This window comes from Kordia periserrulae (assembly GCF_003054265.1).
GTDB classification, from domain to species: domain Bacteria; phylum Bacteroidota; class Bacteroidia; order Flavobacteriales; family Flavobacteriaceae; genus Kordia; species Kordia periserrulae.
This window is the reverse complement of record NZ_QBKT01000004.1, coordinates 403,700-461,370: the sequence shown is the minus strand read 5'-3', so window position 1 is coordinate 461,370 and position 57,671 is coordinate 403,700. Positions and strand designations below refer to the sequence as shown.

The 57,671-nt window shown below is 35.7% G+C and carries 59 protein-coding genes and 1 pseudogene (2 of these 60 running past the window's edge); 35 read left to right on the top strand and 25 right to left on the bottom strand.

Annotated elements, in window-relative coordinates; genetic code table 11:
• The 3 genes from C8N46_RS10925 to dnaA all read right to left on the bottom strand — a co-directional run.
• Positions 1-124, bottom strand: partial view of a PQQ-dependent sugar dehydrogenase gene (locus C8N46_RS10925; protein ID WP_108114926.1) — the 5' portion only. 1,268 nt of this gene lie to the left of the window's left edge; 124 of the gene's 1,392 nt are visible here — the first part of the coding sequence; its start codon is at positions 122-124; the stop codon falls past the left edge of the window.
• 68 nt (positions 125-192) lie between these two features.
• A complete protein-coding gene (locus C8N46_RS10920) occupies positions 193-648 on the bottom strand; it encodes a low molecular weight protein-tyrosine-phosphatase (protein WP_108114925.1) in 456 nt (151 codons plus the stop codon).
• Between the two features lie 10 nt (positions 649-658).
• Entirely contained in the window at positions 659-2,086 is a 1,428-nt protein-coding gene (gene dnaA, locus C8N46_RS10915; RefSeq protein ID WP_108114924.1) for a chromosomal replication initiator protein DnaA, read from the bottom strand.
• A gap of 203 nt (positions 2,087-2,289) precedes the next feature.
• On the opposite strand from dnaA, the gene C8N46_RS10910 reads away from it, so the two are divergent.
• The 3 genes from C8N46_RS10910 to C8N46_RS10900 all read left to right on the top strand — a co-directional run bounded on the left by C8N46_RS10910 (position 2,290) and on the right by C8N46_RS10900 (position 3,881).
• Positions 2,290-2,697, top strand: a complete 408-nt coding sequence (locus tag C8N46_RS10910) for an acyl-CoA thioesterase (protein WP_108114923.1) — start codon at positions 2,290-2,292, stop codon at positions 2,695-2,697.
• 172 nt (positions 2,698-2,869) lie between these two features.
• Positions 2,870-3,334, top strand: coding sequence for an N-acetyltransferase (locus C8N46_RS10905; protein WP_108114922.1), 465 nt, complete (start codon positions 2,870-2,872; stop codon positions 3,332-3,334).
• The gene (locus C8N46_RS10900; RefSeq protein WP_108114921.1) at positions 3,327-3,881 is read left to right on the top strand and encodes a hypothetical protein; all 555 of its coding nucleotides are present in this window, start codon (positions 3,327-3,329) and stop codon (positions 3,879-3,881) included. The genes C8N46_RS10905 and C8N46_RS10900 overlap by 8 nt, the downstream gene beginning before the upstream one ends.
• Positions 3,882-3,896: 15 nt before the next feature.
• Here the strand turns inward: C8N46_RS10900 and C8N46_RS10895 are convergent, their stop codons facing one another.
• From C8N46_RS10895 to ribD, 4 genes are read right to left on the bottom strand one after another with little or no spacing between them, the layout of a single operon-like run.
• Positions 3,897-4,511, bottom strand: coding sequence for an IMPACT family protein (locus tag C8N46_RS10895; protein WP_108114920.1), 615 nt, complete (start codon positions 4,509-4,511; stop codon positions 3,897-3,899).
• A gap of 17 nt (positions 4,512-4,528) precedes the next feature.
• Entirely contained in the window at positions 4,529-5,389 is an 861-nt protein-coding gene (locus tag C8N46_RS10890) for a DMT family transporter (RefSeq protein ID WP_108114919.1), read from the bottom strand.
• On the bottom strand, positions 5,386-6,000 hold the full coding sequence (locus C8N46_RS10885) for an HAD family hydrolase (protein WP_108114918.1): 615 nt from the start codon (positions 5,998-6,000) through the stop codon (positions 5,386-5,388). Before C8N46_RS10885 ends, C8N46_RS10890 begins: the two co-directional genes overlap by 4 nt.
• Complete coding sequence (gene ribD / locus C8N46_RS10880; RefSeq protein ID WP_245896818.1) at positions 5,993-7,039, bottom strand: bifunctional diaminohydroxyphosphoribosylaminopyrimidine deaminase/5-amino-6-(5-phosphoribosylamino)uracil reductase RibD; 1,047 nt, start codon at positions 7,037-7,039, stop codon at positions 5,993-5,995. The genes C8N46_RS10885 and ribD overlap by 8 nt, the downstream gene beginning before the upstream one ends.
• Before the next feature lie 177 nt (positions 7,040-7,216).
• Here ribD and C8N46_RS10875 point away from each other — a divergent pair, with 177 nt between their 5' ends.
• The 4 genes from C8N46_RS10875 (at position 7,217) to C8N46_RS10860 (ending at position 9,925) form a co-directional block, all read left to right on the top strand.
• The gene (locus tag C8N46_RS10875) at positions 7,217-7,789 is read left to right on the top strand and encodes a pentapeptide repeat-containing protein (protein ID WP_108114916.1); all 573 of its coding nucleotides are present in this window, start codon (positions 7,217-7,219) and stop codon (positions 7,787-7,789) included.
• Between the two features lie 46 nt (positions 7,790-7,835).
• Entirely contained in the window at positions 7,836-8,312 is a 477-nt protein-coding gene (locus C8N46_RS10870; protein WP_108114915.1) for a GNAT family N-acetyltransferase, read from the top strand.
• Positions 8,313-8,400: 88 nt separating this feature from the next.
• A complete protein-coding gene (gene prmC, locus C8N46_RS10865) occupies positions 8,401-9,273 on the top strand; it encodes a peptide chain release factor N(5)-glutamine methyltransferase (protein WP_108114914.1) in 873 nt (290 codons plus the stop codon).
• A gap of 76 nt (positions 9,274-9,349) precedes the next feature.
• Entirely contained in the window at positions 9,350-9,925 is a 576-nt protein-coding gene (locus C8N46_RS10860) for an LOG family protein (protein ID WP_108114981.1), read from the top strand.
• Between the two features lie 132 nt (positions 9,926-10,057).
• Here C8N46_RS10860 and C8N46_RS10855 read toward each other — a convergent pair whose 3' ends face one another.
• The 9 genes from C8N46_RS10855 to C8N46_RS10815 form a co-directional block, all read right to left on the bottom strand.
• Entirely contained in the window at positions 10,058-10,552 is a 495-nt protein-coding gene (locus tag C8N46_RS10855; RefSeq protein ID WP_108114913.1) for a hypothetical protein, read from the bottom strand.
• 9 nt (positions 10,553-10,561) lie between these two features.
• Positions 10,562-11,059, bottom strand: a complete 498-nt coding sequence (locus tag C8N46_RS10850) for a hypothetical protein (RefSeq protein ID WP_146169798.1) — start codon at positions 11,057-11,059, stop codon at positions 10,562-10,564.
• Positions 11,060-11,178: 119 nt separating this feature from the next.
• The gene (locus C8N46_RS10845) at positions 11,179-12,423 is read right to left on the bottom strand and encodes a M57 family metalloprotease (protein WP_158269135.1); all 1,245 of its coding nucleotides are present in this window, start codon (positions 12,421-12,423) and stop codon (positions 11,179-11,181) included.
• 280 nt (positions 12,424-12,703) lie between these two features.
• Positions 12,704-15,238: a beta-mannosidase gene (locus C8N46_RS10840; protein ID WP_108114910.1), complete on the bottom strand. Its 2,535-nt coding sequence runs from the start codon at positions 15,236-15,238 to the stop codon at positions 12,704-12,706.
• A complete protein-coding gene (locus C8N46_RS10835; RefSeq protein ID WP_108114980.1) occupies positions 15,231-15,965 on the bottom strand; it encodes a copper homeostasis protein CutC in 735 nt (244 codons plus the stop codon). Before C8N46_RS10835 ends, C8N46_RS10840 begins: the two co-directional genes overlap by 8 nt.
• Before the next feature lie 304 nt (positions 15,966-16,269).
• On the bottom strand, positions 16,270-16,464 hold the full coding sequence (locus tag C8N46_RS10830; protein ID WP_108114909.1) for a cold-shock protein: 195 nt from the start codon (positions 16,462-16,464) through the stop codon (positions 16,270-16,272).
• A 320-nt stretch (positions 16,465-16,784) separates the two neighbouring features.
• On the bottom strand, positions 16,785-17,426 hold the full coding sequence (locus C8N46_RS10825; RefSeq protein ID WP_108114908.1) for a hypothetical protein: 642 nt from the start codon (positions 17,424-17,426) through the stop codon (positions 16,785-16,787).
• A gap of 165 nt (positions 17,427-17,591) precedes the next feature.
• Positions 17,592-17,798 carry a hypothetical protein gene (locus C8N46_RS10820; protein WP_108114907.1) on the bottom strand — a complete coding sequence of 69 codons (207 nt, stop codon included), beginning with the start codon at positions 17,796-17,798 and terminating at the stop codon, positions 17,592-17,594.
• A 217-nt stretch (positions 17,799-18,015) separates the two neighbouring features.
• Positions 18,016-18,615 (bottom strand): DUF7660 family protein, encoded by a 600-nt coding sequence (locus tag C8N46_RS10815; RefSeq protein WP_108114906.1) that lies wholly within the window; start codon positions 18,613-18,615, stop codon positions 18,016-18,018.
• A 416-nt stretch (positions 18,616-19,031) separates the two neighbouring features.
• Here C8N46_RS10815 and ychF point away from each other — a divergent pair, with 416 nt between their 5' ends.
• The 7 genes from ychF (at position 19,032) to C8N46_RS20475 (ending at position 28,104) form a co-directional block, all read left to right on the top strand.
• Complete coding sequence (gene ychF / locus C8N46_RS10810) at positions 19,032-20,123, top strand: redox-regulated ATPase YchF (protein ID WP_108114905.1); 1,092 nt, start codon at positions 19,032-19,034, stop codon at positions 20,121-20,123.
• Positions 20,124-20,263: 140 nt separating this feature from the next.
• A complete protein-coding gene (locus C8N46_RS10805) occupies positions 20,264-21,379 on the top strand; it encodes a transglutaminase domain-containing protein (protein WP_146169797.1) in 1,116 nt (371 codons plus the stop codon).
• A 130-nt stretch (positions 21,380-21,509) separates the two neighbouring features.
• Positions 21,510-22,310 (top strand): hypothetical protein, encoded by an 801-nt coding sequence (locus C8N46_RS10800; RefSeq protein ID WP_108114903.1) that lies wholly within the window; start codon positions 21,510-21,512, stop codon positions 22,308-22,310.
• Positions 22,311-22,472: 162 nt separating this feature from the next.
• Positions 22,473-24,329, top strand: a complete 1,857-nt coding sequence (locus tag C8N46_RS10795; protein ID WP_108114902.1) for a DNA topoisomerase IV subunit B — start codon at positions 22,473-22,475, stop codon at positions 24,327-24,329.
• A gap of 8 nt (positions 24,330-24,337) precedes the next feature.
• Positions 24,338-24,811, top strand: a complete 474-nt coding sequence (locus C8N46_RS10790; RefSeq protein ID WP_146169796.1) for a hypothetical protein — start codon at positions 24,338-24,340, stop codon at positions 24,809-24,811.
• Entirely contained in the window at positions 24,811-27,447 is a 2,637-nt protein-coding gene (locus C8N46_RS10785) for a DNA gyrase/topoisomerase IV subunit A (protein WP_108114900.1), read from the top strand. The genes C8N46_RS10790 and C8N46_RS10785 overlap by 1 nt, the downstream gene beginning before the upstream one ends.
• A 492-nt stretch (positions 27,448-27,939) precedes the next feature.
• Positions 27,940-28,104 carry a hypothetical protein gene (locus tag C8N46_RS20475; RefSeq protein ID WP_158269134.1) on the top strand — a complete coding sequence of 55 codons (165 nt, stop codon included), beginning with the start codon at positions 27,940-27,942 and terminating at the stop codon, positions 28,102-28,104.
• Between the two features lie 106 nt (positions 28,105-28,210).
• On the opposite strand, the gene C8N46_RS10780 is transcribed toward C8N46_RS20475, so the two are convergent.
• Together C8N46_RS10780 and C8N46_RS10775 are read right to left on the bottom strand one after the other, a co-directional pair.
• Positions 28,211-28,927, bottom strand: a complete 717-nt coding sequence (locus C8N46_RS10780) for a hypothetical protein (RefSeq protein ID WP_108114899.1) — start codon at positions 28,925-28,927, stop codon at positions 28,211-28,213.
• A 201-nt stretch (positions 28,928-29,128) separates the two neighbouring features.
• The gene (locus tag C8N46_RS10775) at positions 29,129-29,992 is read right to left on the bottom strand and encodes a GIN domain-containing protein (protein ID WP_108114898.1); all 864 of its coding nucleotides are present in this window, start codon (positions 29,990-29,992) and stop codon (positions 29,129-29,131) included.
• Between the two features lie 193 nt (positions 29,993-30,185).
• Between C8N46_RS10775 and C8N46_RS20145 the strand changes: the two genes are divergently transcribed.
• Both C8N46_RS20145 and C8N46_RS10765 read left to right on the top strand, forming a co-directional pair.
• Positions 30,186-30,569: a hypothetical protein gene (locus C8N46_RS20145; protein ID WP_211314493.1), complete on the top strand. Its 384-nt coding sequence runs from the start codon at positions 30,186-30,188 to the stop codon at positions 30,567-30,569.
• A 228-nt stretch (positions 30,570-30,797) separates the two neighbouring features.
• On the top strand, positions 30,798-31,586 hold the full coding sequence (locus C8N46_RS10765; protein ID WP_108114896.1) for a tRNA pseudouridine synthase A: 789 nt from the start codon (positions 30,798-30,800) through the stop codon (positions 31,584-31,586).
• Positions 31,587-31,649: 63 nt separating this feature from the next.
• On the opposite strand, the gene C8N46_RS10760 is transcribed toward C8N46_RS10765, so the two are convergent.
• Positions 31,650-32,960, bottom strand: coding sequence for a DEAD/DEAH box helicase (locus tag C8N46_RS10760; RefSeq protein WP_108114895.1), 1,311 nt, complete (start codon positions 32,958-32,960; stop codon positions 31,650-31,652).
• 194 nt (positions 32,961-33,154) lie between these two features.
• Here C8N46_RS10760 and C8N46_RS10755 point away from each other — a divergent pair, with 194 nt between their 5' ends.
• The 3 genes from C8N46_RS10755 to C8N46_RS10745 are packed head-to-tail and all read left to right on the top strand — an operon-like array spanning position 33,155 to position 38,912.
• Positions 33,155-35,854: an FAD-binding protein gene (locus C8N46_RS10755; protein ID WP_108114894.1), complete on the top strand. Its 2,700-nt coding sequence runs from the start codon at positions 33,155-33,157 to the stop codon at positions 35,852-35,854.
• A gap of 15 nt (positions 35,855-35,869) precedes the next feature.
• A complete protein-coding gene (locus C8N46_RS10750; RefSeq protein ID WP_108114893.1) occupies positions 35,870-37,822 on the top strand; it encodes a LodA/GoxA family CTQ-dependent oxidase in 1,953 nt (650 codons plus the stop codon).
• Positions 37,809-38,912, top strand: a complete 1,104-nt coding sequence (locus C8N46_RS10745; protein WP_108114892.1) for an NAD(P)/FAD-dependent oxidoreductase — start codon at positions 37,809-37,811, stop codon at positions 38,910-38,912. Before C8N46_RS10750 ends, C8N46_RS10745 begins: the two co-directional genes overlap by 14 nt.
• Before the next feature lie 15 nt (positions 38,913-38,927).
• Here the strand turns inward: C8N46_RS10745 and C8N46_RS10740 are convergent, their stop codons facing one another.
• Entirely contained in the window at positions 38,928-40,319 is a 1,392-nt protein-coding gene (locus tag C8N46_RS10740) for a hypothetical protein (protein ID WP_108114891.1), read from the bottom strand.
• A 40-nt stretch (positions 40,320-40,359) separates the two neighbouring features.
• On the opposite strand from C8N46_RS10740, the gene C8N46_RS10735 reads away from it, so the two are divergent.
• The 4 genes from C8N46_RS10735 to C8N46_RS10720 are packed head-to-tail and all read left to right on the top strand — an operon-like array spanning position 40,360 to position 44,173.
• A complete protein-coding gene (locus C8N46_RS10735) occupies positions 40,360-40,647 on the top strand; it encodes a hypothetical protein (protein WP_108114890.1) in 288 nt (95 codons plus the stop codon).
• 13 nt (positions 40,648-40,660) lie between these two features.
• Positions 40,661-43,159, top strand: a complete 2,499-nt coding sequence (locus tag C8N46_RS10730) for an Hsp70 family protein (protein ID WP_158269133.1) — start codon at positions 40,661-40,663, stop codon at positions 43,157-43,159.
• A 41-nt stretch (positions 43,160-43,200) separates the two neighbouring features.
• Entirely contained in the window at positions 43,201-43,437 is a 237-nt protein-coding gene (locus tag C8N46_RS10725) for a hypothetical protein (protein ID WP_146169794.1), read from the top strand.
• Between the two features lie 52 nt (positions 43,438-43,489).
• Complete coding sequence (locus C8N46_RS10720) at positions 43,490-44,173, top strand: DUF2461 domain-containing protein (RefSeq protein ID WP_108114887.1); 684 nt, start codon at positions 43,490-43,492, stop codon at positions 44,171-44,173.
• On the opposite strand, the gene C8N46_RS10715 is transcribed toward C8N46_RS10720, so the two are convergent.
• On the bottom strand, positions 44,170-44,418 hold the full coding sequence (locus tag C8N46_RS10715) for a hypothetical protein (protein WP_108114886.1): 249 nt from the start codon (positions 44,416-44,418) through the stop codon (positions 44,170-44,172). The two genes, C8N46_RS10720 and C8N46_RS10715, sit on opposite strands and share 4 nt — an antisense overlap.
• 129 nt (positions 44,419-44,547) lie before the next feature.
• Complete coding sequence (locus C8N46_RS10710) at positions 44,548-45,144, bottom strand: hypothetical protein (RefSeq protein ID WP_108114885.1); 597 nt, start codon at positions 45,142-45,144, stop codon at positions 44,548-44,550.
• A gap of 490 nt (positions 45,145-45,634) precedes the next feature.
• Between C8N46_RS10710 and C8N46_RS10705 the strand changes: the two genes are divergently transcribed.
• Complete coding sequence (locus C8N46_RS10705) at positions 45,635-46,138, top strand: hypothetical protein (protein ID WP_108114884.1); 504 nt, start codon at positions 45,635-45,637, stop codon at positions 46,136-46,138.
• Between the two features lie 88 nt (positions 46,139-46,226).
• Positions 46,227-47,045, top strand: a pseudogene (locus C8N46_RS21100) (IS256 family transposase); the annotation flags it as partial.
• A gap of 21 nt (positions 47,046-47,066) precedes the next feature.
• On the opposite strand, the gene C8N46_RS10695 reads toward C8N46_RS21100, so the two are convergent.
• Positions 47,067-47,486 (bottom strand): glyoxalase, encoded by a 420-nt coding sequence (locus C8N46_RS10695; protein WP_108114883.1) that lies wholly within the window; start codon positions 47,484-47,486, stop codon positions 47,067-47,069.
• Between the two features lie 156 nt (positions 47,487-47,642).
• Here C8N46_RS10695 and C8N46_RS10690 point away from each other — a divergent pair, with 156 nt between their 5' ends.
• The 7 genes from C8N46_RS10690 (at position 47,643) to C8N46_RS10660 (ending at position 53,127) form a co-directional block, all read left to right on the top strand.
• Positions 47,643-48,542 (top strand): DUF72 domain-containing protein, encoded by a 900-nt coding sequence (locus tag C8N46_RS10690; protein WP_108114882.1) that lies wholly within the window; start codon positions 47,643-47,645, stop codon positions 48,540-48,542.
• A gap of 173 nt (positions 48,543-48,715) precedes the next feature.
• A complete protein-coding gene (locus C8N46_RS10685) occupies positions 48,716-49,120 on the top strand; it encodes an acyl-CoA thioesterase (protein WP_108114881.1) in 405 nt (134 codons plus the stop codon).
• Between the two features lie 487 nt (positions 49,121-49,607).
• On the top strand, positions 49,608-50,342 hold the full coding sequence (locus tag C8N46_RS10680) for a hypothetical protein (RefSeq protein WP_108114880.1): 735 nt from the start codon (positions 49,608-49,610) through the stop codon (positions 50,340-50,342).
• Positions 50,343-50,454: 112 nt separating this feature from the next.
• Positions 50,455-51,171 (top strand): hypothetical protein, encoded by a 717-nt coding sequence (locus C8N46_RS10675; protein ID WP_146169793.1) that lies wholly within the window; start codon positions 50,455-50,457, stop codon positions 51,169-51,171.
• Between the two features lie 416 nt (positions 51,172-51,587).
• Positions 51,588-52,046 (top strand): Na(+)-translocating NADH-quinone reductase subunit F, encoded by a 459-nt coding sequence (locus C8N46_RS10670; protein WP_108114878.1) that lies wholly within the window; start codon positions 51,588-51,590, stop codon positions 52,044-52,046.
• A gap of 431 nt (positions 52,047-52,477) precedes the next feature.
• Positions 52,478-52,927, top strand: a complete 450-nt coding sequence (locus C8N46_RS10665) for a hypothetical protein (RefSeq protein ID WP_108114877.1) — start codon at positions 52,478-52,480, stop codon at positions 52,925-52,927.
• Entirely contained in the window at positions 52,927-53,127 is a 201-nt protein-coding gene (locus C8N46_RS10660) for a helix-turn-helix transcriptional regulator (RefSeq protein WP_108114876.1), read from the top strand. Before C8N46_RS10665 ends, C8N46_RS10660 begins: the two co-directional genes overlap by 1 nt.
• 250 nt (positions 53,128-53,377) lie before the next feature.
• Here C8N46_RS10660 and C8N46_RS10655 read toward each other — a convergent pair whose 3' ends face one another.
• Positions 53,378-54,475, bottom strand: a complete 1,098-nt coding sequence (locus tag C8N46_RS10655; RefSeq protein WP_108114875.1) for an adenylate/guanylate cyclase domain-containing protein — start codon at positions 54,473-54,475, stop codon at positions 53,378-53,380.
• A gap of 95 nt (positions 54,476-54,570) precedes the next feature.
• Complete coding sequence (locus C8N46_RS20470) at positions 54,571-54,735, bottom strand: hypothetical protein (protein ID WP_158269132.1); 165 nt, start codon at positions 54,733-54,735, stop codon at positions 54,571-54,573.
• A gap of 189 nt (positions 54,736-54,924) precedes the next feature.
• Here C8N46_RS20470 and C8N46_RS10650 point away from each other — a divergent pair, with 189 nt between their 5' ends.
• The 3 genes from C8N46_RS10650 to C8N46_RS10640 all read left to right on the top strand — a co-directional run.
• Positions 54,925-56,238: a DEAD/DEAH box helicase gene (locus C8N46_RS10650; RefSeq protein ID WP_108114874.1), complete on the top strand. Its 1,314-nt coding sequence runs from the start codon at positions 54,925-54,927 to the stop codon at positions 56,236-56,238.
• Between the two features lie 15 nt (positions 56,239-56,253).
• On the top strand, positions 56,254-56,586 hold the full coding sequence (locus C8N46_RS10645; RefSeq protein WP_108114873.1) for a hypothetical protein: 333 nt from the start codon (positions 56,254-56,256) through the stop codon (positions 56,584-56,586).
• 302 nt (positions 56,587-56,888) lie between these two features.
• Positions 56,889-57,671 carry the 5' portion of a TonB-dependent receptor gene (locus tag C8N46_RS10640; protein ID WP_108114872.1) on the top strand. The gene runs 1,416 nt beyond the window's last position, so 783 of the gene's 2,199 nt are visible here — the first part of the coding sequence; it begins with the start codon at positions 56,889-56,891; the stop codon falls past the right edge of the window.

The following is a 57,671-nucleotide window of genomic DNA, read 5'->3' as shown; positions in this document are numbered from 1 at the left end:
CATTCGCATGTTTGATGTCGATAGGTCGGGAAAATCCGCTAGCAAATGGTTGAAGAGCTACAGTTTGCGCGGATATTACTAAAGGTATTGCTAGTGTTAATAGCAAAAATAATTTCTTTTTCATGGCAAAGTAGGTTGGTAATTTTTATAGTAAGATACAAAAATTAGCAGATACTTTGTTTTTGGGAGATTTTATGAAATTTTCTTAGCAAAAATAGAACACGCCTCGTCAAGCATTTGATACACATTTTCAAAACCTTGCTCGCCACCATAATACGGATCGGGAACTTCTGCGTTAGAGTTTGGAGAGATTTGATTTAAAATCATGTGAACTTTATCGCGTTCTTCTTGTGTTTCCGCCAAAGCGAGAATATTATCATAATTTGATTCATCCATAGCAAAAATATAATCAAATTCTCGAAAATCATTTTTAGTAAATTTTCTCGATCGTTGATTGGTGATGTCTAATCCGTGTTGTTTTGCTGTTGCAATCGAGCGTTTGTCAGGAAGTTCGCCATTGTGATAACCCGAAGTACCTGCGGAATCGACCATAAATTTTGAGGAATCCAATTTGGATGCTAAAATTCCTTCTGCTAAAGGAGAACGACAAATATTTCCCAAGCAAACCATTAAAATTTTCGTCTTCATGAAGTGAATTTTACAGCGAAAGTTTTTTAGTCAAATCTTCAACGTATTTGCGGAATTGCTTATCGGTAGAAGATAAATTATCTACTGTTTTACAAGCGTGTAATACTGTAGCATGATCGCGCTTTCCGATTTGAGAACCAATACTTGCTAACGAAGCTTTCGTGAATTTTTTTGCAAAGAACATTGCCAATTGTCTTGCTTGTACGATGTGACGTTTTCTCGTTTTAGATTGTAGTGTAGAAACGTCCATTTGGAAATAGTCAGACACTACTTTTTGGATATAATCGATGGAAACTTCACGTTTCGTATTTTTCACAAATTTTTCAACGACTTGCTTTGCCAAATCAATCGTTACTTCCTTTTTATTAAAAGATGATTGTGCGATGAGTGAAATAATAGCGCCTTCCAACTCACGAACATTCGATTTGATATTTTTAGCCACATATTCTATAATATCGTCTGGCATTTCAACACCATCACGATACAATTTGTTTTTTACGATAGAAACACGTGTTTCAAAATCTGGCGTTTGCAATTCGGCAGAAAGTCCCCACTTAAAGCGAGATAGTAAGCGTTGCTCAATATCTTGCATGTCTACAGGTGCTTTGTCAGACGTTAAAATTACTTGCTTGCCATTTTGATGTAAGTGATTGAAAATGTGGAAAAACACATCTTGTGTTCCTGACTTTCCAGAAAAGAATTGAACATCATCGATAATTAATACGTCTATCAACTGATAAAAGTGGATAAAATCGTTTCGTGTATTTTTCTTTACAGATTCAATATATTGTTGTGTGAATTTTTCAGCAGAAATATACAATACCGTTTTTTCAGGGTATTTGTCTTTAATTTCTACACCAATAGCGTGTGCAATATGAGTTTTGCCCAAACCAACGCCACCAAAAATTAACAGCGGATTAAACGATGTTCCTCCAGGTTTATTGGCTACAGCCATTCCAGCAGAACGCGCTAATCGATTCGAGTCTCCTTCTAAAAAATTATCAAAGTTGTAATTTGGATTTAACTGAGATTCAATCTTAACATTTCTGATACCTGGAATTACAAATGGATTTTTAAGTTCAGGGCTTTTGTTTTTTATAGGAACATCTACTTCTTGTGCTTTTACATTACTGCGATTGGCACTGGGAATTTTTTCCGTAAATGGCTTTTTATTGCCATACGTATTTTCCATTTTTATGATATATACCAAACGAGCCGTATTTCCCAATTCTTTAACCAACGCTACTTTGAGCAACTTTACGTAGTGCTCTTCTAACCACTCATAAAAAAATTTACTTGGAACTTGAATGCTTAGCGCTTTATTCGTTAACTTTACGGGCTTAATCGGCTCAAACCAAGTTTTATATGCTTGTGGTTGAATGTTGTCTTTTATGAAAGACAGACAGTTATCCCATACTGATTGCGCAGTTACACTCATTTAATGTTGTTAAAAGTTGTTATTCTTTAGGTTAGGAAAAAAAGAAAATTCGGGGTTTTCTCCTTTTATTTTTAGCGTGAACAAATATGTGAAAAAAAAAGTGAAAAAAAAACTTGAATGCTATTGAATTTCTTAAAATTTTTTCTCATGATTGGAAACAATTTCTTTACAATTCGTTAACCTTACTAAATATATAAAAAACTTTGAGAAGTCACGAAATTAAAACAAGAATTCGCTACGCAGAAACTGACCAAATGGGCGTAGTATACCATGGGAATTATGTGCAGTTTATAGAAATGGGGCGGACTGAGTGGCTTAGAGCCTTAGGGATTTCATACCGTGAAATGGAAGAGATGGGCGTGATGCTTCCAGTAATTTCTATTCAGATTAATTATAAAAAATCAGCGTTTTATGACGAGGTTTTGACGGTTCAAACAACGCTGAAAAAATTGCCTTCGGTTAAGATTGAATTTGATTATGTGATTTTAAACGAAAGTAAGGAAATTATTACAGAAGCTAACACAGTTTTGGCGTTCATAAATATGGAAACCAAACGTCCTATGAAATGCCCTGATTATATCCTCGAAAAATTAGCTGAAATTGACTTCTAAAACTCATCTTTTTATATTTTAAAAGATTTAAAAATAGAGTCGGGTTTTGGTCAAAAATACATGATTCAAGTTGTATTTTTAATAGTCTTTGTGCGATAGTTAAAAAAAGTTTACAAAAAAAGGAAACTTTATGATTTAAAATTTACTAAAAGAGGAAAAAAATAGTATCTTTATGACAATCAATGAAATCACAACAGGAAAATCACATGAGGTAACAATTATTCCTGTTGAAGCTAGCGATTACAAAACCATCACTAAAAAGCGATACTTTTTTGATTGGAAGCAAGAAAAGGAATTTGAAATCTATAAATTATGTATTCTTAGTTCAAATGATATATTAGGGCTCGTTTCTTTCGAAAAAATTCCGAGTGAATGGCGCATACATATTCGCTTACTAACGGTTTCTATTGAAAATAAAGGGAAAAATAAAAAGTTTGATAACATCGCTGGAAACTTAATTGCGCATGTAGCTAAAATAGCTATCATAGAATATGCTGAATTGGCTTGTGTTTCGCTTCGTCCTAAAACAGAAATAGCGCAGCATTACATCAAAAAGTACAATTTTATCGCTACAGGAATGACGCTAAGTATTGAAATACCTGAAATTATTAACTTGATACATCAATATCATGACTAACAAAAACGAACATAATACACATTTGGATTCTGAATACGGAGTTGACAGTCGTTATGCTTCTCATGAAGAATATCAGTCAGAAGCTACTGCTTTGATGGAAGCGCGTTTGCAGCGAATGAAAGGTTTGTCCAATAGTCAAGTTGTCCAAGCGAAGCTTTTGCAGTTAAAATTCCAAATGCAAGAATTTATCAAACAACCTGTCAATGAAGCAAAGTCTTATTTTTCAATGTTTTTACAGCAGTATATTGATACTTTGTATGCAAAGCGTGCTGTTTTTGCAAAAGATATAGGAATTACGCCTGTGCAATTGAGTCAAGTTATCAACAATCACCGTGCGCCTCAAGATGATTTTATTTTAAAGTTGATGATACATTCCGAGCGTATGTACAAAGGTGTGAGTCCTTTTCCCGAAGCACTTTGGTATCAAGTGTATTTCCATGAAAAACTATGCAATTTGATGGCAACACAGCAACAATGGCAATCAACGTTAGCAAAAGAGGTGTCTGTTAGTGAGCCGAGTGTGCGGTATGGGAAAAGGAAAAAGTAGTTATATAACTTAAGATTATTCAACCTCTTTAATCTCAATCTCATACAAATTGGTAAACAACTCAAAAACTTGTTCCGCTTCGCTTTGTCGAACGGAAATGGTAATGCGACAATCTAGTTCTAGTTTTTGTGTGATAATGTCTAAGTTTCGCTCTTTGATGACACGCATGACTTTGTTCATGTTTTTGTAATCAAAGATGAGTAAATAGTCAATATTGATAGTTTTTTCAACGATTTCAGCAGCTTCCAATGCTAGTTGTGCACCAGTTCGGTATGCGTTTATCAATCCGCCAACGCCTAATTTGGTGCCGCCAAAATAACGGACAACCACAATTAAAATATTGGTAACTTCAAACGACTGAATTTGTCCGTAAATCGGCATTCCTGCACTGTTAGAAGGTTCTCCGTCGTCATTGGCACGAAAACGAAATGGTTCGCTTTTCCCCAATTGCCACGCATAACACCAATGCCGCGCCGAATGATGACTTTTTTTCAAATTTTCTAAATGTGTTTTAATGTCGTCTTCATTTGAAACAGGAAATGCATAGCCAAAGAATTTACTATTTCGATCTTTAAACAGTACTTCTTCCGAAGGTTTTTCGATGGTTTTATAGGTGTCTTTTATTTCCAAATACGAAGTTTTTAATATTACGCCGAAACCGCAATCATCACAATACTAATAATCGCGATGACAATTCCAATCCAGTTTTTTGGAATGAGTTTTTCTTTAAACAAAATGATTCCAAAGATAGTGGAAAGCATCACAATGGCGACGTTGTTGATGGGAAATACAGTTGAACTGTCTCCCAAATTTTCTGGTCGCAAAGCTTTTAGCAAAAATATAATCGAGTAAAAATTCGGAATTCCCAACGCAATGCCTCCTAAAATCGTTTTTCCATCAATAACAACATCACGTCGAATGATTGCCACAACAATTCCAATCATAAAAGCACAACCAAATACTGCCGCCGAAAATATAGGAACTTCACCTTCTGCCAAATATTTGGTTTCTATGTGTTTGATAGCGGTATCAATAACTCCAGAACCTAAAAATAATAGCAACGGAAAGAGTAATTTTTTACGATTAAAGGTAGCGCCATCGTTTTTAACAGTCGTTAAATACACTGCGAGCAAGGCTAAAATAATCCCTGCAACTTTCAATAAACTTAGTTTTTCTTCATAAACAATCACCGCAAAAATTACAGGAATCACTACCGACATTTTACTTGCCACGGAGGCTGTGGAAAGTCCGTTGCGTTGCGCTGTGGTTGCCATGACCATAAAAATGGAGATGAACAAAAAACCTAAAATAATGGCTCCGACAATCCATGGTTTTTGTGAAACTTCAACGAGTGTTGTACCATTTCCATAAAAGAAAAATCCGCAGCAGAAAGCCGTTAAATAGTTGATGACAATTGCTTGAAATGTGTTGATTTGATATTTGTCAAACAGTTTAAAAATGACAAATAACGAACTGGAAATGAAAACACTAAGCGCCAAATATATCAAAACAATAATTTTTTATGTGTGAATAAATCAACGATATCTTCTTTGCCAGGAATTAAATTCCATGTGTGAATTCCGAGTGAAGCGGCTGTTTCGGTATTTTCTTTCGTGTCGTCAATAAAAATGGTTTCTTCAGGTTGTAAATTGTTTTGTTGTAATACAAATTCGTAAATATTCGCGTCAGGTTTGCGCAAGTGGATTTCGTGTGAGAGATAGAACTGCTCAAAACAGTTTTTGAATTCAGTATATAACTCCATGCCCCAATCTTGCTGAATCCATGAAATGTGCAAATCGTTCGTATTGCTTAAAATAAACAGTCGATAGTTGTTGTCTTTCGCTAAATTTTTAATGAATTCCATTCGATGTTTTGGAAAATCGAGTAAAATAGCGTTCCAAGCGTCAATTAGTTGATTTTTAGTCGCTTTCGGGAATTGTGTATGATAAAAATCGACAAATTCGTCTGTTGTTATCAATCCTTTTTCGTACGCTTGATTTTTGGAAATCATTTCTGGCGTAAAATCCGAAATGCCCAATTGCAACAACTCACGATTGGTCGCGGTTTTGTCCAAATTGATAAAGATATCTCCGTAATCGAAAATTATATTTTTAATCATTCGTATAGATTTCTAAAGTGTCGTCTGAAATGCTCTTTTGAGACTGTAAAGTTCCTGTAAAAGTGGGCGCTTCAATTCCTTGTTGAAAAACGGTTTTTCCTGTAAAAACGCGTGCTTCATCCCATAAATTAGCGTCAATAAAGGTTTGTAAAGTCTGTTTCCCGCCTTCGATAATCACGGATTGCAAATCGTAACGATACAAAACATCGCAAATTTGTTGCGGAAGATTTTTAGAGAAATCAATCGTTTCAAAGATGCGGTTTTCGCTAGAAACGTTCTCTTTTTCGGTCAACACAATCGTTTTAATCGTTTCATCCAACAATGCATATTCTGCTGGAATTCGCAAACTTCTATCCAACACAATTCGCACAGGATTTTCTCCTTGCCAATCGCGTGTATTGAGCTTCGGATTGTCTGTAATGGCTGTATTCGTTCCTACCAAAATCGCCGCTTCTTCACTGCGCCATTTGTGTACGAGTTGACGCGAATATTCGTTCGTAATCCAATTGGGTTGTACAGCATCGTTTTCGTTTCGAATCTTATCAATAAAACCATCTTGCGTCTGTGCCCATTTCAAAATAATATACGGACGTTTGTGCTGATGAAAGGTAAAAAATCGTTTGTTGGAAGCGACACATTCGTCTTTCAAAACATTCAACACAACTTCACACCCAGCATCTTTTAGTTTCTGAACGCCACGTCCCGCCACTTTGGCAAACGGATCTATGGTGCCAATAACAACTTTCGGAATTTGATGTTTGATGATTAAATCGCTACACGGCGGCGTTTTTCCAAAATGACTACACGGTTCCAACGAAACATAGATAGTTGACTCTTTTAACAACGACTTATCTCGCACAGAAGCAATAGCATTAACTTCTGCATGATTTCCGCCATACGCATTTGTATAACCTTCGCCAATAATGACGTCGTTGTGCACAATCACGGCACCAACGGACGGATTGGGCATGGCAGCAGGCAAACCATTCGCAGCCAACTGCAAACAGCGTTTCATGTACGTTTCGTGTGCGAATGCCATTCTGTTTTTTTAGTTGAATTTACTTTTTCTTCGCGTGCAAATCATTTCTATTTAGAAAAATAAAAAGGATTTGTCATGTCAGTTCTCAAAGATACTTTTTCACTGAAAAATTCGTCTAAAATCAGTATCTTCACAGCATCGCAAAACTACGTAATTTCTATTTGAAGCGAATACAAAATGAGTCAAGAATTCTTCCAAAATCAAACATTTACCCAAATTGATTATACGCAACAAGCATTCCCGAAAGGCGAATATGACCATTGTACGTTTGTCAATTGCAAGTTTGAAGCGGCAGATATGGCAGCAATGACGTTTTTGGAATGTACGTTTGAAATCTGCGATTTGACCAATGCTAAAATAAAAAGTACGTCGTTTACTGAAGTTGAATTTGTGAATTGCAAGTTGCTAGGAGTCGATTTTAGTGTGTGTAACGATTTTATGTTTTCAGTCAGTTTTGACGCTTGTAATTTGGAATTGGCTTCCTTTGCGGGATTGTCTATGAAGCAAACAAAATTCAGTGCATCAAGCTTAAAAAATGTCGATTTTACAGAAACCAACTTGGAAAATGCTGTTTTTGACGATTGCGATTTGAAATCGGCCGTATTTGACCAAACGAATTTAGAAAAAGCAGATTTTACGTCGGCGCGAAATTACACGATGAATCCAGCACTAAATCATCTTAAAAAAGCAAAATTTTCTCGTGAAGAAATTCATGGATTATTGACGGAACACGATATTATTATACACTAAATAAATCATTTAATCATTCAATCTTTTAATATTTCAATTAAAACATATGATTATCAGAGAAATACAACCTAAAGACAACGCAACAATAGCAGCCTGCATTCGCTCAGTGATTCCTGAGTTTGACATGCCAAAAGTTGGCACAGCGTACGAAGACCCTGAAACAGACGCAATGTACGAAGCCTATCAAGGCGAACGCGAAGTATATTATGTGATTGAAGAAGATGGAGAAGTACTCGGTGGCGCGGGAATTAAACAATTGCGCGACAATCACGACAATATATGCGAATTGCAAAAAATGTATTTTTTCTCCAAAACCAGAGGAAAAGGCTACGGTAAAAAGTTATTTGCAAAATGTTTGGAAGCCGCAAAAGCATTTGGTTACACACAGTGTTATATAGAATCTTCGCCAAAATTTAAAGCTGCCATACATATATACGAAGACTTCGGATTTAAACATTTAGATAAGCCGATTGGAGAAACCGGACACTATTCTTGCGATGTTTGGATGTTGAAGGAGTTGTAGGTGTTAGGTTTTAGGTTTTAGGTGTTTCCAATAAACAACACTTCGGCAGGCTCAGTGTAGACGAATAACAAAAAACAAAAAACAAAACTTGTTACTAAAAGATATACAAGACATATTTCACAAAGAGTTAGACGACATCTACGGTAAAAACGAAGTAGATAGTTTCTTTTTTATGCTAACCGAAAGTTATTTTGGAGTAAAACGATTTGCCTTAGCATTAACGCCTGATTTCACAATTACCAAAGAACAAGAAACGCCTATGTTTGCAGCGTTGAGCGAATTAAAACTCGAAAAACCGATTCAGCATATCCTGGGAACAGCACATTTTTATGGTCTTGATTTTTTGGTGAATGAACACACCTTAATTCCACGCCCAGAAACGGAAGAATTGGTGACATTCATTTTAGAGAAAGCGAAAAAAGCTAACAATAAAAACCTCTGTATTTTAGATATTGGCACAGGAAGCGGTTGTATTCCGATTGCTTTAAAAACTGAACTTCCTACTGCGAAAGTTTTTGCCTTAGATATTTCTGCGGAAGCGTTACAAATTGCTCAAAAAAATGCGGAAAACAACAATGTTTCTATCGAATTTACGCAAGCGGATGTATTGTCATTACAAGATTTGAACGTGTTTGATGAAGCTGATTTGCAGTTTGACATTATCGTGTCGAATCCGCCGTATGTACGTAATTTGGAAAAGGCAGAAATGCGCAAAAATGTATTGGAATACGAGCCAGAAACTGCATTGTTTGTAGAAGATGACAATCCGTTGATTTTTTATGATACAATTGCCAATCTCGCGATGCAACATTTAAAAACGGAGGGTAGTTTGTATTTTGAAATCAATCAGTATTTAGGACAAGAAATGATAGCTTTGTTGGAAGAAAAGCAATTTCAACATATTGAATTGCGAAAAGATATATTCGGCGTAGACCGAATGCTAAAAGCGGATATTTCTTGAATTATCAGTCATGCCAAACGAAAAATACTTCGACAAGCTCAGTGTAAACGAAAAACAAATAACATCAACAACAAACATGAAAAGTATTGCTATTTATTGCGGAAGTAGTTTAGGAAACGATTCAAAAATCGTGGCGGATGCTGCCGAATTGGGAAAGCAACTCGCCAAAGAAAACATTACGATGATTTATGGCGGTTCTAAAATTGGCATTATGGGAACGGTTGCGAATGCGGTGTTGGAGCATGGAGGAGAAGTGATAGGTGTGATTCCAGCATTTTTAAAAACAAAAGAAGTCGCGCATACCAATATCACCGAATTGCACATTACAGAAACCATGGTAGAGCGCAAACTTAAAATGATATCACTTGCCGAAGGTTTTATAGCATTGCCTGGCGGATTTGGTACGATGGAAGAACTTTTTGAGGTAATTACGGCTTTGCAATTGGCACAAATAACACATCCTGTAGCAATATTGAACAGCAATGGTTACTATGACGAACTCATTGCCATGATGCATACGATGATGCGGAAAAAACTCTTAAAAGAAGAAAACTTCAACATGTTGATTATAGAAACGGACATTTCTAAATTATTGCAGCGTATGAAAAACTTTGTTCCGAAAGCAACGCCAAAATGGTTAACGCAGGAGTGAAAACGTTTCTAGCGTTTTTATTCGTAATTTATAATGTGTAGATATATTAAATTAACGTGAGTTAGCGACATAGTAAAATAGTTATATCGAACTCACGTTAAATAGCAAAGTTTTTCGTCAAATACGAACAAACTATTCCACGCGCTGCAATCCGCCCAAACCGAGCAATCCAGAAGTATTTAAATCGGTAATCCAATACACGCCGACGCTAAAATCTTCTTCGTTATGCTTAAAAAATAAGGTTCCATAATTGAGTGTCATACTTCGGTTTCGGGAAGTTTGGTATTTGTAATCGACAAATTCTGTATTTTCCCAACGAATATAGTTGTTCGCTGAATCTACAATGATGTTATCATAAATATCACTAAGATCAGCCTGATACGCTTCGTTGGTCATTTCGGCAATTTTAGGAATCAATTTATCGCCTTCTTTGATGTTTTGTACCATATTTTTAAGTTCCTTTAACGAAACAAATTTGGTATAAAAAGCTTCTTTTGGCAACGTATCAAGTGTTTGTAAGGTCTCAAAAACATGTTTGCCTACGTTTTGATGCGAAATATAATTCGATTCGCATGCAACAAAAAAACTAGCAAAACTGATTAGAATTAGAAAGTATATTTTTTTCATGAGATAGAATTATTGCTTTCGTACAGGTTCAATATTCGACAAATTAAACAAACGTTGCTCATTTTTAAAAGTTAGAGAAACTATTTTGGTCACAAACTTTTTATCATTAAAATCAAAAGCCACAAAACCATCTTGAAAAGTAACGCCACTTTCGTCACGTTCGGTATACGGATATTCTTTAAAGGTAATTGCCGACCAATCAATTTTAAAACGCTTCCCAGATTCTTTAATCATTTCGTAGGCTTGTTGCAATCGTATGTTGTGGGTTTCTTTTGAAACATTTTTAATAGCAAATCTGAAAGTTTCTTCAATTGTCGTGTCTTTTGCAAACTCACGCAATTCGGCTAAACTAATAAAATGTGAATTAAATTCCTCTTGCGAAAGCGTGTCCATTTTTTGGAGCAATTCAAAAGTATATTTTCCTATCAACGCTTCGGCTTTGGGTTGTGTGGTGCAGGAAATAATGCTCGTAAAGACTATTAAAGCAATAAAAATTGATTTTTTCATAATTACAAAGATACTTTTCTTTGAATTCCATTCAAGGTTTTTCATTTCAAATTGCACTAATAAAGAAAGCCCGATTGAAAAAACGGGCTATCTTTTAATTTATTTATAATTTTAAATGACTAGTTAACAGTAAATGTTTTTGTAACTATTGATGTTCCACAGTTATCACTGATATTACAAGCAATAGTATATGTTCCTGATGGAGTTGCACTATTAGCTGTTACAATAGCATTTAACGGATTATTTCCTGCTGGAGAATCAATTTGGAAATATTGAATCGCATTTTGGAAGGTAAAGCTGTAAATTGTCCATGTCGCACTCGTATAACTGCCACTGCTTACATTACTAACATAAAATAATTCACTGTAAAAAGGGCCAGTATTCATGCTGTTTGGACCATCAATTGAAGCACCAGATATATTTGGTCCTGAATTTATTTGAATCACTTTTGAGGCTACAATGTTTCCATTTTGTATGGCTTGTAATGTTCCAGAAGAACTGCCACTTGAGGTTGATACTGTTACAGAACTTCCTGTTTCATTTGTTAAGGTCAGATTGGTTCCTGTCCAGTCGTCAATAGTTCCAGTTCCACTCCAAGTATATGTACTTGAGGAAGAGTTTCTACATATAGACGAAGGACCATTAATTGTGCCACTATTTGTTGTTATTGAACGTTCACAATTATTGTTAGGATCATATAAATATTCTACGGCAAGTTTGTCATTGGTTGTTAAAACGGGAGCTCTATTTAAAATATTACTTACACCCGATATCATAACAGAACCTTGTGTGCTTAACGAAGGTAAGAAAGGATTGTAGCCACCAACGGAACTTGTTTGATCAACATGAATAAAACCTAGCGCATGTCCTAATTCATGCATCAAAATATTGGTTTTATCTGAACTACTAGTGTTACCATTATTGTAATTTGCATTAATCCATAAAACGGGAGCAGTATTTCCGTTTACAGGAAATTCCGCATAACCAAAAAGGCTACTGTTTGTGGTATTTCTAATCGTGATATCTGCATTTGAAGGAGAGCTAATTTGTCGAAAATTAACACAACTATTACTGCTATTCCATTCATAAATAGCATTGTTAATGGCGTCATTCCAAGGATCTCCAAAAGTTAGGGTGGATATTTCAGAATAAATCGTAATATCTTGCACATTTAAGCCGCTTATCAATTCGTCAGAATGCGCATAACTTCCTGCTGGTTGTAACATGCGTGATGAAGGTGTACTATTTTTTGCGTAAAGTTCATTCTTTGTATTATCATCCTGAATACTTTTTGAAAAAGCAATATCTCCTTGTACAATATAGAAATTATCTATTTCCTTAATATCTTCAAGTTTGAATCCCATTTGTAGGATTTTTTCAACTACAGGAGTAATTTTTAAGGTGAATTCTTGTAATTCAGATTCTTGAAAATCATCTTTTGTACAATTTACAAACACAAGTGCCAATGCAAAACTTGCAATAGCAATGCATCTTTTTAAAATTCTTTTTTTCATAATTTATAGCAATTAAAATAAGTTAACTTAGATTGTTTTTAAGACACTCTAAGATTTGTGTCTAGCTATACAATGAGGGAAAGAATCAAAAGATACATAAAAAAAGTAATTTGTTAAAAGAATTACGTAATTAGTATGCTAGTGCTGAGTTATTTTTTATGTTATTCAAGGTTTTAAACGCCAAATCATCAATATTTTCTGCGTTAGTTGTAAATGTGATGGTTACGGTTTGATTGGGTAATACATCGAAGAAATTATCTGAAAAATGTCCTTTGGCTTTGGTGTATAAAAACACATCTTTTTGTAGTGTTTTGGCAGATACTTCTATCGAAAATCCCTTGTTAGTATTGTTCACTTTCGTGGAGATGTTTTCTTCGGGTAATTTCAAATCTTTTGGTCGTGAAACATAAAATAGCGAACTTGAAGTTGAAACTGAAACTGAACTTGAACTTGAACTTGAAGCGTAGTCGAAGACAGCTTTCATTACGTAATTTTCTGGTTTTTCGTTTATGTCAGGCAGTGCGGTTTTGACTACTAACTGACTGGTATTGGCAGGAATTGTCAATTTTTGCTTTTTACTCAAGATGCTTTTCCCGTTAAAATCTAAAAATGTCAGCGTAAAATCACCTTCCAAAGCTTGTAATTTATCAGAAACAATATAGGTGTTGATGGTATCATTCTCCACAATAGAGGAAATCAACACATCTTCAAACGATTTTTTGGCTTTGTAATGCAAGGCTTTCCAATTGCCCATAAAATCAATACTCGACCATGAAACGACAGGCCAACAATCGTTCAATTGCCAATACAAACTTCCCATGCAATACGGCATGGCACGACGTTCGGCTTCCATGCCCATCGTCATTCCTTTGGCTTGGGTGAGTTGGCTCATATATACATAATCATCGCCTGAAGTCGGGACAGGATAATCACGCGCCATGTATTCACGAATCAAATTGAAACCTCTCGGATGCTTTTGATGCGTAATATAACTATCATGATTGATGCTGATGCTATCTTCTCCCGTAAATGCTCTGATAGCTTCATACGACGGAAAGGACTGAAACCCAAATTCGCTCATAAAACGCGGTACTTTTTCTTCAAAACGTTCAAAAGGTAAGGCATCGTGCCAAACGCCCCAATCGTGTGCATCGCCTTCAAATTGAAACTTCGGATTGCCACGTCCATAACTTGGTGAACTTTCCCAATAATCAATCGACGGATTGTATTTCGCAACCGTTTCTGGTAGAATTCGGTTAAATACTTTGATATAATCGTCCCAAATTTGCTTTTTCTGCGCTTCCGTTTTGTCTGTCTGCCAGCCCCAACGATGCCACGCTTCGTTATTTTCATTGTTTCCACACCAAAGTGCTAATGATGCATGTTTTCGCAAACGCTTTACTTGGTCAATTGCTTCTTGTTGTACGTTTTCTAAAAAGGCTTTATCTCCAGGATACATCGCGCAAGCAAACATAAAATCTTGCCACACTAATATTCCTTTTTCATCACACAATTCGTAAAAAATATCATTTTCATAAATCCCGCCGCCCCAAACGCGTAACATGTTCATATTGGCGTTTTTTGTATCGTTTAAGAGCTTTTCGTAATGGGCATCCGTCACTTTGTTTTGCATGCTGTGTTGCGGAATGTAATTGGCGCCTTTCATAAATACAGGCACGCCATTTAGCTTAAAGAAAAAGGTTTCGCCCAACGAATCTTTGTCACGAATCAGTTCAATTGTTCGCAGTCCGACCTTAACGTTTTGCTGTCCTTTTGTGTCGTTTCCTTGTTTGAGTGTGGTTTCAAACGTATATAAATGTGGTTCACCCAAATTAAATGTCCACCAACGTTTCGGATTTTGAATTCGGATACGCGTGGCGTAGGTATGTGTGCCTTTATAAACTGGGAATTCAACCGTATGCGTGAACTCCTTATTTTTTACTTCAAACGAAGCATTTTCTTCATCTTTATTGGCTGTAATGGTATATTCTACACTGATGGAAGCTAGGGAATCTGTGAGCGATTCTTGCTTAAAAAATACATCGTCCAGCTTCACATCATTCCACGACGTGATTTTGATAGGTTTCCATATTCCAGACGTGTTTACAATTGGTCCCCAATCCCAACCGTACTGAAATTGTGCTTTTCGGGTGAATACTCTCGGTCCTGGCGGCAGTACATAATCCAATTTGCCAGCTTCTTTTTCCTCATGAATACTCGTTTTAAAAAAACGGATATACATGGCGTTGTCTTTTTTGGCGAAAGGTTTTATGTCAAATGTCCATGTTCGGAAGGCATTGTTGGTTTTGCCGAGTAACGAATCGTTGAGGTAAATGTCGGCGTAGGTGTCTAAGCCTTCAAAAGTAAGCTCGATATTTGATGTTTTGAGTGTTTTTTCGTCAAGCGTGAAAGTAGTTTTGTATTCCCAATCGTGCGTAGGAACCCATTGTACATTCAATTCATTGGAACCAACAAACGGATCGGGAATTTTATCGTGCGCAAGTAAATCTGAATAGACATTGCCTGGAACCGTTGCCGAATTCCAAATCGTGTCTTTTGCCGATTTGAATTCCCAGTTTTGGTGAAGCGTCGTCACGGTTGGTTGGTCGTTTTTAGCACAACTCAATACGAGCAATGCTAGTAAAAGTGTGTAATATTTAGTCATTTTTGGTTTGAATGCGTTCTAGTAGTTGTTTGATTTTTTGAGCATCAGAAACGGCAATATGTGTATCTGACAAGAGTTTTTGACTGTTCATAGAAATTTTCGGCGTAGGAATCATTTGGTGTGATTGTGTTGCCGAACAGTGAATTTCTGTGAAACCATGTTCTTTAAAAAGCATTGCATTTTCAGGATTGATACCGCCGCCAGGCATCACTATCAAGTTGTTGTTTGCAATCTCTTTTAATTCTTTTAATAATGTGATTCCTTTTTCGGCAGCAATTGCTTGTCCGGAAGTCAGCACACGATTCACATTTAAGCTGATGATTTCTTTGATGGCTTTTTTTGGATTTGGTGTCCAATCAAATGCTCTATGAAACGTGAATGATAGCGGTTTTGATAATTGTATGAGTTCCTGTGTTCGTTTGAGGTCAATTGTAAAATCATCATGCAAGACTCCAGAAACAATCCCTGCACAGCCTAGTTCTTTACACAATTCAATATTCGTTTTCATGATGTCAAATTCTGCATCTGAATAGGTAAAATCGCCACTTCTAGGACGAATCAGCACATGCACAGGAATCGATAGTGTATTCATCACTTTTTTAAGCAATCCGAACGAAGGAGTGATACCGCCAACTGCTAATTCGGAGCACAATTCCACACGCTGCGCACCTGCTGTTTCAGCTTGTATGGCAGATTGATAGGAGTTTGCACAGATTTCTAGCGTCATTTTATGAAATTTTGAGTGTTGAATTGTTTTTTTCGTTGTCTGTTTTTCGGTTATTTCAATCTTTAGTTCAACTTCAACTTCAAAGATATCATTTATAACGATTTCTTGTTGCGTTGAATCTTTCAATTATTGATATGATTTTTTAGGAAACAAACAATGATGCGTGGTGTTTTTGTTTTGCAATGGAAATATGAAGTAGTTTTTCCTCGCGAAGACACATCGAAGTATTAAAAAAGTACCACAAAAAAAAGATTGCCTTTTCAGACAATCTTTCTTTAAATGTTATATTCTAAATTTGTTTACATTAATAAACAACTTGAACATTAACGGCATTTAAGCCTTTTTTTCCTTGTTCAGTTTTGTATTGAACTTTGTCATCTTCTCTGATATTATCAACTAAACCTGTTGAGTGAACAAAAATGTCCTCACCTGAGTCATTTGATGTGATAAATCCGAATCCTTTTGAATTGTTGAAAAATTTTACTGTGCCTTCTTGCATTGTAATATACTTTAAGTTAAAAAATAAATGTTGTTCAAGTAGATTAATTAGGTAATGTTTCGCTTTGATTCGTTAAAAATCTACACGAGTACTATGCTATTTAATTTTTAAAAAATAAAGTGATGATGAAATAAAAAAGGAAAGAAGAGTAAACTCTTTGACTAATTACTAAATACTACCTTACTATTAAAAGGTGTTCTACCTTGAACGGGACAAACTTACGTCTTTTATTTTTAGCAAATGGCTTTTATGAGAAAAATATTATTTTTTTGTGTGAATGTTGTTGTTTTTGGAAATTGAGGATGCTGTATTTTGGTTTTTTATTTCTGCTTTTCTTTTAAACGTTCTTCAATTCGAAAAATTAAATGAAAAACGAAATCAAAATAATCCTTTGCATTTTCTTTAGCAAAGCTCTCCATTTGTAAAGCTTGAAAAGTCGGTATAATTTTTTGATTTATTCCCACTTCTTTTAAATCCGCATTTGGATTTGTCAAGCTTCCTTGAAACATTGGTGAATTGTCAGGTAAATTAGCAAGGATTTTACTTGAATCAGCGTGAGAGAATCCATTTCTCATTAATTCACGAATTATATTGAATAGAAAATGTTTTTCTTGGTCAGATAGAAGTCCAAGTTTTTTGCACTTTTCTATTGAATTTCCTAAAGGGATTGAGCCATATTTTCTATTTGGTTCTTCGAATACTTGATTCCATTTTTCAATCGGTATTGGTACGATTCCTGTCTCATTATTAATTAATGCAAGTTTTAAAAGACGCTCCAGCAAATTGTTTGTCAACGTTATTGTAGCTCTGTGAAATTCGAGAATTAAGCATTTGTTTATTTCAAATATTAATGTGTTAAACTCACAGAAAATTTCCAAACTAAATTCAAAATATTTATTTAATTCAAGAAAGTTTTTATCTAGTTTTTCTATAAAGCTTTTTTCGAAAATATCTTTTTCCATTCGAGTGATTTTTAACTTGCATACAACGTGTTTGTGTATGATTAGTGTCGTGTTTAATTATCTAATTTTAAAATAAAAATCGATAGAAAATTCGTGAGGATTTTCGAAAGTAAGCCTTTACTAGCAATAAATTATACTCGGTGTTGGCATTTCGTTGTTTTTATTTTAGTCTTTTTTCTCTTTTTCCGATTGTTTCTTTAAACTATAACGAGTTGAAAACCCTGTGAATGTTCCAAAAAACAAAAAGTTAAATACAAATCTCCATATTCTAAAGTCTTCTCCATCATAATAATCGAATCCTGCCATAACTCCAGCATAAACTATTCCTCCAACTAAACCACTTATTAATATTGATTTTAATTGTGTTTTCATTTTTTAATTAAATTTTATACCACAAATTTTTTCAATTCCGATTGAGTGAGCAATTCCGCAACTTGCTAAATTCCGTATTCAATTCGGGTTTTGTTTTTCAATTCGGCAAACGAGTTAAAAGCCAAATTAAAAATTTGGCAGACTTTATAAATATACACAAACCTTTCGGTTTAACACTTATTAGTTATGTTTTATACACCGTGTTGTAGTGCGTTATTTATTCATAAACAGTTGCTCCTTTCAATATTTGAGCAAAAATTCTCCAAGTTGGAGTTTCAGCTGTTGTATCAAACTTCATATTCTTGTAATATCCGTCAATATCCTCCGCATAAGAAGCTATTCCTTCAATAAAACTATCTATTCTTTTAGTTTCCCAATTTTGTCCTTCGGTTTCATATTCTTTCAGTAAATTTTGAGCGAATTCATAAAATGATTTTCTGTCAGTAATATTTTGAGTTCCGTCATTTATATTTTCGTCATTTTTGACCTTGTAATAGTAAGGATATTCAGACTTATCAAAAGGGTTGTTTTCTTCTCCAAATTTATCTTCAATTTCTTTAGGTAAATATTGCGGTAATACTTTATAATAAATCTCACTTATTACAGAAAAAGCTCCTGAATCTTTGTTTCCTAAATACATTTCAATGTCCTCAATTGTTGGATAGTGCATTGGTTGGTGAAAAAATCTATTAAATTCTTCGAAGGTTTTATAAATAAAGATAAAATCTTTCAGCTTTATTTCAATTGTCTTTTCAGAATCAATAGAGTCAAGTCCAAATTTAATATGCTCATTTATTTCCTTTGATTTTGTATTCATTTTTATTTTTTTGGGAATGCACTACAACGTATGTATAACAGAAACTAATTTCACAACAACTTCCCGTTATTTTTCATAAATGTAAAACAAAACGTACACATATACAATGTGGTTTCCCGTAATGCTTTTTTAGTATTGAGATGTTAGTAGTGAGTATTGAGAAGTTTCAAAGAGCAATTCAAAATTTAACATTCAACAAAAAAATATAAAATTCAAAACCGCAAAATGTAAAATGAAAAGTATTTTCGAATAACGAATAACGAATAACGAATAACGAATAACGAATAACGAATGAGTAGTGAGAAGTTTCAAAGAGTAATTCAATATTCAAAATACAACATTCAACATCAAACAAAAAACAAACCAACAAATCGACAAAAAAACTATATTTGCACCACTAAAATTGAATCGTAAAAATGAAAGCTGGAATTGTAGGATTACCAAACGTAGGAAAATCAACTTTATTTAACTGTTTATCAAATGCTAAGGCGCAAAGTGCAAACTTTCCTTTTTGTACTATTGAACCAAACTTAGGAGTCGTAAATGTCCCTGATCCACGATTGGAAAAACTCGAAGAGTTGGTAAATCCGCAACGAGTGATTCCAGCGACAGTGGAAATTGTAGATATCGCAGGATTGGTTCGAGGCGCAAGTAAAGGTGAAGGCTTGGGAAATCAATTCTTAGGCAATATTCGCGAGTGTAATGCAATCATGCACGTATTGCGTTGTTTTGACAATGATAATATTGTACACGTAGATGGAAGTGTTGATCCCATTCGCGACAAAGAAACGATTGATATCGAATTGCAGCTAAAAGATTTAGAAACGGTTGAAAAACGTTTGGAAAAAGTTAAAAGAGCTGCTAAAACAGGAAATAAAGAAGCACAAAAGGAGCAAGCAACATTAGAAAAATTCAAAAGCGCCTTAGAACAAGGTGTTTCTGCCAGAGCCGTTGAGGTAACCGAAGATGAAGAAGAATTAATGAAAGGCTTTCAATTATTGACTGCAAAACCAATTTTATATGTGTGTAATGTTGATGAAGCTTCGGCAAAATCTGGTAACGCGTATGTTGATAAAGTGCGCGAAGCTGTAAAAGATGAAGATGCAGAAATTATTGTATTGGCCGTAGGAACGGAAGCGGATATTGCAGAATTGGAAGATTACGAAGAGCGTCAAATGTTTTTAGAAGACATCGGATTGGAAGAGCCTGGTGTTTCTCGTTTGATTCGTGCAGCCTATAAATTATTGAACTTACAAACGTATTTCACGGCAGGAGAGAAGGAAGTCCGCGCATGGACGATTAAAATTGGTTCTACAGCACCACAAGCGGCTGGTGTGATTCATACAGACTTTGAAAAAGGATTCATCCGTGCAGAAGTCATCAAATATGACGATTATGTGCAGTATGGAACCGAAAACAAAGTAAAGGAAGCAGGAAAACTATCAGTAGAAGGAAAAGGATATATCGTAAATGATGGGGATGTGATGCATTTCTTGTTTAATGTATAAGTATTTAAGCAAAAAAGCTATATAAAAAAGTGAACTTCGGTTCACTTTTTTTATGGTTGAATTTAAGAAAAGTAGATATCGAAAATACTAATTTTCAAAAAAATGGGTTATTTCTAAAGAACACCATTAAAACCTTCCAAATGAAAAATCACATTGCCACTTTCGTAGTAGGATTGATACTTGCTGCTTGTTCTTCAGAAAAAAAAGACGCGACAAATGAAATCCCCATCATTAAAGCCACTTCCACAGAAACAGCATACAAAGTAGATTCCGATTGGTACAAAGGAAATTGGAGTATTGCGCCGCAAGTTGCACACGATACACTACAAATTACAAGTTATACCGCAAAAACAGCGTTCAAATTTAAAACTGACATTGACAGTATTGAATTTGAAATTGATGTGAATACCAGCAAAGATTTTTATGTGCAACTCAACGATAGTCTTCTCGCACACACCATTATCACGGCTGTTCCTTTTAAAACAACACTTGTTAAGTATAACGAAACCGCAGATTCAGACATACAAATCAAATATCAACACGGAAAAAGTGAATATTTGGAAAGTTTAAAAGAAGCATTTCCGGTAACGCTTCCTGCAACAGCATCCTCCGACAAGGAAAAAGTGTTATATGTGTTAAATTGGACGAATAGTCGATGGAAGCACAACGGAAACAACGCACCTAAAAAAAATGACGCTATTTCCATTCTGCAAGAAGCAGCGGAAGGCGGACAATTTCCTTGTTTTGCGTATGCTATTGTACTGCGCGACCAATTGAATGCACTCGGTTTTAAAGCAAGAACGGTATATTTAAAAACTGCTGATGCGAAAACGCGAAAACGTCCGCCAGGTCATGTCGCAACTGAAGTTTTCCTAAATGATTTGCAAAAGTGGGTTTTTATTGATGGTCAATTTAATGTTATGCCAACCTTAAATGGTACACCGCTCAACGCGATTGAATTTCAAAACGCCATTAGTACGGACTTTGAAAAATTTGATTTGGAAAGTATGACAACCGCTCCCAAAGTGTCCAAAACAAACTATGTAAACTTTGTCTACGATTACTTATTTTATTTAGATACAACACTAGATAACAGATATGAAGCTACAGATCGTCATATGGTAGACGGCAAAGCATCGCTCATGTTAGTACCAAGCGGTGCAGAAAATTTAGATCATATCAATTTTTGGGATATGGATGTCAACTATTGCAAATACACCACTTCCGCCAACACTTTTTATGCAAAACCAATCTAATTTTTTTCCTAAAAACGCATCTTCAACTCAAAAAGTAAGTGGAAATAGTAAGATTTTTATAATATAACAGTAAACATTTAGATACATTATGGTCGTAATTTAGCCGCATAACCAAAATAAATTACATACCATGAAAAAAATTACTTTATTAGTAAGTGCATTTTTGTTTGTATTTGTAGCAAATATGAACGCACAACAATCTGTCATCGACGATTTAGACGAAACGTTCGATTCTGCAGAAGTGATCCGAATTGAAGCAAAACGTGTAAAAGCAGCTTTAAAAACCTTATCCGTTGATTATCTTATAAACAACAATCCAAACCCAGATGTGTCTACCTATCTTCAAGTGATGGACGTAAGCATGGAAGTTGTAGAAGAATTCAGCGACGAAGTCAACTACTTTATTGGAAGTGCAGCGCAAGGAAACAGCAACATTGATCCGTCAAGCATTCAAAGTAAAGCCTCTCAAATTGAAGGAAATGAAGACTTTGTACGTATTAAGAGTGCTGAGTTGGCTACGGCAATTCAACAAAACAATCGCAATACGGCTAGTCAATTATTCAGCCAAATCAGAGGATTTTTAAACACGCAGATCAATCTAGCAAAAGAAATCAAAACAGAAGCAACAGCGTTAAAATCGTTGGCAATGGTTTACAATGTTCGTATTGAATTGGTAGACGAGCGTTCTGGAGCTTCTGTACCAGCAGGAACATTACCTGGCTATGCGGCAACGAACCAAGACACGGGGCAAATCTACTACACGGATTATTACAACTTTGACACGTTTACAAACCTTCCAGCAGGAACGTATCGTTTTGATGCGTACGACGGTTATTTCGATGGTGCGTCAAGCGCGATTGTTACCTTAGATCAAAGCTTGGTAGGAAGCGACGGATACATTGTAGTGACCTTACGTTACTGGTCAGAATAAGTCAAAAAAGACAGATAGCGAGTACAATATTTAAAATACTCCTAAAAAAGCGCAATATTCACAAAAATATTGCGCTTTTTGTTGATTATTTTCAGCGATACAGGTTTCATATTTTGATTGTAAATAGTATATTAGCAACCAACCCTAATAGCACTTCAATCAATGATACAAGACTCGCAATATACCGAAGACAATATACGTTCACTCGACTGGAAAGAACACATCCGTATGCGTCCAGGAATGTACATCGGTAAATTGGGTGATGGTTCTTCTGCCGATGACGGAATTTATATTCTGCTGAAAGAAGTGTTAGACAATTCTATCGACGAATTTGTCATGGGCGCCGGAAAAACAATTGAAGTTTCCATTCAAGGAACCAAAGTAATTGTGCGCGATTACGGGCGTGGAATTCCACTCGGAAAAGTAGTCGATGTTGTTTCCAAAATGAACACGGGAGGAAAATACGATTCCAGAGCGTTTAAAAAGTCTGTTGGATTGAATGGAGTAGGTACGAAAGCCGTAAATGCACTATCTTCGTATTTTAGAGTAGAATCAACGCGTGACGGACAATCGAGTTCTGCCGAATTTGCTACGGGCGAATTGACAGGAAAAGAATTCTTAGAAGAAACATCGCGCCGACGCGGAACTAAAGTGACCTTCATTCCAGATGAAACCATCTTTAAAAACTTCAAATTCCGTACGGAATACGTGGCAAAAATGCTGCGTAACTATGTCTATCTAAATCCTGGCTTGACGATTATTTTTAACGGAGAAAAATTCTTTTCAGAAAATGGTCTAAAAGATTTATTAGAAGACAACAATAACAAAGAAGACATGCTATATCCTATCATTCACCTCAAAGGGGATGATATTGAAGTAGCTATCACACATAGTAAATCGCAATACAGCGAAGAATATCATTCGTTTGTCAACGGACAGCACACAACGCAAGGAGGAACGCACCAAGCAGCGTTTAGAGAAGCGATTGTAAAAACGGTGCGCGACTTTTACGGAAAAAGTTTCGAAGCGTCAGACATTCGAAAGTCTATCATTTCTGCTGTCAGTATTAAAGTGATGGAGCCAGTGTTTGAATCGCAAACCAAAACCAAACTTGGTTCCACCGATATGGGAGGCGATTTGCCAACGGTACGTACGTATGTAAACGATTTTATAGGAACGTATCTCGATAACTATTTACATAAAAATCCAGAAACGGCTGAAAAGCTACAACGTAAAATTCTCCAAGCAGAACGTGAACGTAAAGAACTTTCCGGAATTCGAAAATTAGCCAAAGAACGAGCTAAAAAAGCAAGTCTGCACAACAAAAAACTACGCGATTGCCGCATTCACTTAGGCGATACCAAAAAAGAACGAAGACTCGAAACAACACTTTTTATTACAGAGGGAGATTCGGCTTCGGGTTCTATCACAAAATCGCGCGATGTCAATACGCAAGCAGTATTCAGTCTGCGAGGAAAACCGTTGAACTCGTATTCCATGTCGAAAAAAATTGTGTATGAAAATGAAGAATTCAATCTGTTGCAAGCCGCTTTGAACATAGAAGAATCGATGGAAGACTTGCGCTACAACAACATTGTCATCGCAACCGATGCCGATGTAGACGGAATGCATATTCGATTACTGTTAATCACCTTCTTTTTGCAATTCTTTCCAGAATTGATCAAAGAAGGACATTTGTATATTTTACAAACGCCATTATTTAGGGTACGAAATAAAAAAGAAACCATATACTGCTACAGTGAAGCAGAAAAACTAGCCGCCATAGAAAAGTTATCAGGAAAACCAGAAATCACACGATTCAAAGGTTTAGGGGAAATTTCACCAGATGAATTCAAACATTTCATCGGAGACGACATTCGCCTCGATCCTGTAATGTTAGACCGTGACACATCCATTGAAGAATTACTGCAATTCTACATGGGCAAAAACACGCCTGACAGACAAGAATTTATCATTAACAATCTCAAGGTTGAGTTAGACCTTATTGAAGAAAAATAAATGAAAATATGCGGTTTAGTAACGCGAGCTCGAAAAAGTGGGTGCCTTTTCTCTACTTTTTTCTAGGAATTAGTAGCATTTTGGTCATAGCGTATTTGTTTCTTTTCAGAGATGACATGAAAGGGAGACTTTGGTATGCCATTCCTGCTGGGCTACTGTTTTTGTTAGTTGTTTTTTACAGTACTGCAAAATATTTTGAGTTTGATAGTGATGGCAATGTACTGACGTTTATAAATAGAGGATTGTTTATTTCTAATTTTGTCAACTATCGCGAGCAAAGAGCGGAATTTCCAAAGGAAAAACTGAAACGCTATCGCATTCAAAACTATCTGTTTATTAGTTTTTTATATGTGTATGTAAAATCGAAAAGTAATCAAATCAAACGCGTGCGATTCAACATCACATTGCTCAGTAACAGTAAAAAAAGAGTCTTAAAAAAATCGCTTGAAAAAGTGTTAAAGCATAACAACGAAATTTCTTAATGGAAGAACATAACGAAGAATTACATGCTGACAATCAGCAACATGAAAACAATACGCAAGACACCATTACCAAAGTTACAGGCATGTACAAAGACTGGTTTTTGGACTATGCGTCGTATGTGATTTTAGAAAGAGCCGTACCAGCCATTGAAGACGGTTTTAAGCCTGTGCAGCGCCGTATCATGCATTCTATGAAAGATTTGGATGATGGACGCTATAATAAAGTGGCAAATATCGTAGGACATACCATGCAGTACCATCCACATGGTGACGCGAGTATTGCCGATGCCATGGTGCAAATTGGTCAAAAAGACTTGTTGATAGATACGCAAGGAAACTGGGGAAACATTCTCACAGGTGACCGCGCGGCGGCTTCTCGTTATATTGAAGCACGGTTGTCAAAATTTGCGTTGGATGTCGTGTTTAGTCCAAAAATTACCGATTGGCAATTGTCGTATGACGGTCGTAAAAACGAACCTGTCAATCTTCCAGTAAAGTTTCCATTGTTATTAGCACAAGGTGCGGAAGGAATTGCGGTAGGATTGTCCACCAAAATATTACCACACAATTTTATTGAACTGATTGATGCTTCTATCAAGCATTTGCAGGGAAAACGTTTCCAAATTTATCCTGATTTTCCAACAGCAGGCATCATGGATGTCAGCAACTATAATGACGGAATGCGAGGCGGAAAAGTGCGTGTGCGTGCTAAAATTTCGCAACTAGACAAAAATACCTTAGTCATCACTGAAATTCCTTTTGGAACCAACACCACATCGCTCATAGAATCAATCTTAAAAGCGAACGACAAAGGGAAAATTAAGATAAAAAAGATAGAAGACAACACGGCAGCAAACGTAGAAATCTTAGTGCATTTGCCAAGTAATATTTCACCTGATAAAACGATTGATGCCTTGTACGCGTTTACAAATTGTGAAAGTTCTATTTCGCCGCTAGGTTGTATCATTTACGATAACAAACCGTTATTTATTGGTGTTTCTGAAATGTTGCGTCGTTCTACAGACCATACGGTAGATTTGTTGAAAGCCGAATTGGAAATTCAGTTGGACGAATTGCAAGAGCAATGGCATTTTGCCTCGCTGGAGCGAATTTTTATCGAAAATAGAATCTATCGTGAAATAGAAGAAGAAGAAACGTGGGAAGGCGTGATTAATGCGATTGACGAAGGATTGAAGCCACACATTACGCATTTAAAACGTGAAGTTACGGTAGAAGATATCACTCGTTTGACCGAAATTCGAATCAAGCGTATCTCCAAATTTGACATTGACAAAGCGCAACAAAAAATTGACGCTTTAGAGGAAAATATTGCGGAAGTAAAACATCATTTAGCAAACTTAATAGCATATGCAATTGATTATTTTACACGTTTAAAAAAGCAATACGGACAAGGTAAAGAACGCCAAACTGAAATCCGAATCTTTGACGATGTAGACGCACGAAAAGTAGTGATTCGAAACACAAAACTCTACGTCAATAGGGAAGAAGGTTTTGTAGGAACATCGCTTCGAAAAGACGAATATGTAACGGATTGTTCTGATATTGATGATATTATTGTATTTACGCGCGATGGGATGATGCAAGTCACGCGTGTGGATGCTAAGACTTTTGTCGGGAAAAATATCATTCACGTTGCCATCTTTAAGAAAAAAGACAAACGTACCATTTACAATATGATTTACCGCGATGGAAAAGGCGGCGCAAGTTATATGAAGCGTTTTTCGGTAACGAGTGTAACGCGCGATAAAGAGTATGATTTAACGCAAGGAAAGAAAGGTTCTATGATTACCTATTTTTCGGCAAATCCGAATGGAGAAGCAGAAGTGGTAACGATTATATTACGCCAAGCAGGAAGCATTAAAAAGCTGAAATGGGACTTGGATTTTGCCGATATGAGCATCAAAGGTCGCGCCGTAAAAGGAAATATCGTGACCAAATATTCTATCAAACGTATTGAACTCAAAGAAAAAGGGATTTCTACTTTAAAACCGCGTAAAATCTGGTTTGACGATACGGTGCAACGTTTAAATGTTGACGGAAGAGGTGAACTTTTAGGTGCGTTTAAAGGTGAAGATCGCTTACTCATCATTAACCAAAAAGGAGAAGTTAAAACCATTTTGCCTGAACTCACCGCACATTTTGACAATGATATGATAGTGTTGGAAAAATGGAATCCTGAAAAACCGATTTCGGCAATTTATTACGATGGCGAAAAAGAGCGTTATTTTGTAAAACGCTTCTTGGTAGAAAACGAATCGAAAGTAGAAAAATTTATCACAGAACATCCAAAATCACAATTGGAACTCGTGATGACTGATTGGCGACCAATGGCAGAAGTCGTGTTTTACAAGCAACGAGGAAAAGACCAAAAGCCAAATATCGAAGTCAATCTAGAAGAATTTATTGCGGTAAAAGGAATCAAAGCACTTGGAAATCAGTTGACAACTGATAAAGTGCGACAAATCAACGCGTTGGAATCGTTGCCTTATGAAGAACCAGAAGAAATTGCTGCGGAAGATATGGAAGTGGTCGATGAAGAAACTGTAGAAGGCGATGATGACGACAAAGGAAGTGATTCAAAAGTTTCAGGAGATGGGCAGATGGGACTTTTTTAGATGCGCTTCGCTTTTCGCTTTGCTCAATTCAAGGATTTAAAATTTAATGATTCAAGGCTTTTTATTGGATTTTGCTAGATTTTTTTAGATGCGCTTCGCTTTTAGAATCTAGACCGCTTTGCTTTTCGCTTTGCTCAATTCAAGATTTAAAATTAAATGATTCAAGGCTTTTTGTTAGATTTTTTAGATGTTTGGACGCGCTTTGCTTTTCGCTTTGCTCAATTCAAGTTTTTTTAATTTTTCTCAACTTGTCATTCCTGCGCAGGCAGGAATCCTTTGCTTTGCTTTTACGTAAAATTTCAAAATAAGAATGATTTTTTACAAATAATTCTATAAAATTAATTTGTTCGAACCTTCCTAGTCAACCTTTATAAAAGTTTGTATCTATTTATCGGAGTTGACAGTTTTCATTTAGTGAATTCTTACTTTGCTTATGCAAAGGCGGTATCCGAAAAGCCTTGATAGAGTAGGAATCATCAAAAAACAAATAGTATGTTACACAAAATTAAAAATGTAGCGCATGCAAAAGCGCTAACAAAAGAAACTCAGGCGAAAATTAACGGAGGTATTCAAATTTATTGCAATAGTAGTGGCGATTGTCCTCCAGGATGGATTTGCTCAGGTGGCGGATTTTGTTGTCCGAGTCACATCGTTTAAAGACATTTATTCACAATTTTAAGAAGCGAAAGCACTGATTTATATATAAATTGGTGCTTTTTTTGTTTTTATACACCATAAAATACACGCAAACTATGTTTTTCCACTAGACAACAGGTGAAATTCCGTAGTATCCAATTTCAAAAATAGCCAAAGCAATCAACCATTTTTCTTCTTCTGTAGTTGGCGAATTGTGAAGTGATAGGAGTGAAGAGCCAAAATTGTGTTCTTCAAAAATAGCAGTCACATCAGTTTTATTGGAAATGGAATCGTATAAAGGTGCTTTTTGAATGTCAGCAATAACACGATTGTTTAGTGTGATGGAATTCGTTTCACTCGTACGCTTTAGTTGTCCGATGTTTTTATTATCAGTATTTGCAATACTTCCCGAAGCATTCATATTTCCAAGCAATTCATCATCACAAAAAAAGGTGATTTGCTGTTTTAAAAATTCATACCTAAAAACGTACTTTTTCGTCACAGCAATTAATAGTCCTTTCGCATTCATGGCACGTTCAACGCGTGTAAAGGCAACAATTGGTTTCTGTAGTTTGTTATACAGCAATCCCGAAATTTTCAAGTTTGTCACCGCTTGCGTACGCTGAAATGTCATTGCATTAGTGACTTCCAGATAGAAATCTGCTTTATATGGTGCGAGTTTTTTACGTTTTTTAAGCAGTTTTTGACGAATTTCGGTACGTTCCGTCTCTGAAAAAGCAGCATTTTCAACATCTTTTGATTTTTTCATCACAAACGCAATCAGAACAATAAACACAAAGACTACGAGCGAAATTACAATAATCATGATGGTGAAAAAATCCATAGTGGCATCCGTTTTAAAGTGCTAAAGATACGGTATGCTATTTCAAGTTCAAACTCGAATTCAAATTCAGCTTGACGAAATACATTTTCAAATTAAGACAAAAACATTGGTACATTTTTAAACTATCAAATTAACACATTGAAAAAGCGTCGCTTCAAGTGTTTTTTCGAAGAAAAATGTATCGAGAAGTGCTATGTGTTGTTAAAAAATCCGCTTTAAAAATCCTTTATTAGCTTCACTAATTTTACGCAAAACAGCTTCTTCTTCAAATTTATACATGATGATTGATTCCGGATTTCCTAACAAGTCAATCTCAGAACGGTCGTGTGCGTCAATCGTAATCTTTTCGGAAGCATTCAATACTGCTTTTCCTTGTTCTGTTGTGGTGATGTGAATTTCTTTTGCCATTAAATCATACGCGGTAAATTCGCCTTTTTCTTTTACTTCCGCATACAAAACATCGGTTTTTCCTTGAAGATTGACCTCTGCATATTCCACTTGCGTCGTAAGTTTTGTTGTCGTTACATTCGCGTTGATTTCCGCATCTTCAAATCCAGTAACAATCAATTCGCGCGTAGTAATTTCATAACGTTGTTTTGTTTTTCCAAAACCGTTAATCGCAAGCGAATCACTCATAATTTTCAAATCAAGTTCCGCTTTGCCAAGCGCATTAATTTCAGCTTTATCAATTGTTAGTGTTGTCACAGATTTTAGTTCAGCTTCGTTTTCTGCGTGAATGCGTTCTAAATCTTTTGAAATCGTCACAAAAATTTCCAGTTTTTTATAGCTACGAATCTCTTTAGAAGTCGCGATGCGAAGCGTTCCTTCTTCAACATCAATCATAAAAACTTCGTGTAAATTTTCATCCGTAATCACTTCTACCTTTGGAGTTTCGCCATTTAAAAGTACAATTTCGAGTCCTTCTTTCACTTCCAAACTCGTAAACGGATCTATCTCATAAATGACGGTCGTAACTTCTCTATTTCCTTTAATTTTCTCTTTTTTCTGCGCAAATGCAGTCAAGCTAACAAGCAAAAAAAGAGCAACTATATACTGCTTCTTCATGATATTGGTATTTGATACGGTAAAAATACTACATCTACAACGCTAAAAGTAAAGTGTTTGTTATTTTTTAACGAAAAGTGACCAACGGCAATTTTTTCGGATAAGTCACTACATTGCAATAATGAATCCGTCATTTCTCGGCGTATTGCAGCAAAAAAATTCTTATCATTGCAGTGTCTATACTCCGAAATTTATGTTTGAGCAACTCTTTTACAAAACCATTCTAAGCTATAAAGCACAACCTAAAAAGCGCAAACATCGACAATTAATGTCGCTCGCAACTACCTATATTACGGCGTTGCAACTAAGCTTTATCTGTGTTGTTTTTATTGTATTAATCAAAGCTACGAATAGCAGTTTTTTGCTATATGCGAGCATATATGAAAAGGTTTTCTATGTTGTCCTTGCGGGAATTGTTATTTACATCTTCAATGTGTTGTATTTCAACGGGAAACGCATGTTGCAAATCAAAAACAGAGCCATTAAAGAAAACACCAAACCTACAGAAGTTTGGAAACTATGGAGCATTCCAGCAGTTATTATTTTTTTAGGTTTCATTCTCCTAAAAGCAGCCTGATTCTTTCTGAATGCTAAATGTTGAATGTTGAGTTTTGAATGTTGAATTATAAGAAACGACGAAAAACAAACAACAGAAAGCAAATAACGAAGGTTGAAATATAAAATGTAAAACCGCAAAATGTAAAATAAAAAAGTACATTTAACCAGCAACCAGCAACCAGCAACCAGCAACCAGCAACCAGCAACCAGCAACCAGCAACCAGCAACCAGCAACCAGCAACCAAAAATGAAAAGAAAACGCTACTACTATCTCATCACCATGCAATATCTCGGATTTCGCTATCACGGTTGGCAAAAACAACCCGATGTGAATACTGTACAGCGTATGACAGAGCGGACGTTGGCGTATGTTTTTGGACATAAAAATTTCAAACTATTAGCGGCAGGACGAACAGACGCAAAAGTATCGGCTAACGAAATTGCGATTGAACTATTTTTAGACGATGAACCGTTAGACATTTCAGCATTTCTACCTCTTTTCAATCAAAATTTGCCACAAGACATTCGTGTGTTGAAAATAATTGAAACAGACGAGAAATTCAACATCATACAGCATCCGAAAGTCAAAGAATACATTTACTTATTTGCATTTGGTGAAAAATACCATCCGTTTGCAGCACCATACATGACAAACATTTTGGGCGATTTAGACATTGAAACGATGAAAAAAGGCGCAAAGTTGTTTGAAGGAAATCACTACTTAAAAACCTATTGCTATAAACCGACAGCACATACGATTTTAGAAGGTGAAATAGAGTTATGTGAAATTGTGGAAAACAATCTCTTTACAGCAAATTTTTTCCCTGAACAAAGCTATCTTTTGCGTGTACGCGGCGCAGGATTCAAACGGCATCAAATCCGGATGATGATGGGAACGCTCATTTTACTTGGAAAAGGTGAATTGGACTTAGATTTCATCAAACGTTCGTTACAACCAAACTCCAACATAGAAGTCAACTATATTGCGCCAGCTTCTGGATTGATACTTAATAAAATGATTTTTAAGGACTTGTAAAAGTAATGTGGCTTTTTCGCGAATTAACTGAAAAATATTTTCAAACTAACAATCCAAGCAAATCTAATCACGTTTTCTATTTCGCGAACGCGAATTCTTTCGTTTGTTATTACTAGAAGTAGAACCTGAATTAGAAGGTTTTCTACTATTTTGGTTTCTACTAGAAGTGCCTTTCGAAGATGATTTTGTCTGATTTCTAGAACGTTGTGAACGTTCTTGTTTTGGTGGCGGCGTATAATTCGGATCAGCTTCAAAGCCTTCAATCTCTTCTGTAATTAATTTTTCACCTAATAACTTCTCAATTCCGCGAACATATTCATATTCTTCCGCAGAAACTAAGGAAATGGCATCACCACTCGCGCCAGCACGACCTGTACGCCCAATTCTGTGTACATAATCTTCAGGTACATTCGGTAATTCATAATTAATCACAAATGGCAACAAAGGAATATCCAATCCACGTGCTGCAATATCGGTGGCTACTAAAATTCGAATATCACCTTTCTTAAAACCGCTCAACGCTTTGGTACGAGCATTTTGTGTTTTATTGCCATGAATGGCAGCGGCACTAATATGATTGGAAATCAACTTCTTTGTCAAACGATTCGCGCCATGTTTTGTTCGGGTAAACACTAAAACTTGACTCCAGTTTCCATCAGAAATCAACTTGATCAATACATTTGTTTTTTCGGGTTTATTAACCTTATACACAATTTGATTTACCTTTTCGGCAGTGGTATTCTCTGGAGTTGCTTCTACAGAAACAGGATTGTGTAAAATGCTATTTGCCAACTTCTTAATATCTTTTGAAAACGTTGCTGAAAACAACAAATTCTGTCTTCGCTTTGGCATCAAATCAATTACACGTTTAATATCGCGCAAAAATCCCATGTCCAACATTCTATCGGCTTCATCTAACACTAACATTTCTACTTTGGCCAACGACAATGCGTTCTGACTGTGTAAATCGAGTAATCTTCCGGGTGTTGCCACTAAAATATCGACGCCGTTTCGTAGGGTTCTAATCTGTGGTTTCGCATTCACACCACCAAAAATCACGGTAGAACGAATGTCTAAAAAAGTGCTATATTCTTGGACATTAGCATATACTTGCGCAGCTAATTCTCGCGTAGGCGTTAAAATCAATGCTCTAATTGGTCGTCTGCGTAATGGAGGTTCTTGCGATAATAACTGCAGTATTGGCAAGGTAAAACCTGCTGTTTTTCCAGTTCCTGTTTGTGCAGATGCTAATACATCTTTGCGCTCTAAAACTAAAGGAATTGCTTTTGCTTGAATGGGAGAAGGCGTTGTGTAGCCTTTTTTACTGATAGCTCGTAGTAAGGCATCAGATAATCCTAATGATTTGAATGACATAAAAATTGTTTGTGAAATGACAATCTTTATGGGAAAACCTCATTTCTGAATTAAAAATCAAATGTACAACCATTTTTTGGATACTTGGTAGTATAATGAATATAATAATCACGTACAATTACGTATTGATTATCTTACAAATTCATTCTAAATTTCGGTAAGTATAAAAATCAAATCTTAACCTAAATTTAGTTATGAATTACACTGCCACATTTTCAGGTAAAAACAACCTGAAACACAAAGAACTAACCGAAAACAACTTCCAAGAATCCGATTTCACTATCCAATGTTGGTTGCAAACAGCTGCTGCTGGAGAGTTGGTTTCAAAACACACCGACGAAACGTCTTTCGCTTTACAAATCAACAATCAAGGAAATATCACGTTTTCTGTGACTGAAAATAATGAATCGCGAAGCATTACAGCAACAAACATTTCAGTACTCGACGAACATTGGTATCACATTACTGCAGTAAAAACGGAAAATTTTCTCCGCTTACACATCAATGACTTTTCGCTTACGCTAGAAAACCATACAGAAACGGTTGCGAAACATACAACTTCTAATTTTACGGTTGGCGGTCATGAAAACAACTTTTTTAACGGAAAACTTGGACAAATTGCGATTTGGAGTAAAGCTCTATTTCCATACGAAGTCTCCAAAATTACAATGGAAGAAGTTAGTAATACGAACAACTATCTCATCACGATTATAAAATTCATCAAAGAAGAAATAGACCATATTTTTCCAGAAAGTCTCAAATTTGAAGTACAACTAAAAATTCGAAATACGTCTTTTGAAACCCTCAAACTCAAAAGTAGAACCTCATATATAGACTACGTTCCAGAAGAAATTCAAGTACACGAAGAAGTCTGTATTTCGTTTTTATCAAGCAGCATTACGTCTGTCATCAATCAAGAACTTTGCTATGAAAATAGCAGCGGAAGTACCACAATCAACATTCTAAAAAATATCAACAGATTTGATACAGTTATCAGTGCGGTTTCCGAAAAAGATTTGGTAGACGATGTGTCCATCACGAAAAACGAAACCTTTATTTCGGAAGCAAGCATCAATATTGGAGAAAATATGGTGGTCGTAAATGCAAGAAATGTCTACAATTTTCTCAATGGATTGCAAGGATATCTTAAAAGCGATCAAATACAAACGCCTGGCGGAAATTTATATAATGAAATTGAATTCAACAAGGCGAGTCAGGTATTTAACCGACGTTTTCAACTAAAACCGTTTGTGATTATCTATTGCGAATGTACCAAAGATGTGGAACGCGTGTATAAAGATGCGATTGCGAATAATTTACCTATCAGAGTACGCTCTGGCGGACACGATCATGAAGCAGAATGTACAGGAACGGACGTGATTTTGTTAGACATGACACGTATCAATCATGTAGACGTAAGTCATGATAAAGAATATGCGCGTATCGGACCTGGAATTCGATTCAGAGACCTCACGCCACAACTGGCTGAGGAAGGTGTCATGATTCCGCACGGAACCTGTGCTACGGTGGGTGTGGCTGGATTTACCTTTGGTGGCGGTTGGGGACCGTGGACGCGAAAACACGGAATGAATTGCGAAGGATTAATTGGTGCAACAATCGTACTTGGAAATGGTGACGTCGTACAATTAAAATCTGACGGAAGTAATAAAAAAGATTTGTTATGGGCACTAAAAGGCGGCGGTGGAATGAGTTACGGAATCGTTACCGAATTGCAACTAAAAGTCTTTCCATTACCCAAAAAACTTATCAAATACGAATTGGAGTGGAATCCGTATGACAAAACAAATCCTTCAAAAATTACCATCAATTCAGAAAACAAGCTAACTAAAAACATCATCGGAGCTTGGCAAGATGTCATTATCAATAAAAACAATGAATACTCGGGAAGCGATTTTAAAAACGATCAATTGATTGGTACGAATTTAAAAGTATCAGGAAAACACTTAGAAGACGAAGTAACATTCAATTCAGAAGAAGCCATTCATAACTGTATCATGTACGGATATTGGCAAGGAACCGAAGAAAGTTTACTCGCATTTGTAAACGATTGTTTTACAGGAGATTCGCAACCTTATGAATTACGACTCATCGGTAAAGGTGGACAACGCTTAAACTATGCTGATGACGGATTGATGAGTGCGTGGGACAGAGAATCGTTTAGTGCCATCAAAAGAACCATCCGATTGGCAAATACAGATACTACAACGCTTAAAACCGCTGAAAACACAGCAAATAGAGGAGAAGCAACCTATGATAAAATCTATCGTATCGGTGGAAATTTAGCTAAAAACAGTAGCTTGGATGCAGTAAAAGAGGTATTTGAACAAATATTCACAAAAAAACCATTACCACCGGATTTAGATGCACCAGCACCACACAAAATCACTTCGCGATTGGCACACAAAAAAGGATTGTGCGAAAAAGGAATCAGTCAACTTATAAGCTCATTAACGTCTGAATTGATTCTTCCAAACAATCGTTCGTACGGACTTTTTAACTATATTACGCTTGGCGCGATTGTAGGTGAGTTTTACGACAATATGTCTGAGGAAGATAAAAAACAAAGTGCATTTCCATACAAAGACTGCGCATACACCATTCAATACCAAACATGGTGGAATACCGAATTGATTCAAAAAGAAGAAGCGCAAAATAATCCTGTCTATGATGCCACGAACCGCGCGTTAGATTGGATGCAAAAATGCCGCGATTATGAAATAGAAAACACTAGTGGTGCGTTTATCAGCTTTAAAGATGCTTCCATTCCTACCAAAACCTATTTTGGCGACAGTTATAAAGATTTAATCAACATCAAAGAAAAGTACTCAAAAGATCCGCTAAATCATTTTAGAACACGAAAAACTATAATTTAATCAACACAAAAAACCATGAACACAAACAACATTAAAAGCGTAGCAATCTATCCGCCCATCGGAATTGCACGTATTGGAAACTCAGACGAATACTATTTTGCGCCCGACATTCCTGGCGTAGAACTAACGCCAAAAGGCGGTTATAAAGATGGCGACGGACGCGTAAAAAAGCAAGTAGCACGATTCAGAATCTACGCTTTTGACGAAAATGGCAATGTTTTAGGAGAACTTACCGAGAAAGATGGAAACACTATCAATTGGCGCATTCAGGTAGCCAATGTGAAATCCGCTTGGTACGAGTTTAACAATGCCTTAGATTTGCCCGGCGCGGGAATTCCGTCTGCATACAGAAACTCAGATGTGGCAGACCGCTCGCAGCTTGCCATCAAACCAACACCAGTACAGATTACAGGGAAAAATACCAAAGGCGAGCAATACAATTTTGATGATGGTGAATTTTTTGGTAAAAAAGTAAAACTAGGACATGTAGAAACCGATGCTGATGGACGTTTGCTATTCTTCGGTGGCGATGGAAAATCAGCGTCAAAAGACAACAAACCTGCCATAACCTTTGCCAACAATCAAGGTTGGCACGACGATACTTGCGATGGTGTTATCAGAGCATCAGTAACAATCAACGGAAATACATTTGAAGCAGAACCAGCCAATGTTGCGGTAACGCCGCCAAACTTTGGACCAGGTTTGTACGGAGTTGTTACCATGAACGATGTTGTGCAAGATGTATTCATTCGTGAAATGAACTATCCTGATCCAGCGAAAAAAGGTGTCGTGTTTTACGAACATATTTATCCTATGTTGGAGCGTATGACTGATACACAATGGGTAAACTCAGGATTTTTCATGTTATTCGGGAAAAATTCGCCATCAGACTTTACCGATCCAGCATTGCGAAAACGACTTGAAAATCCATCTGACGAACACAAAGCCTTACGTCAACGTGTTTTTGAATGGTTTCGAAATCCAGATTCCAACGAATACACGCCAGCAAAAGTACCGCCGTTTTACGGAGATGGTTTTGGAGAATATGAAAAAATAGCGATTGTCGATTTACCTATCACAAAAACACAATATGCACGTTTAGAAAAATGGGCAAATGGTGATTTCACTACTGGAACCCCAAAAGTGTATGTTCCTTTTGAAAAATTATCGCCAGCAGAACAAATAAATTCCTTAAATCAAGCACCGATGGAAGAATGTTTGGGCGGACCTTTTCATCCAGGTATTGAATTGACATGGCCAATGCGTGTAAAACAAATGTGGAAAGCGCCATACAGACTAAATGTGGTGGAAGAAGGAGAAGATACCGATTTGAATTTTGGACCGTTACTATCGCCAGAAATTGTATTGGGAAGAACGAAAATTGACGGCAAAGACGGACCGTTAGCGAAAAGTGGACCAGGCTCGTTAACACGTTGGTTAGGCGTACCGTGGCAAACGGATGAAGCAAGTTGCCTATCAGGATATGATATGACCTTATATTTGCCATTGCCATCGTTTTGGGCAGCGCGCGTACCCAATCAGGTGTTGAGTGAAGATAGCTACAAACGTAGTATTGAAGCGCCTGATTTGAATATTGCTCAGCGTTTAAAGCATTTTGACTACCGTCAAGATTGGTTGCGCGATTTCGGTTCGGTATACCAGAAAAAAATCAATTTGATGATTGCAGAGTGGCACGAATTAGGAATTATCGCCAAAGCAGATACCAATACGCAAAATGCAGAAGGCTTCTTGCCAGATGAGGTTTGGAAAGAAACAGGAAGAAAATTCGGCGAACACGATCCAACCTTTGAACAAGTCATCACGGCAGAAACTATTACACATGAAGAGAAACCAATGTTGAGAAAAGTGGCTACAATTCACGGAGAACAAACGGTGAAAGCAAAAGCGGCTTCACACTCTGAAAGCAGTACACGTAAACGTAGAAGCGAATCACGTGGAGAACGTTAATCACACATACCAAGTACTTATTATCGGTGGCGGACCTGCGGGCATCGCCACCGCTTTAACCTTGCACGCGAGAGGCATTCGTTGTTGTGTAGTAGAAGCATTGAAAACACCTATTAGAAAGGCAGGAGAAGCCATTCCGCCCAATGCAAAACCGTTGTTAAAACAGTTGGGGATTTTGTCTTTATTGGAACATGAACAACACACTGTATATTACGGAAATAAAAGTTGTTGGGGAACGGAAATGTTGGAAGAAAAAGAATTCCTTGCAGACCGTTTGGGACATGGTTTTTTGCTCAATCGTTTATTTTTTGAACAGCAGTTGCAAGAAGTGTATCAGCAGACGCAGCAAGCATTTTACAAAGGATATAAGCTAAAAAAAGTAGTTTCTGACGAAGCAAAAGTTAGGGCAATTGTAGAAAGCAATTCAGAAACCATCACACTTACGGGCGATTTTATCATTGATGCTACAGGAAAAAAAGCGTCGGTTTGCAGACATTTTCAAGTAGAAAAAGAACCCTTGGATGCTCAATTTGCTATCACATTTAATTGTAAAACTACAGAAAAATTGCCGCGTCAAATCATAGTGGAAGCTACTGAAAATGGTTGGTGGTATGTAGCTCCGTATGCGGAAAATGAAGTCACGATGATGTTGTTTACACTGAAAACCTTGCTTCCGCAGAAACATCACACAGAAGCATTTCTTCAGAAAGAATTTCACAAAACTATTCATCTTTCACAAATCCTTCAAAAAATAAACATTAACAATTTTAAAATTGTTCCTGCGGGCACAAGCTGTTTGCCAATTCCGTATGGAACACAATGGCTAGCTGTTGGCGACGCGGCGTACTCATACGACCCAATTTCTTCATATGGAATTACGTCTGCGCTGGCTTCCGGGTTTTATGCTGGTCATGCTGTTGCCGATTATGTGTCTGGCAAACAAGACGCATTTTTAGGCTATCGCTATGTGGTTGAAAATGCATTTAGCGCGTATATGGAAAAGCTTGTAAATCATTACACTATAGAAAAACGCTGGCAACAAAATCACTATTGGTTACATCGGTTGGAGTTTATAAAACAAGACGTTTAATGCCTACATGAAACGTTACAATCTGTAGGGTTCATTATCATAACTTTTACCATTAACATAAAAGCTTTGATCAGAGTGTATCAAAATATCTTCTCCTTCTTGTGTAAATGTTAGATTGCCACGTGTTTCTATTCGTAAGCTAATAATTTCTTTAGAATTTTTGTACGGTTCTAAAAATCGTGGAGCCATTTTTCTCTTGGAATAGCGCGGCGGTATATATTTTTCATCGCTGTTAAAACAAGCCAGCTTTTTTCCAACATACAAATGGTGTACGCGGAAATTTTTTGCACTTACAGTATCGTTCGCTTTTACTAAAAAACGATACGGAGTTATCTCAAAAGAATCGACAAAATCATCATAAGACAAGATAATAATATCATATTCTGTTTGATTGCTAAATTGGTTAGTTTGCAACAAATGTTCTCTGCCATTCGTAACTTTTAAAGCTTCTTTCGGAAACGGATTGTCACCACTTTTTAGTAAAGTATCTACATATTGAATATTGGTAGCTTTTGTAGGATCAAACTCTGTGAGAAAACCTTTTAACGACTTCGTGAATTCAACTTTAGCTTTATTTTCGCGTTGTTTTTGTTCTTCGGCTTTATTGTATGAAGAGTAAATGATGGCACTCAAACACAACACAAAGATTACGGATAATATCCCAATCATCAACCAAAAATCTTTTAGCACTAATTTGCGCTCAATTTTTTCCTCAATGTTTTTAGGTGTATTTCCAAGCCAATATAAGCCTTTGCTAATAGTTTTGAAAAATACAACAATACCACGATCTTGAATAACACCTAAGGAATACTTTGTAAGCAAATACCTAAATAAATCCACTTTTTCAGTTACTTCATCATCATCAAGTTTTTCTGTAAGTGTAAAAAATGAATCTTTATACGGTGATGATTTATGAATAAGTTTGTCGGCAGTATTTAAGAGAAAATCAATCTTTCCTTCGGTTCGTTTGCGAATCAATTCCAACGTTTCATCAGGTAATATTTCTCGGTATTCAAGCAAATTGGTTACAGGCTCGTATATCTCTTTGTTGAAATAATAGTATACACTTTCGTTAACATCTTCCTTTAAAAACTCCGACATAAATTTATAAATCGTATCGCGTTCAAAGCCTTCCATATTGACGGTAACTTCCTTTTTCATTTTGGAAAAACTTCGCGTAAGCAGATGCATCAAGTTTTCATTTTTAAATAAAAAACGAACACCATCAGGCTCTTGCTTTAACGAATCTAAAAAGACTTGTATGGATGTCGCTTTAAAATCAGGATTTAGTTTTTGTTCAACTTTTAAAAGTTTTTCAACACGAATGATGTCTTTACTAGAAGCATTTTGAAGATCGAGATCGGGAAATAATTCGGTAGCAATTTTTAGAGATTTTATATAGCTCATTGAAGAATGTTATGTATTTTGGGTGACGAAAATAACGAATATGATTGCGCTTATCAACCAAATATATGAAATAAAGCGAAAATCTACAGAGCATAAATTTGATGTAGTAACTCGCAATTTGGATCGTATCTTTCATGAACTCACAGAAATGGGCTATCGTGTAGAAGTCCCGTTGCACGAAACATACAGCGAAACCAACACGGCAATAGAAGCAAGTTTGTTATACGAACAAGCCAAAACCATTGTAAAAGTGTTAAAACCTATCATTTATAAAAAAGAGGGCGATTCGTATAGTTTGCAGCAAAAAGGAATTGTTATTGTAGGATAAATTTATACTGCTTTTGAAAAATATAAACATCGGAATCGATTTAGGAACCACAAACTCAGCCATTGCGTCGTATGCCAATGGAAAAGTACAAGTACATAAAAATCCAGTTGGACTTAGAGAATTATTACCTTCGGTAGTTTCGTATCGAAAAAATAGAATCTTAGTGGGAGATAAAGCCAGAGAGCGTTTTTTGGTAGATGCCGAAAACACTTTTGCATCTTTTAAGCGCGCTATGGGAACGGACAAAAAGTACCATGTCGCTATAACGGATGACATGTTGAGCCCTATTGAATTGTCAAAGATGATTTTGAGCGAATTGTCAAATTTTGTATTGGATACTGATGTGAAATCAGCCGTAATTACCATTCCAGCATCTTTTAATACCATGCAATCCAACGCTACAAAAGAAGCAGGTTTGGCAGCAGGATTTGAAGAAGTAGTTCTGTTACAAGAACCTATTGCAGCGTGTATTGCCTATTCTAACGTGAAAGAACTTGCTATTGAAGAAGTAGAAACTTGGTTGGTTTACGATTTTGGCGGAGGAACATTTGATGCGAGTTTGGCAAAAGTTTCTAATCGTTCTCTCGAAATTATTGACCATAAAGGCGATAATTTTTTAGGCGGTGTTGATTTTGACATGCAAATTATTCAGAAAATAATATGTCCCGCTATTGAAAAAGAATCTCCTGCGCATGCAAATCTTTGGAAAAAAATGATTTCTTCAGATGATGCTTCATACAAAAAACTCTATTACGAATGTTTATTTAGAGCAGAAGAAGCGAAAAAAGAGCTTTCTGTTCGCGAAGAAACGTTTATCGAAATAGAAAGTGATGAAGATGATTTGTTTGTAACGATTGACATCACACGAGATGATTTCAACAAATTGGTTCAGCCCAAATTTGAAACTTCTTTTTCACTCATTGAAGAATTATTGGCTGAAAATGCATTGGAGTTTTCAATGATTTATAAAATCATCATGGTCGGTGGCACCACGTTAATTCCGTACATTAGAGAGGAACTAACCAAGCGAACAAATATTCCGTTAGATATTTCTTTAGATCCAACACAGATTGTAGTAACAGGCGCTGCATACTTTGCAGGAAGCAAAGAATCTACTTTAGTAGCGGAAAAAGCAACTGAAAACGAAACCGCAAAAGTCACCAAAATTTCTGTACAGTGGATTTATGAAAATCAATCCAATGATGAGGAAGAATTGATTGTGGGTATTTTGGAGCAAAAAATAGAAGGTTTTTACCGAATCATTCGAAATGACGGCGGCTATGATTCAGGAATGATGCGTTTTCGTGATAAAATTAACGAATTCTTACCGTTAATTTCTGGGGCAAAAAATACATTTTCTGTCAAAGTGTACAATGTCTATAAAGAACTCATTCATGAAAATGATGACATCGTAATTTCGCAAGGATTGTATAATATTTTGGGACAGCCATTGCCGAACGATATTTGTTTAGAATTGGATCATGAAGAAGGAACGTATTTAGAAGAAATTTTTAAGAAAAATGAAATTTTACCACTTTCAAAAACTATTTACAAAACGGCTTCCAAAACCATACTTAAAGACTCTGATGATAAGCTGATTATCAATATTGTAGAAGGTTCTGTGCGAAACTCGCCCGCAAGTAATTTACCGATTGGTTATATTGAAATTTCAGGTCATCATTTGGCATTAGATATCATCAAAGGATTGGATATTGAACTTCATTTTAAAATGTCAGAATCGCGCGATTTGACCGTGAGTATTTTAATTGATTCTATAAATCTAAAGCAGCAACAAATATTCAATCCGAATCAATTTGTTATCAACTTTTCTAAGGTAATCACTGAAATTAAACAGTATATCAATGTCATTGAAAACGAAATAGCAGTTCTTAAAATCACAGATAAAAATATCGCAGGAGAATTGAAAGCTATTCAAAATAAGTTAGTTACGCTATACGGAGAGGCGCTTGAATATGAAAATGATACCGTTACAGAAACGAAATATCAAATCCACGAACAGAAACGATTGCTCATTCAAAAATTTGATCAATTAGCAGCGAATACATTACTTCTTCGAGAAATTCAAAATTATACAGAAAACAAAGCTTTAGTTGAAGAAAAATTAGACGATTTATCTGAGTCACAAATAGCAGCATACAAAAAAATAGTCGCTGACGAGCAAGTATTTTTACACTCTGGAAATAAGCAAGTCATTCAAATTAAAGCAAAAGAATTGATAGCATTGCTAGAAAAATCTCGTAACATAACCGATGAAGATTACCGTTACTATTACTACTTTTTTGTGCACAATGATGATATCCGTGCGTACAGTAGCAATCAGCGTAAATTTGATACCTTACTCAAAAAAGGAGAAAAGGCAAACGGTGTCAATAATATGGCAGAGTTGCAATACATTGTTACAGAATTGTATGAGAATACGAGAGAATATTTCAGGCAGCGAAGTGCTGGTGGAAAAAGCAACGATATTGCATCCAAGTTAGGAATTCAGTAAATGGAGTGTATTTAAAGTAACTAATGTCATAATATCCGAATATGCATCATCCTCTACATTTGATATACATGTTTATAGGGTTTCTGTATTTATGGATTCGTTATCGAGATCGTAAAAAAGTAGCTTCCGCTAAAAAGGAATTGTATGATGACAGTTACAGTGTGGCAGGAGCAACGGTATTACTTTCAGTCGTTGGAGCAATCTTTTTTATTGTGTTGTTGATATTTTTGATAGGAACGATTTATATAATTTTTACACGTCCGCCATCGCCTTATTAATAGAATTTTCTAGACCATCATAATTTTGTATTTTAGTGAAAAATAACAACTCATGAACGAAACTATTCCTAGAGAAACCTTTTCCTTTTTAAAACGATTGCAAAAAAACAACAACCGCGAATGGTTTACTGATAATAAAAAAGAATTTAAAGAGATTGAGCGTGAAGTAAAACAGTTTTTCAATCAGTTAGGAACAGCGTTGAACAAACACGACCAAATTGATAAGGTAAAGGTGTTTCGCATTTATAGAGATGTTCGTTTTTCCAAAGACAAAACGCCGTATAAAACACATTTTGCAGGAAGTTTTCATAGAGTAAAACCTAGATTGCGCGGCGGTTATTATGTACACATTGCGCCCAATGATGAATCTTTTATTGCAACAGGATTTTGGGATCCAAATAAGGATGATTTATTGCGAATTCGCAAAGAATTTGAAATGGATGCTAAAGAAATTAGAGAAATCATTAGTGAAAAATCATTCAAAACTATTTGGGGCGAATTGGAAGGAGATGAAGTAAAAACTGCACCGAAAGGGTTTGACAAAGAACATCCTGCGATTGATTTGATTAAGAAGAAGCAATTTGTTTTCACCAAGAAATTTACCGATAAGGAAGTGACTTCCGCCGATTTTATGACACAAGTAGATGCTGCTTTTAAAGCAATTCGCCCATATTTTAATTATATGAGCGAAGTACTGACTACCGATTTGAACGGTGTTTCGTTATTGGACGATTAAAAATCGTTACAAATATTGTCACAAAGTGAAAGACAACTGTCGTTTATCGTGGCAATATCACAATGTTTTCCATCATAATCTTTGGATGTGTGTGTAATGTCTTCACATTCAAAGTAGGAGTAAATGGTACAAATAATTCCCAATGTAGGAATGGAAGCTGCTTCAGCTCCTCCATGAATTCTCGCATCCAATTTAGAAATGGTTTGCTTTTTTAATTTCAGGCTGGATAAGGTTCTTTTTTTCATAATTAAAAAGTTTTTGGATTTTTAAGATGAAGAAAAGTAGAAAATGTAATTTTAGACAGCTAAAAAAGTAGTTAAAAGGCTATATAAAAAAGCTAAAATGCACGTTATTAGTTGAGTATGGTGATTAAATTAGTTGTTTTGCAACTTGTAATCTGCCAAATTCTTGTCATAATTTGACTTTCCCGTTTCGTATTTGGAAGTAATATCTGCATTTACAAAGATGAAAACGCTATTTGTGTCCGTCTTGAAAATCTTAGAAGTATCGTACACATCTTTAGGCGAAAAATAATCTACAAATGAATACAATGCGTCAATTTTTTGTAAATCGCCAGCAGTCTTATAAACGTTGGTTTTTAAGTGTGAATCTTCAATAAAGTGAATTTGCACACCTGAAATGTTTGTTGGCGCAAGCGTGACGTCTTGTTCGTTAAAAATAGTATCGGTGTAAATAGTTACTGCTTGAACTGTTGCCGCATCATATTCCGTTTGAAACATGTTTGCAACCACACGTTTAAAATCAGCCAACGAATCTCTTTTAATATACAAATGATACGAATCTTTATCGTCAGCTTCGGGTTGCGAACCGAGCCAATATTCTATAGCATGCGTTGTATTTTGTATCGTAACATTTCGAGAACCATCGGCAGTTACTTGCTTTCTCATAAAATTACAAGCACTCAACAGCACACTAAAAATCACTACCAATACAATACTAAAACGCTTCATATCTTTATTGCTAAATTTAGGTCACAAAGATATTGAAAATGTATGTTGGATGTAAATTCTTTTTTTAGAATATTTTCTATTGTATTCTAAGAGAAGCCAACAATTATTCCCTGCCCATTTTTATTTTGTCTTTTCTTAATCAACTTCTTCAGAGCGAGCCCAAGAAGCATTTCAAAAATCATTTTCATAAAATTAAATGTCTTTAGCTGAAAATTGAATAATTATTATGTTAAAAAAATAATATTCTTTCTTTTGTATATTATTTATACTTACATTTATCAAAGAATAATACTACAATTTAATATTGTGAGAGAAATAATATAAATACTTAAATAAAACAATTTAAAATAGATATGCTGGTCAAAAAAGGACTGATCACCCAAGTCGAATCACTTTTAAGCGACGTTAAAAACGAAGTGTAGATACAATTGCAAATACTTGTATTTGCAGATATCAAAAGTAAAATATTAATTTTTAAAATTTATTAACCATGAAAAAGCTACTAAAAACCACCTTTGTATTATGTCTATCATTTCTCATGCTTTCCTGTAGCAGTGAAGATGATAAATATGATGTAACAGAAAGTCAGTCATTATTTATAGTAAAAAGTATTAATGATTTATCTCCTAAAAAATCAGTACTTGAAAAAGAATTTAAAACGATAAAACTTTTTGAAGGTATTACTGAAATGAAAAATTTTAAAGTAACAGAAGACACCATTTTAAATAAAACATTTATTCAAGGGGAAGGGATTAATGAAAATGGTTATGCTGTATTATTTAGAACAGAAATCAAAATTGAACAAATTGGAAGTAACAAATATTCACTGAAACGAATAAATGCAAAATTTGGTGAAAGTTGTTCGGGAGTGAATTGCTCTAAATGTGTTTTCGCAGAAGGGGGCGGATGTGATTGTGAAACAACAGGAAGTATTCTACATGGACCTGGCTATTGTAATCATTCAACGAGTGTGAGTGATGGAGATGTTCGGTAGTATCCAAAAAACTGTATAAATACGATTTAAGGCGGGTTTTAAAACCCGCCTTAAATTTTTGTATAATTTTATAATACACACAGTTATTATGACACCAGAAGAGAAAAAACAATTTTTAAACAGTGGTTTGCTAGATGGCATCAAAACCCAAGAAGAACTTAGTAGTATGCTAAAAGAGCCTCATTCAGCAGCATTAGAAGCTATGCTTGAAGGCGAGATGGATACACACTTGGGCTATCCAAAACATGGAAAAAGCGACACTGCTAATGCGCGTAATGGAAGCAGTAGTAAACATGTAAAGACAGAGTTTGGTAAGAGTCAGATTAAGGTTCCTAGAGATCGACAGGGGAGTTTTGATCCGATTGTAGTTCCTAAACATCAAAGTACGGCTACACCTATTGAAAATATCATTATATCGCTTTATGCTAAAGGGATGAGTGTTTCTGATATAGAAGAAGAGCTTCAAGAGATTTATGGATATAAACTCTCCACATCCGCCATCTCTATCATTACAGACAGGAAATCAACGTGTATTAGATTGGTAACACAGACCACTGGATAGCGTATATTGTGTGGTGTGGATGGATGGTATTGTCTTTAGAGTTAGGCAATCAGGAAAAGTCATCAACAAAACTATTTACTTAGACGTAGGACTTAACAGGGAAGGTCATAAAGAGCTTTTAGGCATGTGGCTTGACATAATGAATCCGCTGCCTTTTGGCAAGGCGTACTTACCGACTTAAAGGCGCGTGGTGTGGAAGATATCTTGGTAACTGTTACCGATAATCTCAACGTATTTACCCAATCTATCAAAAATGTATTCCCAACGGCAGACACACTAATCTGTGTGGTACATCAAATCCGTAACTCCGCTCGCTATGTGGTATGGAAAGATAAAAAAGCTTTTGAACCAAGAAAATCACATATTTTACACAATTGGCGTAAATGCCATATCTCTTTCAAACAGTAACACATTGTCTTTCAATCGCTCAATAACAATATTCATCATGCGCTTGTTCAGCGGTGACGAATTTTGAATATAGGTTTGATATTCTTCCAGCGTAAACTGTCCCATAATCATTCCTTTGAGTGAATTGCGAAACTTCATATCTTTCTGAATCGCATTTTCGATATACAGCAAACGTTTTTCCAAAGACAAATCGTAAAATACATTTTTTCGTTTTACGATGTAATTTCGAAAAGCTGCAATCAATAAAGGACTTTGAAGTTTGATAACTGGACGTAGTGTGGAATTTTGAAAACGCTCGTCGTTGGACATATTTTCAGAAATGGATTTCGGAGAAATTTGTGGACGCGCTTTGACTAAATCATTTTCTCGATCGTTCATAACACTAAAATTTACTTAAATGTAGCGATTATAGATAGTCATTCTCAACAGGTTATAAACAACTTGTTAACCATCTTATCAACAGAATCAAAACACTTACGAAATGCTATTTTCGAGTTAGAATTCCGTATTTTTATGCTTTATAAAAAGTACGCTATGAAATTTGGAAAAGTCACCAATCCTGAACAAATCGATTTTACATTGCCTAACGATCACCCAGAAACAGAAGTGGTTTTACAATCGTATAAAAATGACGAAAAACCGTCTATTTATGTAGGTTGTGCCAAATGGAATCGACAAGAGTTAAAAGGATTTTATCCGCGCGGAACGAAAGATGAATTGGCGTATTATTCCTCTCAATTTAATTCGATAGAACTCAACGCGACTTTTTACCGAATTTTTCCAGCTGAACAGTTTGAAAAATGGCGCGACAAAACGCCTGAAGGTTTCAAGTTTTTTCCAAAAATCAACCAAGAAATCAGTCACTGGAAACGCTTGCAAGCCACAGAAGCAGTAGTAGATTCGTATTTATACAACGTTTCGCATTTGCAAGAAAAACTGGGAACCATCTTTTTGCAAATGCACAGTAATTTTTCTCCGAAAGATTTTGATAGAGTCGTGCAATTTGTAGAATTTTGGCCAAAAGATGTCGCACTAACGATGGAATTTCGTCACACCGATTGGTTCAATGATGAAAAAGTGGCGAATGAATTGTATTATTTATTACAAGAAAATAACATCGCTAATACCATAGTCGATTCTGCCGGAAGGCGTGATATTATGCACATGCGTTTAACGAATAACGAAGCGTTTATCAGATATGTTGGCGCCAATCACGAAAGTGATTATGCACGTTTAGACGATTGGGTAAACCGTTTGGAAGACTGGATAAACAAAGGTTTGCAACACGTTCACTTCTTTGTACATCAAAACTTGGAAGTAGAATCACCTTTATTATCCGCATATTTCATTAAAAAACTCAATCAGCGTTTAGGAACAAATCTAAAAATTCCGAAAACCAACAACGAACCTCCAGCACAGGAAACGCTTTTTTAGTAGTGAGATGTTAATGTTGAGATTTTTTCTTAAATCCTTTGAAACGAGAGCAATGAACCAAGATTCAGGAGTCAAGATTTAAGAGTCAAGAATCAAGAGCCAAGAATCAAGAGCGAATAGCGAATAACAACAAATCGACAAAAAACAAAAAACAAATAACAAAAGAAAAAAACATGAGATTCCACACACGAAAATGGGTAAAACCCGAAGATTTGAATCCGAATGGGACATTATTTGGAGGGCGATTATTAGAATGGATTGATGAAGAAGCGGCTTTATACGCCATCGTTCAGCTTGAAAACCCAAAAGTAGTGACCAAATATATTTCCGAAATTGACTTTAAAAGCTCCGCTAAAAAAGGAGACATTGTCGAAATTGGAATAGAAGTTCTCAACTTTGGGAAAACGTCCATAAAACTTAAATGCGAAGTACGTAACAAAATGACGCATGAAACCATTATTACGGTAGATAATATTGTAATGGTCAACCTTGATGCAAACGGAAAAGCGATTCCACATGGAAAAACACAAGTAGAATATGTAAGCGATCGTCTGGCTAGCGATGATAAAACGTCATAATACTTCTAAAATACTACATTTGTTGATTGAATTATTCTAAAAATAAATAAGGGAACGATTGTGTTTTTTTACGGTAAAACGTTAAAAAATTAAGAAAAGTTAATTAAATAAAAATAAAATTTCCTACAAAAAAATAAAAATGGTAGGTTTGCAATTCAGCAATACTATCAAAAAACTTTAACGAGTTTTTATGAGCTCAATTTTTAATTGGGCTCTTTTTTTTGTATCTTTAAGATGAAAGATATGAACATAATTTGCTGTTTAGTTACTATTTTTCACATACTAGTCAATTCGGCTTAAATTATATTGACTAGAAATTTAAAAGCGTCCTTAATTTTTTAAATTTTGGACGTTTTTTTTATAGAATTCGCCATATTGTTGGATAGATATACGCTTCAAAAAGAAATTAACAATTCGATTGTTAAAAAAAATAATTTCTCATCTACAAAAGAATACTTAAATATGCACCACAAAAGTATTCCCCGATATGAAAATTGTTCAAACAATTCCTGTATATAATCGAAAAAGTAAACGCGTGACGAGTCTGAAACTAGACGACTTTAAACAGATTGCCAACGAAAATGAAGAGTTTTTTGACGTACAAAGCGATTTTGTCATCATTAAAGACCGTTTTTTTAGAATGCCGCATTTGGTAAAACCTTGGACATTTTGGATTGAAAACGGAAAACCGCAAGTAGAACCTACCAAAAATACCAATTACACGAAAGTACTTTTTGCGGTTGAAGCGCCTGATAAAAACGAATTTGACTATAAAAATGAATTCAGAGCGATGAATCCACTTTCTGGATATTTTCAAAGCTTCAAAACAGGATTTATAGAATTGATGCAGCAAATTTCGACCGAAGAATTGACACATTTTGAAGTCACGTTTTACACACTCGTTCCATATCAAACCTCATTACATTACTTATTAGGAAAACGAGGTAGCAATCAAACCCGATTAAACTTTTGGTTTTATGGTTGGATCAATCTTAAATATCGAAATGATTTTATGAATTATTTAAAACAATACCAATTTGATTACTATATTAACGGCAGCACACGCGCTTTTAAAGGAATCATTTCGCAAGAATTATCGCGTGTTATCGATGTAGAATACCAAGTACATCACCCAAATAGCGGCTTTTGGAAGCGAAAAGATATCAATTTAGGAATCAAAAAAATCGTGCATTTGGAACTTGCTGAAATTCAGTGGACTTGATATTTAAAAAATGGAATGATAATTGTGTGTTAAGATGTAAAAAACTAACTGAAAAATTGCGTAATATTGTATTGCACATTGATGTTAGTGTAGAAAAACAGGGACTGTATTTGTGAATCATTTAAAACGAAACTTTTTTGTAACGATTATATGCATGCTTTTTGGCGTGTTATCGATGCATGCGCAAAAAGATTCTACCAAAACAAAAACCAATGACGCGGATATTACCAAAGGGCGTATCAAATTATCGTTTCCAAAACCAGAGCAACCGCTAAATCCGCAAGAAAATGCTCCAGACATTATGGAGTTTAAAGTGCCAAGTTTGCTAAAAAACAAGCGTACTAGTTTGATTAAGTTGCCCGATTCCAAACGTGCATCACTCAAAGAAGAAAAAGAAATCAATTTTACTGGCGGCGAGCAATATGTAACCCGAAACAAAGAATTTGAACGCAAACTGAACAACAAAGACAAAGAAATTCGTCCCGAATACAAAGTCGAACAATACTTGGGCGACTTCAAAAGCAATGGAAAATTCGTCGAAATTGTATGTAGAGACCACGAATTTGTAGACGGCGATCGTGTTCGTGTCTATGTAAATGATGTCGTTGTGGTAGAAAACATTCTCTTAGGAGCTGCGTATAAAAAAATAGACATCACGTTGCAAAAAGGCTTCAATAAAATAGACTTTCAAGCATTAAATCAAGGTTCTTCCGGACCAAATACTGCCGAATTCCGCGTATACGATGACAAAGGCGAACTCATTTCTGCAAATCAATGGAATTTGACAACAGGTATTAAAGCGACGATGATTATTGTGAAAGAAGAGTAAAAGAAATCAAAAGTAAAATTTTAAAGTAAACGTTTTCTTTTCCGCAGTGTAGCAGGATTTTTTCGTTAAAAATTTCTGAAGCCTTGGAAGAAATTTAGAAAAAATTATGCGGTTTTAGTTTTTCCCTAAAAAGAAAAACTAAAAACACCTCTGGAAAAGCGCCTTTTCTTTTGTTGAAGCCTGTGCTGAACTCGATTCAGTATTCTTTGGGCGAGCAAAGAAAAGAAAGTAAGTAGCTGAATTTTAGTTTTTTAAATTTTGTTTCATAGGAAGAAACAATTTTATTTTGAATAAAACTTATTTCGAACTGACGTTACCACAACACTTAGACTCATTCTAATTTACAACAACCTCATATTTTCTTAATAGGACTTTTTTCGACTTTTTTGTATCTTTTGAGAAAAGAAAACGGTACTATGAACATTTCAAAACGATTCGAAGACGCGATTAGAAAATTGTATGAAGCTTTTCATAACAATACCATCAATCCTGAATGCTGCAAACAATGCGCTGTTGGAAATATTTTAGACAATACCGACAGTTGGAAACATCTTTCTGACGATCATGGCTCGTTGGAGTTAAACTATGTCGGGAAAGTACATCAAGCTTTTGGGCGTAAATTTGGAGGTTATACGCCGTTGGAAATCCTAAAAATAGAAGCTGTTTTCTTAGAAGCTTGCGGTTACGAACTTCCGTTTCATCATAAAAACAAGCGACCAGACAATCCGAGAGATAAAGAATTGCTCTTTAACGGACTTTCTGCAGTCATCGAATATCTCTGCAAACTCGAAGGCATTCAAAACATTATGGATTACTCCAAACTCTTTGATTACGAGAATAATCAGGCGAAGTATTCTTTGGAGTTAGTAAGTTGATTGCATTCTTATACTTCAAAGTACAAAATTAGGAAATCAACAATCTTTTTGTTTTCAATCTAGTTTATGAGTTGAGGAGTTTATTAGTTTATATTTTCTCATATTACCATCTCAAAAAAATTACAATCCGTCATTGCGAGCGTAGTGCAGCAATCTGTCTAAATCAAAGCAAAATTAGTCTTTGAAATAAAATTAGCACATTTTCAAATCATCAAATTGTCACATTAAAAAAACCGTCACATTGAGTGGATTTGTGAAACAAATGTGTATCGAGATTTGCTATGGAAATTAGCATTTAAGTAAGAATTTATTCGTGCAAGTTTAAAAATCGCACATAAAAGAAACTAAAAATTAATTTTGTGTTTCACAAAATGTAAAGTATATTTGTCATTATGTAAAAATTATTTATCAATTTGTAAAACATATTCATCATGTCAAAAGAAACCTTTTGTGAGGCAGAAGAACGAAGAATGAACAAAATACTCAACTTCGGATTGCCCAATTCGTATAAAAAACTTGGAATTATACTCGTGGCACTTAGCATCTTGTTCCTCATAACTCGAAAAATATTTGATATCGAAATCTCAGAAACAATTCGATTCATCTTAAAAAGAGTCGTACTTGTCGGTTTGTTAATTATTGCGATATCCAAAGAAAAAGTAGAAGACGAAATGATTCAAAGCATGCGCGGACGTGCCTTTACGATGGCGTTTATTTTTGGAGTCATTTTTTCGTTGGCGCAGCCGCTGTTCAATTATATCGCTTCATTTATTGTTGAAAAAGAGGACGATGGTTTAACAGATGTAGGAGATTTTCAAGTATTGTGGTTGTTGCTAACCATATACTTACTGTTTTTTTACATGTTAAAAAGACGACTATAATGAAAAACAGAATTAAGATTGAACGTGCTATTTTAGACATCACACAAGACGATTTAGCCAAGAAAATAGGCGTATCAAGGCAAACGATAAACTCCATTGAAAAAGGACGCTATGTGCCTTCTACGGTATTAGCATTAAAACTTAGCGAATTGTTTCAAAAACCTGTAAATGAATTCTTTTTTTTAGAAGAAACGGATTGACTTTTTAATGTATCAATTTGATAATTTGAAAATGTACCAATGTTTTTTATGTAAGATTGAAAATATATTTCGTTAAGCTGAAGTTTTCATCAATATGAATTATTTTATCAAAGAAATCAAAATGACGTATGATATTTCAAGTTCAAGTTCGAGTTCAAGTCCGAGTTCAACTTCAATATCCCAAACGTCACTTCGAGTGAAATTCTGAAAGAATTTTGTATCGAGAAGTACTTTGAAACGTACAACGTTATTAGCTCGAGTCTCCGACTCGGGCTACCTTATCAATACTATAAATCGTCACCGTTTTCGATTTCCCTTTCAGCAACAAATCGTCAATCTTTTGTGTGTGATACTTTTCAGGAAGTTCTAATTTTTGCAACAATGCTTCTGAAATCAACACATTTGCATGATACGTATTGCATTGCGATTGAATTCGTGCAGTCGTATTAATCACGTCGCCGTGATAGGCAATTTCTTTCTTCACGCTTCCTACTTCGGTAACCATCAACGTTCCGCCGTGAATTCCTGCTTTAAACTCAGGAATCAAACCGTATTTTTCTTGGTAATACACACTTCTAGAAGTAATCCTATCCAAAAAACCAAAATACAATTCCACCGCATTATTGCGTTTTATGCCACGTTTGTACGACCAAGTCAACACGGCTTCGTCACCGACATATTGGTAAATTTCAGCATCGTATTTCCGAACAATTACATTCAAATCGTAAAAACAATCTTGAATCAGCTGACTGTACGTATAATGTCCTAAATTTTCCGCAATTGTGGTAGAGGCTTTTAAATCGAGAAACATAAAAATGCGTTGTTCTTCTTTCGGTTTGCGATATCTTCCGGTAAGCATCTTAAAAAACACACCGCGACCAAATTTTTCATTCGCAATCTTGATAAACGAAAACACCAATGATGCCACAACAAAGTAAATCATGATGGACCAAAACGTTTTATTCGTGCGCCACCAGCCACGTTCTTCTTCCAAAGAAACATCGAGCATATACCCCGAATATTCCACCACATAACTCACTAAAAAGATGAGAATTACCAAATAGATGAAGTTTTTCGTAAATACAATCACGCCCAACGCCAAATTTTTAGCCAAAAAACGGTCAAATAAAAACTCCACAAACGCATAAAAAATCCCGAAAGGAATTGCAGAAATCGCAACATAACTGAGCAAGTCTATTAAGGGTAATTCGTATTTGGGAAGAATACTCACGCCTTTTTCTTCAAAAATTCCGAAATAGCGAATTACAATCATAAAACTGAACGCCAAAACCCAGAAAAGAATCGATCGAAACGTAAATAAAATGTATTGTTGAATGGTTCGTTTCATAAACGCAAAATACTAAAAGTTCGGAACAACTGCGTATTCCTAAAGAAAAACTCTTAGTATTTAACGATTACTTACTTTTACGTAAAAATATTGTATTAATCGCAAGGCGCATATAATGAATCTGGACATGCAAAGAAGCATTCGTGCGGATTTACACTAGATGTGCAATGACCTGAAACTCCACCTTTTGTTTTTTCAGCACTTAAATTTGAAATCACTGATTTTTTAAACCTTAACGATTGCATTTTCTTTTTTCTCATAACTATATTTTTTAAAAATTATTCGTCTAAATTACTAAAAATCAATAGCAAACTTGTATGTGAAAACTGTAAATTAAGGAAGTTTTTCGTTCATTTTATAAAACAAAGGTCAGCATTCACGAACAAATAAATCTTTCAGTAAGCTGTATAAAATGCAAAACAACCAAAAAATAACTGTAATTTTGCAACATGTCACAAAACACAAAAAATCAGCGCGAAATCTTAGCAAAATTGGGGATTGAACGCCTAAACGAAATGCAAGAAGAAGCAAAACTTGCTATTAGTTCGCATCCCAATACCATATTGCTTTCACCTACAGGAACAGGAAAAACCTTAGCGTTTTTACTACCAATTATCAACGAATTAGACGCAGATGATGACAATGTGCAAGCTATTATTTTAGCGCCTTCGCGGGAATTGGCAATTCAAATTGCACAAGTAACCCGCGAAATGGGAGCAGGCTTCAAAGTCAATGAAGTGTACGGCGGGCGCAATTTTTCCAAAGACAAAGTCGATTTAAAACACAATCCTGCCATCTTAGTAGGAACGCCAGGTAGAATCGCAGATCATTTGCGCAGAGCAACGTTTGATACAAATACGATTAAAACCTTAGTGTTGGACGAATTTGACAAATCCCTCGAAGTTGGTTTTGAAGAAGAAATGAAAGAAATCATTTCATTGTTGCCCAATATTGAAAAACGCGTGCTAACATCGGCAACGAAAGACATGGAAATTCCAGCGTTCGTGGGCATGCACAAACCATTGACCATAAATTATTTAGGAGAAAAAATAGCGAAACTTACTGTAAAACGAATTCTTTCACCTGCTAAAGATAAATTAGATACCTTACTGAATACCATTTCTCACATGGCGAATCAGCCAGGAATTATCTTTTGTAATTTTAAAAATACGATTCAATATGTGAGCGACTTTTTACACGAAAACAACATTCCGCACGGTTGTTTTTATGGCGGAATGGAACAAAAAGATCGTGAACGCGCATTGATTAAATTTAGAAACGGAACGCATCAACTCATCATTGCAACCGATTTGGCAGCGCGTGGTATTGACGTTCCTGAAATAAAATACATCATTCACTATCAATTGCCGTTAAAAGCGCAGGAATTCACACATCGTAACGGTCGTACAGCACGTATGCATGCGGAAGGAACGGCGTTTGTATTGCAATGGAAAGAAGAATCGGTGCCTGATTTTATCGCCGAAGTAGATGTTATTGAAGAAATGGTATCGACCAAACGTCCAACACCATCTGACTGGAAAACGCTCTTTATTTCGGGTGGACGAAAAGATAAAATTTCCAAAGGAGACATTGCAGGATTGTTCATAAAGCAAGGAAAACTCAATAAAGACGAACTCGGCATGATTGAACTCAAACAAGATTGTGCCTTTGTTGCAGTAAAAGCATCCAAAGTCAAAGAGGTCATTCAAAAAGTTGACAATACGCGTTTGAAAAAGAAAAAAGTAAGAGTTTCTAGGATTTAAAAGACGATTTTAATCATGAAAAACTATTCTAACATCATCATTTTAGTATTCATAGCTACATTTTGCATTTCCGCTTCTACGCCAAAAACACAAAATGACGATTGCACATTTGAAGGCAAAAAACTCTACGGAAAAATTCGTTTTGTAGAGAATAGAGGAGATGCCGATGTAAAAATCAAGATTGTGAATAGTTTTGCCGATATTAAAGTCAAACTTGTAGAAAACTTTGCGGACGATTGCGGCGAATGGCAAGTGGTAGAATACGGAGAAGATTTAAAAGTCTATGTAGCTGAAAGCTTTGCAGACATCAAAGTGAAATTTGTCACCAGTTTTCCAGGAATGGATTAGTTTTATTTACGATTTACGATTTACGATTTACGATTTACGATTTTTGATTGATGATTTTTGATTGATGATTTTTAAACACCTAGACTTATCAACTCTCAAACTTATGCTATATTTGTAAAACCATGAAAAGTATCAGTTTCATACTCGGAGTTCTTATAATGTAAAAATAAAGTCTAGATTACTTTGGAATGAATTACGATTTTAGATTCAAGATTCAAGATTCAAGATTCAAGACTCCAGATTCTAGATTCCTGACTCCAGATTCTAGTTTCCAAAAATCTAGCTTCACAAAAAACACACTTATGCAAATACGAATATGGAGCATACTGCTACTAAGTATGCTTAGCGGTTGGACAAACGCACAAAACACTATCCAAATTAAAGTACTTACGGAACACGAAAAAGAAGCTTTGCTTGGCGCGAATGTGCTCTTTGAAGATTTACAAAAAGGCGCGATAACGAATACGGAAGGAATCGCGAGTTTTACAGCCATTCCCAACGGTTCGCACAAACTGATGATTTCTTTTTTGGGATATAAAACCATCGAAACAACGATTACCGTGCCTTCTTCTGCCGAATTCATCTTTTATTTGGAAGAATCCAAAGGAGCGTTAAATGCCGTTACCATTGAAGCCACACGTAGTACGCGTGACATTCGACGCATTCCTACACGAATCGAAGTCATTGGCGGTGAAGAATTGTTTGAAAAAAACATGATGAATCCGACCAATATTTCCATGGTATTACGCGAAAGTACAGGAATTCAAATGCAGCAAACATCGCTAAGTAGTGGCAACCAAAACATCCGAATTCAAGGATTGGACGGACGCTACACACAACTCTTACGCGATGGTTTTCCGTTATTTGGTGGATTTTCAAGCGGACTGAGCATCATGCAAATTCCACCTTTAGATTTAAAACAATTTGAAATTATCAAAGGAAGTGCTTCCACGTTGTATGGCGGCGGTGCTATTGCAGGATTGGTCAATTTGGTGTCTAAAACACCTGATTATGAACCCGAATTAGATTTCATGTTTACCCAAACAAGCGCGTGGGGAAGTACGTTAAACGCTTTCTACAGCAAG

Bases quoted from the DNA above. Each gene is read 5' to 3' on its own strand.
- C8N46_RS10920 (WP_108114925.1), bottom strand. From the start codon at position 648: ATGAAGACGAAAATTTTAATGGTTTGCTTGGGAAATATTTGTCGTTCT.
- dnaA (WP_108114924.1), bottom strand. From the start codon at position 2,086: ATGAGTGTAACTGCGCAATCAGTATGGGATAACTGTCTGTCTTTCATA.
- C8N46_RS10905 (WP_108114922.1), top strand. From the start codon at position 2,870: ATGACAATCAATGAAATCACAACAGGAAAATCACATGAGGTAACAATT.
- C8N46_RS10900 (WP_108114921.1), top strand. From the start codon at position 3,327: ATGACTAACAAAAACGAACATAATACACATTTGGATTCTGAATACGGA.
- C8N46_RS10885 (WP_108114918.1), bottom strand. From the start codon at position 6,000: ATGATTAAAAATATAATTTTCGATTACGGAGATATCTTTATCAATTTG.
- ribD (WP_245896818.1), bottom strand. From the start codon at position 7,039: ATGGCATTCGCACACGAAACGTACATGAAACGCTGTTTGCAGTTGGCT.
- C8N46_RS10875 (WP_108114916.1), top strand. From the start codon at position 7,217: ATGAGTCAAGAATTCTTCCAAAATCAAACATTTACCCAAATTGATTAT.
- C8N46_RS10870 (WP_108114915.1), top strand. From the start codon at position 7,836: ATGATTATCAGAGAAATACAACCTAAAGACAACGCAACAATAGCAGCC.
- C8N46_RS10860 (WP_108114981.1), top strand. From the start codon at position 9,350: ATGAAAAGTATTGCTATTTATTGCGGAAGTAGTTTAGGAAACGATTCA.
- C8N46_RS10855 (WP_108114913.1), bottom strand. From the start codon at position 10,552: ATGAAAAAAATATACTTTCTAATTCTAATCAGTTTTGCTAGTTTTTTT.
- C8N46_RS10850 (WP_146169798.1), bottom strand. From the start codon at position 11,059: ATGAAAAAATCAATTTTTATTGCTTTAATAGTCTTTACGAGCATTATT.
- C8N46_RS10845 (WP_158269135.1), bottom strand. From the start codon at position 12,423: ATGGGATTCAAACTTGAAGATATTAAGGAAATAGATAATTTCTATATT.
- C8N46_RS10840 (WP_108114910.1), bottom strand. From the start codon at position 15,238: ATGACTAAATATTACACACTTTTACTAGCATTGCTCGTATTGAGTTGT.
- C8N46_RS10835 (WP_108114980.1), bottom strand. From the start codon at position 15,965: ATGACGCTAGAAATCTGTGCAAACTCCTATCAATCTGCCATACAAGCT.
- C8N46_RS10830 (WP_108114909.1), bottom strand. From the start codon at position 16,464: ATGCAAGAAGGCACAGTAAAATTTTTCAACAATTCAAAAGGATTCGGA.
- C8N46_RS10825 (WP_108114908.1), bottom strand. From the start codon at position 17,426: ATGGAAAAAGATATTTTCGAAAAAAGCTTTATAGAAAAACTAGATAAA.
- C8N46_RS10820 (WP_108114907.1), bottom strand. From the start codon at position 17,798: ATGAAAACACAATTAAAATCAATATTAATAAGTGGTTTAGTTGGAGGA.
- C8N46_RS10815 (WP_108114906.1), bottom strand. From the start codon at position 18,615: ATGAATACAAAATCAAAGGAAATAAATGAGCATATTAAATTTGGACTT.
- ychF (WP_108114905.1), top strand. From the start codon at position 19,032: ATGAAAGCTGGAATTGTAGGATTACCAAACGTAGGAAAATCAACTTTA.
- C8N46_RS10805 (WP_146169797.1), top strand. From the start codon at position 20,264: ATGAAAAATCACATTGCCACTTTCGTAGTAGGATTGATACTTGCTGCT.
- C8N46_RS10800 (WP_108114903.1), top strand. From the start codon at position 21,510: ATGAAAAAAATTACTTTATTAGTAAGTGCATTTTTGTTTGTATTTGTA.
- C8N46_RS10795 (WP_108114902.1), top strand. From the start codon at position 22,473: ATGATACAAGACTCGCAATATACCGAAGACAATATACGTTCACTCGAC.
- C8N46_RS10790 (WP_146169796.1), top strand. From the start codon at position 24,338: ATGCGGTTTAGTAACGCGAGCTCGAAAAAGTGGGTGCCTTTTCTCTAC.
- C8N46_RS10785 (WP_108114900.1), top strand. From the start codon at position 24,811: ATGGAAGAACATAACGAAGAATTACATGCTGACAATCAGCAACATGAA.
- C8N46_RS20475 (WP_158269134.1), top strand. From the start codon at position 27,940: ATGTTACACAAAATTAAAAATGTAGCGCATGCAAAAGCGCTAACAAAA.
- C8N46_RS10780 (WP_108114899.1), bottom strand. From the start codon at position 28,927: ATGGATTTTTTCACCATCATGATTATTGTAATTTCGCTCGTAGTCTTT.
- C8N46_RS10775 (WP_108114898.1), bottom strand. From the start codon at position 29,992: ATGAAGAAGCAGTATATAGTTGCTCTTTTTTTGCTTGTTAGCTTGACT.
- C8N46_RS20145 (WP_211314493.1), top strand. From the start codon at position 30,186: ATGTTTGAGCAACTCTTTTACAAAACCATTCTAAGCTATAAAGCACAA.
- C8N46_RS10765 (WP_108114896.1), top strand. From the start codon at position 30,798: ATGAAAAGAAAACGCTACTACTATCTCATCACCATGCAATATCTCGGA.
- C8N46_RS10760 (WP_108114895.1), bottom strand. From the start codon at position 32,960: ATGTCATTCAAATCATTAGGATTATCTGATGCCTTACTACGAGCTATC.
- C8N46_RS10755 (WP_108114894.1), top strand. From the start codon at position 33,155: ATGAATTACACTGCCACATTTTCAGGTAAAAACAACCTGAAACACAAA.
- C8N46_RS10750 (WP_108114893.1), top strand. From the start codon at position 35,870: ATGAACACAAACAACATTAAAAGCGTAGCAATCTATCCGCCCATCGGA.
- C8N46_RS10740 (WP_108114891.1), bottom strand. From the start codon at position 40,319: ATGAGCTATATAAAATCTCTAAAAATTGCTACCGAATTATTTCCCGAT.
- C8N46_RS10735 (WP_108114890.1), top strand. From the start codon at position 40,360: ATGATTGCGCTTATCAACCAAATATATGAAATAAAGCGAAAATCTACA.
- C8N46_RS10725 (WP_146169794.1), top strand. From the start codon at position 43,201: ATGCATCATCCTCTACATTTGATATACATGTTTATAGGGTTTCTGTAT.
- C8N46_RS10720 (WP_108114887.1), top strand. From the start codon at position 43,490: ATGAACGAAACTATTCCTAGAGAAACCTTTTCCTTTTTAAAACGATTG.
- C8N46_RS10715 (WP_108114886.1), bottom strand. From the start codon at position 44,418: ATGAAAAAAAGAACCTTATCCAGCCTGAAATTAAAAAAGCAAACCATT.
- C8N46_RS10710 (WP_108114885.1), bottom strand. From the start codon at position 45,144: ATGAAGCGTTTTAGTATTGTATTGGTAGTGATTTTTAGTGTGCTGTTG.
- C8N46_RS10705 (WP_108114884.1), top strand. From the start codon at position 45,635: ATGAAAAAGCTACTAAAAACCACCTTTGTATTATGTCTATCATTTCTC.
- C8N46_RS10695 (WP_108114883.1), bottom strand. From the start codon at position 47,486: ATGAACGATCGAGAAAATGATTTAGTCAAAGCGCGTCCACAAATTTCT.
- C8N46_RS10690 (WP_108114882.1), top strand. From the start codon at position 47,643: ATGAAATTTGGAAAAGTCACCAATCCTGAACAAATCGATTTTACATTG.
- C8N46_RS10685 (WP_108114881.1), top strand. From the start codon at position 48,716: ATGAGATTCCACACACGAAAATGGGTAAAACCCGAAGATTTGAATCCG.
- C8N46_RS10680 (WP_108114880.1), top strand. From the start codon at position 49,608: ATGAAAATTGTTCAAACAATTCCTGTATATAATCGAAAAAGTAAACGC.
- C8N46_RS10670 (WP_108114878.1), top strand. From the start codon at position 51,588: ATGAACATTTCAAAACGATTCGAAGACGCGATTAGAAAATTGTATGAA.
- C8N46_RS10665 (WP_108114877.1), top strand. From the start codon at position 52,478: ATGTCAAAAGAAACCTTTTGTGAGGCAGAAGAACGAAGAATGAACAAA.
- C8N46_RS10660 (WP_108114876.1), top strand. From the start codon at position 52,927: ATGAAAAACAGAATTAAGATTGAACGTGCTATTTTAGACATCACACAA.
- C8N46_RS10655 (WP_108114875.1), bottom strand. From the start codon at position 54,475: ATGAAACGAACCATTCAACAATACATTTTATTTACGTTTCGATCGATT.
- C8N46_RS20470 (WP_158269132.1), bottom strand. From the start codon at position 54,735: ATGAGAAAAAAGAAAATGCAATCGTTAAGGTTTAAAAAATCAGTGATT.
- C8N46_RS10650 (WP_108114874.1), top strand. From the start codon at position 54,925: ATGTCACAAAACACAAAAAATCAGCGCGAAATCTTAGCAAAATTGGGG.
- C8N46_RS10645 (WP_108114873.1), top strand. From the start codon at position 56,254: ATGAAAAACTATTCTAACATCATCATTTTAGTATTCATAGCTACATTT.